36 protein-coding genes (1 of these 36 running past the window's edge) are annotated in these 57671 nt (G+C 63.8%); 14 read left to right on the top strand and 22 right to left on the bottom strand.

All coding sequences use genetic code 11. The features are described from left to right. Positions 1–483 carry the 5' portion of a YczE/YyaS/YitT family protein gene (locus I6E04_RS04940; RefSeq protein ID WP_235422057.1) on the bottom strand. 171 nt of this gene lie to the left of the window's left edge, so only the first 483 of its 654 coding nucleotides appear in the window; its start codon is at positions 481–483; its stop codon lies off the left edge, out of view. Between the two features lie 132 nt (positions 484–615). On the opposite strand from I6E04_RS04940, the gene I6E04_RS04935 reads away from it, so the two are divergent. Both I6E04_RS04935 and I6E04_RS04930 read left to right on the top strand, forming a co-directional pair. After that, positions 616–1056, top strand: a complete 441-nt coding sequence (locus I6E04_RS04935) for an Rrf2 family transcriptional regulator (RefSeq protein ID WP_235422056.1) — start codon at positions 616–618, stop codon at positions 1054–1056. A gap of 223 nt (positions 1057–1279) precedes the next feature. Next, complete coding sequence (locus I6E04_RS04930; RefSeq protein WP_235422055.1) at positions 1280–1801, top strand: nitroreductase; 522 nt, start codon at positions 1280–1282, stop codon at positions 1799–1801. A gap of 336 nt (positions 1802–2137) precedes the next feature. Here I6E04_RS04930 and I6E04_RS04925 read toward each other — a convergent pair whose 3' ends face one another. After that, entirely contained in the window at positions 2138–3289 is a 1152-nt protein-coding gene (locus tag I6E04_RS04925) for an aldo/keto reductase (protein WP_235422054.1), read from the bottom strand. Between the two features lie 145 nt (positions 3290–3434). Here I6E04_RS04925 and I6E04_RS04920 point away from each other — a divergent pair, with 145 nt between their 5' ends. The 3 genes from I6E04_RS04920 (at position 3435) to I6E04_RS04910 (ending at position 5163) form a co-directional block, all read left to right on the top strand. Further along, on the top strand, positions 3435–3701 hold the full coding sequence (locus I6E04_RS04920; protein WP_235422053.1) for an autorepressor SdpR family transcription factor: 267 nt from the start codon (positions 3435–3437) through the stop codon (positions 3699–3701). Between the two features lie 2 nt (positions 3702–3703). After that, on the top strand, positions 3704–4390 hold the full coding sequence (locus tag I6E04_RS04915; RefSeq protein WP_235422052.1) for an SdpI family protein: 687 nt from the start codon (positions 3704–3706) through the stop codon (positions 4388–4390). Positions 4391–4509: 119 nt separating this feature from the next. After that, positions 4510–5163, top strand: coding sequence for an MBL fold metallo-hydrolase (locus I6E04_RS04910; RefSeq protein ID WP_235422051.1), 654 nt, complete (start codon positions 4510–4512; stop codon positions 5161–5163). Positions 5164–5315: 152 nt separating this feature from the next. Here I6E04_RS04910 and I6E04_RS04905 read toward each other — a convergent pair whose 3' ends face one another. The 7 genes from I6E04_RS04905 to I6E04_RS04875 form a co-directional block, all read right to left on the bottom strand. Next, on the bottom strand, positions 5316–8504 hold the full coding sequence (locus I6E04_RS04905) for a vitamin B12-dependent ribonucleotide reductase (protein WP_268830341.1): 3189 nt from the start codon (positions 8502–8504) through the stop codon (positions 5316–5318). Between the two features lie 325 nt (positions 8505–8829). After that, positions 8830–9804, bottom strand: coding sequence for a class C sortase (locus I6E04_RS04900; protein WP_235422049.1), 975 nt, complete (start codon positions 9802–9804; stop codon positions 8830–8832). Continuing rightward, a complete protein-coding gene (locus tag I6E04_RS04895) occupies positions 9785–11035 on the bottom strand; it encodes a class C sortase (RefSeq protein ID WP_328225436.1) in 1251 nt (416 codons plus the stop codon). Before I6E04_RS04895 ends, I6E04_RS04900 begins: the two co-directional genes overlap by 20 nt. Before the next feature lie 354 nt (positions 11036–11389). Then, positions 11390–12784, bottom strand: coding sequence for a SpaH/EbpB family LPXTG-anchored major pilin (locus I6E04_RS04890; protein WP_235422047.1), 1395 nt, complete (start codon positions 12782–12784; stop codon positions 11390–11392). Between the two features lie 386 nt (positions 12785–13170). Next, positions 13171–16329 carry a DUF7601 domain-containing protein gene (locus I6E04_RS04885; protein WP_235422046.1) on the bottom strand — a complete coding sequence of 1053 codons (3159 nt, stop codon included), beginning with the start codon at positions 16327–16329 and terminating at the stop codon, positions 13171–13173. Between the two features lie 454 nt (positions 16330–16783). Beyond that, positions 16784–17413 (bottom strand): recombinase family protein, encoded by a 630-nt coding sequence (locus I6E04_RS04880; protein WP_235422045.1) that lies wholly within the window; start codon positions 17411–17413, stop codon positions 16784–16786. 386 nt (positions 17414–17799) lie between these two features. After that, complete coding sequence (locus I6E04_RS04875; protein ID WP_235422044.1) at positions 17800–20334, bottom strand: excinuclease ABC subunit UvrA; 2535 nt, start codon at positions 20332–20334, stop codon at positions 17800–17802. Between the two features lie 223 nt (positions 20335–20557). Between I6E04_RS04875 and I6E04_RS04870 the strand changes: the two genes are divergently transcribed. From I6E04_RS04870 to I6E04_RS04860, 3 genes are all read left to right on the top strand, one after another. Further along, positions 20558–21541, top strand: a complete 984-nt coding sequence (locus I6E04_RS04870) for a LacI family DNA-binding transcriptional regulator (protein ID WP_235422043.1) — start codon at positions 20558–20560, stop codon at positions 21539–21541. A gap of 311 nt (positions 21542–21852) precedes the next feature. Next, entirely contained in the window at positions 21853–23853 is a 2001-nt protein-coding gene (locus tag I6E04_RS04865; protein ID WP_235422042.1) for a PTS beta-glucoside transporter subunit IIBCA, read from the top strand. 242 nt (positions 23854–24095) lie between these two features. Continuing rightward, a complete protein-coding gene (locus I6E04_RS04860; protein ID WP_235422041.1) occupies positions 24096–25493 on the top strand; it encodes a glycoside hydrolase family 32 protein in 1398 nt (465 codons plus the stop codon). A 95-nt stretch (positions 25494–25588) separates the two neighbouring features. Here the strand turns inward: I6E04_RS04860 and I6E04_RS04855 are convergent, their stop codons facing one another. The 7 genes from I6E04_RS04855 to I6E04_RS04825 form a co-directional block, all read right to left on the bottom strand. After that, complete coding sequence (locus tag I6E04_RS04855; protein WP_235422040.1) at positions 25589–26179, bottom strand: HdeD family acid-resistance protein; 591 nt, start codon at positions 26177–26179, stop codon at positions 25589–25591. A gap of 264 nt (positions 26180–26443) precedes the next feature. Continuing rightward, on the bottom strand, positions 26444–27328 hold the full coding sequence (gene garR / locus I6E04_RS04850; RefSeq protein ID WP_235422039.1) for a 2-hydroxy-3-oxopropionate reductase: 885 nt from the start codon (positions 27326–27328) through the stop codon (positions 26444–26446). A gap of 138 nt (positions 27329–27466) precedes the next feature. Beyond that, on the bottom strand, positions 27467–28606 hold the full coding sequence (locus I6E04_RS04845) for a glycerate kinase (RefSeq protein ID WP_235422038.1): 1140 nt from the start codon (positions 28604–28606) through the stop codon (positions 27467–27469). 180 nt (positions 28607–28786) lie between these two features. Further along, on the bottom strand, positions 28787–29701 hold the full coding sequence (locus I6E04_RS04840; protein ID WP_235422037.1) for a dihydrodipicolinate synthase family protein: 915 nt from the start codon (positions 29699–29701) through the stop codon (positions 28787–28789). A 232-nt stretch (positions 29702–29933) separates the two neighbouring features. Next, on the bottom strand, positions 29934–31259 hold the full coding sequence (locus I6E04_RS04835) for an enolase C-terminal domain-like protein (RefSeq protein WP_235422036.1): 1326 nt from the start codon (positions 31257–31259) through the stop codon (positions 29934–29936). 297 nt (positions 31260–31556) lie between these two features. After that, a complete protein-coding gene (locus I6E04_RS04830) occupies positions 31557–32900 on the bottom strand; it encodes an enolase C-terminal domain-like protein (protein WP_235422035.1) in 1344 nt (447 codons plus the stop codon). A gap of 262 nt (positions 32901–33162) precedes the next feature. After that, complete coding sequence (locus I6E04_RS04825; protein WP_235422034.1) at positions 33163–34530, bottom strand: GntP family permease; 1368 nt, start codon at positions 34528–34530, stop codon at positions 33163–33165. Positions 34531–34902: 372 nt separating this feature from the next. Between I6E04_RS04825 and I6E04_RS04820 the strand changes: the two genes are divergently transcribed. Together I6E04_RS04820 and I6E04_RS04815 are read left to right on the top strand one after the other, a co-directional pair. Continuing rightward, positions 34903–36429, top strand: coding sequence for a UxaA family hydrolase (locus I6E04_RS04820; RefSeq protein WP_235422033.1), 1527 nt, complete (start codon positions 34903–34905; stop codon positions 36427–36429). Positions 36430–36561: 132 nt separating this feature from the next. Further along, complete coding sequence (locus tag I6E04_RS04815) at positions 36562–37686, top strand: CdaR family transcriptional regulator (protein ID WP_235422032.1); 1125 nt, start codon at positions 36562–36564, stop codon at positions 37684–37686. 620 nt (positions 37687–38306) lie between these two features. On the opposite strand, the gene I6E04_RS04810 is transcribed toward I6E04_RS04815, so the two are convergent. Then, a complete protein-coding gene (locus I6E04_RS04810) occupies positions 38307–40994 on the bottom strand; it encodes a cation-translocating P-type ATPase (RefSeq protein ID WP_235422031.1) in 2688 nt (895 codons plus the stop codon). Positions 40995–41417: 423 nt separating this feature from the next. After that, positions 41418–44099, bottom strand: coding sequence for a cation-translocating P-type ATPase (locus I6E04_RS04805; RefSeq protein WP_235422030.1), 2682 nt, complete (start codon positions 44097–44099; stop codon positions 41418–41420). Between the two features lie 548 nt (positions 44100–44647). Between I6E04_RS04805 and pyk the strand changes: the two genes are divergently transcribed. Together pyk and I6E04_RS04795 are read left to right on the top strand one after the other, a co-directional pair. Then, positions 44648–46108, top strand: a complete 1461-nt coding sequence (gene pyk, locus I6E04_RS04800; RefSeq protein ID WP_235422029.1) for a pyruvate kinase — start codon at positions 44648–44650, stop codon at positions 46106–46108. Positions 46109–46235: 127 nt separating this feature from the next. Next, entirely contained in the window at positions 46236–47213 is a 978-nt protein-coding gene (locus tag I6E04_RS04795) for a hypothetical protein (RefSeq protein ID WP_235422028.1), read from the top strand. Between the two features lie 443 nt (positions 47214–47656). Here I6E04_RS04795 and I6E04_RS04790 read toward each other — a convergent pair whose 3' ends face one another. The 3 genes from I6E04_RS04790 to pheS form a co-directional block, all read right to left on the bottom strand. Beyond that, entirely contained in the window at positions 47657–48484 is an 828-nt protein-coding gene (locus I6E04_RS04790; RefSeq protein WP_235422027.1) for a hypothetical protein, read from the bottom strand. Positions 48485–48588: 104 nt separating this feature from the next. Beyond that, positions 48589–51045 (bottom strand): phenylalanine--tRNA ligase subunit beta, encoded by a 2457-nt coding sequence (gene pheT, locus I6E04_RS04785; RefSeq protein WP_235422026.1) that lies wholly within the window; start codon positions 51043–51045, stop codon positions 48589–48591. 169 nt (positions 51046–51214) lie between these two features. After that, on the bottom strand, positions 51215–52291 hold the full coding sequence (gene pheS, locus I6E04_RS04780; RefSeq protein WP_268830340.1) for a phenylalanine--tRNA ligase subunit alpha: 1077 nt from the start codon (positions 52289–52291) through the stop codon (positions 51215–51217). Between the two features lie 537 nt (positions 52292–52828). On the opposite strand from pheS, the gene I6E04_RS04775 reads away from it, so the two are divergent. Beyond that, on the top strand, positions 52829–54361 hold the full coding sequence (locus I6E04_RS04775) for a carboxypeptidase M32 (protein ID WP_235422025.1): 1533 nt from the start codon (positions 52829–52831) through the stop codon (positions 54359–54361). Between the two features lie 158 nt (positions 54362–54519). After that, a complete protein-coding gene (locus I6E04_RS04770) occupies positions 54520–55470 on the top strand; it encodes an SPFH domain-containing protein (RefSeq protein WP_235422024.1) in 951 nt (316 codons plus the stop codon). 106 nt (positions 55471–55576) lie between these two features. On the opposite strand, the gene glmM is transcribed toward I6E04_RS04770, so the two are convergent. Continuing rightward, positions 55577–56917: a phosphoglucosamine mutase gene (glmM, locus tag I6E04_RS04765; RefSeq protein WP_235422023.1), complete on the bottom strand. Its 1341-nt coding sequence runs from the start codon at positions 56915–56917 to the stop codon at positions 55577–55579. Positions 56918–57671 lie beyond the last annotated feature (754 nt).

The raw sequence follows: 57671 nt of genomic DNA, 5'->3' as shown, positions 1-57671 counted from the left end.
CTTCTCCAGCTTGTCGGACAGGATGATGGCGACGAGATCGTTGGGGCCGGTGCCCGCGTTGCTGTTGATGACGATCGACATGCCGAGGGCGAGCACCACGCAGCCCACGAGCATGCTGATGACGCGCAGCGCCATGGGGGAGGTCTCGTTGATGGCGCCCTGCAGCATCCAGGTGAACAGGTCGATGATGGGACCGCCGCAAAACGCGCAGACCACGGTGCCCGGCTTGACGTAGCCCTTGGTGGTAAGCAGCATGAGTACCATGAGGATGCACAGCACGATCACGTGGACCGTGCCGACCGTCAGGTGGAAGACGCACGACAGACCCTGGATGAATACCGTGAAGGTATCAGTGCCGAGCGCCGACTGCAAGAACAACGTGACGCCCAGGTGCGCCACCGTCAGGCCGATCAGCAGGATGATCAGGGCCTTTGCCCAATCGCCCAAACTCCGCCCGGACGTATCGCTCGCAAACTGCGCCATCGCGCCTCCCCTCTCCATGGAATCTTTGATACTAAAGCAAACGACTCCCTGACGGAACAGGATAAGCGCGAAGATGGACGCAAAGATGTGAAAACGTATCTGATGTTTTTCACGCTAACGAAAGGAGCCGTCATGCAGATTTCAACCCGCTTCAGCATGGCCGTCCACACGCTACTCGTCATCGGTTACTTCGCACCGGAGCAACGCGCAACCTCGACGTTTATCGCCAAGAGCGTGAACGCCAACCCCGTGGTCATCCGTCGTGTCCTCGGGCAGCTCAAAGATGCCGGGCTCGTGGAAGTCGAGATGGGCCTCGGTGGAGCGACCTTGGCGCGCGACGCCGAGCAGATCACGCTACTCGACGTGTATCGCGCGGTCGAGAGCAGCGAGGAGCACCTGTTCAACTTCCACGAGGACCCGAATCCCGCCTGCCCCGTCGGTCGCAACATCCATGCCGCGCTCGATGGCGAGCTTGATGCGGCGCAGGCCGCGCTTGAGAATCGCCTCGCGCAGACCACCCTCGCCGACCTGCTCGATCGCGTCGGCACACTTGTCGCCGAGCAGGACGTGTGAATAAACACGATTTCACGTTCCTGATTTGTACCCATGGGTTTGTTTCAGTTACGGGCACCTACGCGAGACAAACCCATGGGTGAAATTTGCGGCTGGCTCTACCCTGGCGTGTTTTCATATCCGGCAACCGGCGTGAAAGCGCCTGAGGGGCTTTCACGCCGGGCGGCATTTCGTGTCCAGATGGGTACAAACCTCCATGACCGTACACGACGAAGGAGGCCGCATGAACACTCTCGAAGCCCTGAACACCCGCCGCAGCGTCCGCGCCTACAAACCCGACGCCGTGCCCACCGAGGCCCTCGACAAGATCCTCGAGGCCGGTACCTACGCGCCGACCGGCATGGGACGCCAATCTCCCATCATCGTCGCCATCACCAACAAAGAGGTCCGCGACCGGCTCTCCGCCCTCAACGCCAAGATCATGGGCGTCGACACCGACCCGTTCTACGGCGCACCGGTCGTGCTCGTCGTACTCGCGCGCAAGGACATCCCCACCCATGTCTACGACGGCAGTCTCGTGATGGGCAACCTCATGAATGCCGCCCATGAGCTGGGTCTTGCCAGCTGCTGGATCCATCGCGCCAAGGAGGAGTTCGAACTGCCCGAGGGCCACGAGCTGCTGGCCACGCTCGGCCTGGACGCTGACGACTATGAGGGCATCGGCCACTGCATCTTGGGCTACGCCGACGGAGACGAACCCGCACCCAAGCCGCGCAAGGAGGACTACGTCTACCGCATCGCATAAGCCCGCGACCGTTCGTGTCGCAAGATTTGGTCACGAGAGGACGATAACTGTCCATTCCAGCAATTAATGAACACCCTGTCTGGCTGTCTGCGGGGTATCCACCTTCCTTCAAGGCGAGATTGGGACAAGAAAACCGCAGGAACGAGAGGGCCTTCGCCGAATGACGCGGCGAAGGCCCTCTGTTTTGGACTCCGCGGGGCTCCAGATGGACCGTCGCACAGCCCCTCGCTGACAATTATCGTCGTCTCGTGACCACATCGACGAAAACGAACGGCCGAAGGCGGCCGTGCCGACTTTGGCACCCCAGGAGACGCTGCCGTAGCCCGCGCCGTCTCCCTAGCAGCCGAACAGCTCTGCCGCACGGGCCATCTTGTCCGCGATCTTGACCCCGAACGGACAGCGGCTCTCGCATGCCCGGCAGGCCACGCACGAAGCCGCCGTCGCGCCCAGCGCACGATAGTGCTCGCGCAGGGAATCCGGCACATCGTCATACATCGTCGCCAGGTCGTAGAACTTGTTGACCGTCGCGATGTCGATTCCGCTCGGACACGGGGCGCAGTGGCCGCAATACGTGCACTGCCCCACGTAGGCGTGGCGCGGCGCACCGGCGAGCACGCGCACGTAGTCGCGCTCGTCGGCCGAGGCGGTCTCGTACGCAACGGCCTCGTCCACATGCTCGGGCGTGGTGAAGCCCACCATCACGCTCGCCACCGCGGGCCTGGTGAGCGCATACTCCAGGCACTGCACCGGCGTGAGCGCCACACCGAACGGCGAGGTCTTCGCATCGAACAGGCGCCCGCCCATGTAGCCCTTCATGACCGTGATGCCCGTGCCCGTCTGCTCGCACAGCGCATAGAGCTCCGCGCGCTCCGGCGTCATGCCGTCGACCGCGCTTTGCTCACCCGCCTCGCCGAACAGGTCGTCCAGGTTCTCGGTCGCCGGCATCATGTCAAAGGCCGGGTTCACGGAAAACAGGATCATCTCGATCGCAGGCTCGGCCGCGGCGAGCTTTGCCACCTGCGGGTTGTGCGTCGACAGGCCCACATGGCGCACCGTTGCCGAACCCTGCAGCTCGCGCACGTACTCCATGAACGGACCGGCCATGATCTGCTCGAACTCCGCGACCTGGTCCACATAGTGGATCATGCCGAGGTCCATATAGTCGGTGTGGAAGCGCGCGAGCAGATCCTCGAACGCCGGCTTGACGTGCACCAGATCGCGCGTGCGCACGTACTGCTCGCCCTGCCAGGTCGACCCGAGATGCCCCTGGATCACCCAACGTTCGCGCAGGTCGAGGTCGCGCAGGGCGTCACCCAGATTGGAGCGGCGCACAGGATCGGGCATCCATACGTCCAGGATGTTGATACCGGCATCGTGCGCGCGCTCGACCACCGCCCGCGTCGCCTCCGGCGTGCCGTCCATCCACTCGCCGCCGAATCCGATCTCGCTGACCTGCAGCCCGGTCTTTCCCAGCTCGCGATAGCGCATGGTTCCTCCTGACAACGTATAACCGCCTACATGGCACCGTTCCAGCGTATCAGTCGACATCGCCCGTAGGCAAGCGGACCTTTCCAAAATAGTTAGATACTTATCGAACTATTAGGGGTATACTGCACGGCGAGAGGAGGACACGATGACAGGTGACGGATTCAAGGCACTCTCCGACCCCACGCGGCGCAAGATCCTCGAACTGCTGGGCTCGGGCGACCTCACGGCCGGCGAGCTCGGCGAGCATTTCGACATGACCAAGGCGACCCTCTCGCACCACCTGGACGTGCTGCGCGAGGCGGGCCTCGTCAGCTCCGAGCGCCACGGCCGCAACATCGTGTACAGCCTCGAGACGACGGTTCTACAGGACATCATCGCGTGGTTCTACAACATCACGGACAAGGAGAACTGACCATGAAACGCAACCTTTCGGCGGGCGAGCGCGCCGTCTGGATCGCCATCGCGCTCATCGCGGTCGGCAACCTCGCGGCATTCCTCTGCCTGCTGCCCGCCATGCCCGACCAGCTCCCCAGCCATTGGGGCATCACGGGGGAAATCGACAAATGGAGCAGCAAGGAGAGCCAGATCGTCTTGGCGGCCCTGCCGCTTGCGATGTTCGCGCTCTTCCTCGTCATCCCGCGCATCGACCCCAAGGGGCGCAACTTCGACCGCTTCGCCGGCATCTATCGGACGTTTTCCGCAGCGCTCGTCATCTTCATGGTCGGCATGACCTGGATGGGACCGCTCACCGCATGGGGGCTTCTCTCGAGCGAGAAGAGTCCGGTGAGCGCGTTCGTTCTCGGCTTCCTCGGGCTTCTGCTCATCGGACTCGGCAACTACCTGCCGCGCGTCAAGCCCAACTACACCTTCGGCATCCGCACGCCGTGGACGATCGCCAACGAGGAGGTCTGGCGGCGCACCCATCGCATGTCGGGCCCGCTGTTCATCGTCGCCGGCATCGCGACCCTCGTCTCGGCGTTCATCGCCCTGACGGCGCCCGAGGTGTCGTTCGCGATCATGCTCGTGGCGATCCTCGGCGTGACCGCCATCGCCGGCGTGTATTCCTACGTCATCTGGAAAAAGCTCGCGCCCATCGAGTAGCCGTCGGGGATGCGCGCAACTCAAAGGGACACTGCCCGCCGGCTGACCTCGCGAAGGAATGGGTACCATGGTGTACGAGCGTCGTTGCTCGACCCTTCGTCCAGAAAGGACCGATGACCATGGCGAACACCTTCAACCTCGACCATATCGACGTACTCGTGCACAGCTGCATCCGCATCCAGAGCGAAGCGGGCACCGTCATCTACTTCGACCCGTTCAAGGTCGACACCGAGCCGCACGATGCCGACTATGTCCTCGTGACGCACGCCCACTACGACCACTTCTCGCCCGAGGACATCGCGCGCGTGGCCAAGGACGCCACCGAGCTCGTCGTGCCGGCGACCATGGAAGACGAGGCTCCCAAGGCCGCATGCGCCGCCGTCCACCTCATGCGGGCGGGTGAGCGCATCGAGCTTGCCGACATCTCCGTCGAGGCCGTTCCCGCCTACAACGTCGAGCCCGAGCGCCTCGGCTTCCACCCGCACGACAACGCCTGGATCGGCTACATCGTCACCGTCGACGGCACGCGCATCTACGTTGCGGGCGACACCGACCCCAACCCCGATACCCTGCAGGTTTCCTGCGATATCGCGCTCATCCCCATCGGCGGCACCTATACCATGGACCCGCACCAGGCCGCGGGCTTCATCAACACGATCCAGCCGCGCATCGTCATCCCCACCCATTACGGCTCCATCGTGGGCTCCATGGACGATCCGCACGCGTTCGCCGAGCTCGTGAACCCCGATATCGAAGTCGTCCTCAAGCTCTAACGACAACGCCCCATGGCGGACCCCGCCATGGGGCTCGGCGCCCTCTTCCGAGTGGGAATGAAAACGGCCCGGCGCGGCACCCGAAATCGACGCGACGAAACGAGCGTCAAGATCGGGAACCGCGCCGGGCCGGTCAGGCTGCAAAAGCCCTATCAGCTGCAGCCAGTGGTGGTGCCGCAGTCCATGCAGACCTTGCAGGTGCCGTTTTGCACCATGCGCGAGCTGCCGCAGTTGGGACACGTGCTGCCGTCGTACAGGCGCTCACCATGAATCGCGGTATCGTGCACCGCCTTGTTCACGAACGCCATGGTGTAGGCGTCCCCGCTGTCAAAGGCGCCGGTCTCCTCGAGTACCTCGTCCTGCTTGGCCGCGGTCAGACGGCTCAACTCCTCGTCGCTCACCGCGGGCTCGTCGTCGAACAGCGGGTCGGCAACCGCCGGAGCGGCCGCGGCGGGCGCGGGAACGGCACCCGCCACCTGCGCCCAGCCCTCGGGCTTGATCTGCACGCGCGTGAAGTCGCCGAGCTCGATATCGATGACCTTGGAGATCAGGTCCGAAATCGAATTGACGTACTTGATGTAGGGATGGCTCTGCACGAAGCCGTAGGGCTCGTACATCTGGCCACGCAGCATCTTGGAGATCCGCTCGGCGGGGATGCCGTACTGCAGCATGACCGAGATGGTCTTGGACAGCGAGTTGAGCAGGCCCATGATGGTCGTGCCCTCGCGGTCGGTGGTCACGAACAGCTCCGAGATCTCGCCGTCCTCGTTGCGGTTCACCGTGGTGTAGATCTTGACGCCGTCGATCTGCGCCAGATGCGTGTGGCCGCTGCGGATGCCCATGATGCGGCGGCGCTGCGCCGGGGCGCGCATGCTCGACAACTGCTGCTGCGCACCGCGCGCGTACTCGAGCAGCGCGGCATACGACAGGTCGCCCAGGTCCTTGTCGCCGGCGTCCTCGGTCAGCGAGTTGTTGAGTGGCTGGGCGTTCTTGGAACCGTCGCGGTACAGGGTGATGCCCTTGCAGCCCGTCTTCCACGCGAGCATGATGACATCCTTGAAGTCCTGCACCGTCGCGGAGTTCGGCAGGTTGACCGTCTTGGAAATGGCACCCGAGATGAGCGGCGTCATCGCGGCGACCATGAGCACGTGCCCGCGCGGGTCGATGTAGCGCTCGCCCGATCCGCACACGTTGGCGGTGTCGAACACAGCCAGGTCCTCGTCGCGCAGATGCGGAGCGCCCTCGATCTTACCGTCGACGATCATGCCGTCGTCATCGGTCGCCTGCACGTAGGCCAAGATCTCCTCGACCTCGTCCTCGGCATAACCCAAGTGGCGCAGGGCGTCGCCGATCACGGGATTCGCGATGGTCATGAAGCCGCCGCCGGAGAGCTTCTTGTAGATCATGTGGCTGAAGAACGGCTCGATGGACGTGGCCCCGCAATCCATGGCAAACGAGATGGTTCCCGTGGGCGCCATGACGCTCACCTGCGCGTTGCGGTATCCGTGCTCCTCGCCCAAACGCTCGGCGTCGCGCCACGCATCCACGAGCGCGTCGGCCAAACCGGATGCGCCCGTCTGCTCGAGCAGACCCAGATCGACCGCGGGCGGCTGCACCGTCAGGTTCTCGTACGCGTCGTCGCGCGCGCCCGCCACGCGGGCGTGGTTGCGGATCACGCGCGCCATGTGCCCCTTGTTGATCTCGTAGCAGTCGAACGGCCCCACCTTGGCGGCCATGAGGGCCGACACCGCGTAGCTGCGGCCCGTGAGCGTTCCCACGAGCGCAGCGCCCAATGCGCGCGCCTCGGGCGAATCGTAGGGCACGCCGCTCGCCATGAGCAGGCTCGCCAGGTTGGACAGGCCGAGACCCGTCGCGCGGAACCGGTAGGTGCGGCGCGCGATGTCACGCGTGGGGAACTGCCCCCACTCGATCGAGGCCTCGAGCGCCAGCTGCGCGATATCGATCGCATGCTCGTAGCCCTCGACATCGAAGGCGCCGGTCGCCGGATCGAGGAAGCGGTACACGTTGATGGAGCCCAGGTTGCAGCTCGAGTCGTCGAGGAACGCGTACTCACCGCACGGGTTCGTCGAGTTCAGTCGGTTGTACGGAGCTCCCACCTGACCGTCCTCGCCACCGGGGCACGTGTGCCACTCGTTGAACGTGTCGGAGAACTGCGGCGCGGGATCCGCGCAACGCCAGGCGCTCTCGTTGAACACGTCCCAGATATGGGCGACCGACACCTCGGTGTCCTTGGAGGGGTCCACGCGACCGCGCAGGCGGTAGGTGGCGTCCGGATCGGCATCGAGGTTGTCGACCTTCTGCATGAACTCGTTATCGATACGCAGGGAGTTGTTGGAGTTCTGGCCCGAGACGGTCGCGTAGGCCTCGCCGTTGATGTCGCCGTCGTAGCCCATCTTCATGAGGGCCAGCGCCTTGTCCTCCTCGCGCGCCTTCCAGGTGATGAACTTCTCGATATCCGGGTGGTTGATATCCAGGCACACCATCTTGGCGGCACGGCGGGTGGTGCCGCCGCTCTTGATGGCGTCGGCGTTGCGGTCCAAGCCGCGCAGGAAGCTCATGACGCCGGAAGACACGCCGCCGCCCGACAGGCGCTCGCCCTCGGCACGCAGCGCGGAGAAGTTGGAACCGGTGCCCGAGCCGCCCTTGAACAGCTTGGTCTCGGTCACGAACTCGTCGGAGATGGAATGGTCGCCGAGCAGCTTGTCCTCGACGCTCACGATGAAGCAGGCGCTCGCCTGCGTGCGCGTGTACTGGTCGGCCGACTCCACGACCTCGCCGGTTGCCGGGTCGACGTAGAACATGCCCTGGGGTTCGCCCTTGATGCCGTACGAGCGCTCGAGACCCGTGTTGAACCACTGCGGGGAGTTGGGCGCGAAACGCTGGTCCAAGATCATGTAGACGAGCTCGTCGTACAGGATCTGCGCCTGCTCGCCCTCCTCTACGAGCCCCTCCTCGATCAGCGCGGCGACCCAGAAGTCGACCATGCGGTGCGCGACCTGGCGCATCGAGGTCTCATGACCCGTCCCGGGCACGCCGGCGCGACGGAAGTACTTGGAGGCGATGATGTCCACGGCGTTTTGCGAATAGTGCTCGGGGAACTCCAGGTCGTGCATGTCGCACAGCACCTTGCCGGTCTTGTAGTCAGTCAGATGCACGTCTCGTTTTGCCCATGTGAACAGATCGTATACGGTCTTTCCGGCGTTTTCGGGCATATCGAGCTCGGCGGTGAAGCGTCGGCGGATCAACTCATCGATCGTGGCAAGCATATTCGATCCCTCATTCTCTTGAACACGCGTTTCGGACCTATGACAGCGTCGCATCCCGTGTAGACAGAATCTTGCCGGCGCATTCCTGCCGGCGGTTTTGATTCTAGCAAGATGACTATATGGGGATGTCAATATGTTGTACGTTTCTGTAAACGGTAACACTACATATAGTAGATTGATACCACCATTCGCTGCGGCGACCACCTTTTTCGCAGCTCGCGCCACCACAGGATGTAGACACCGCGCAGCATCGCGCGTCTTGTGCCCTCAACGACCCGTGAACGCACGGCTTCCCCCGCCCGTAGAAAAACCCCAGGGGTTATTTTGCACGGAGCCATGCAAAATAACCCCCGGGGTTTTTCTACGGACCGGGGGATCGCTATCTTCTGCGGCGGCGGCGGATCGTGTCCACGATAAGATACAGGCCGAGCGCCACGAGGATGCCGAGGCCAGCCAGCTTGAGCACGCCCTCGATCGTGAGCAGCGGCGAGGTACTTTCCAGGTCGGGCGTCAGCTGGGTCACGATGTCCTGGACGATCGAGCCCGTGGACGACTCCCCTTCCGCATCATCGACGCGCTCGCAGTACACGAGCAGACGATGCGCGTTTTGCCCGTACGGATGGCAGGTCAAAAGCGTCACCATGTCGCGTCCCGGCTGGATCGCCACCGCGTCGGTATCGTCGGGCAAAATCACCTCGAACCCCGTCACGCGATAGACCAGCGTGTCCCACGGCGTCGTCAGCGTGAGCGTGTCGCCCTCCTCGAGCTTCTCGATGTCGCGGAACATCGTAAGGCCCTGCCACACGCCGCGGTGGGCAGCGATGACCACGTTGGAATCCGTCTCGCCGAGCGGCATGGACGTACCGGCGACGACGGTGGCGCCCTGCGCCATATGGTCGAAGGAAGATCCGAGGTACAGCGGCAGCGTCACACCCATCGCCGGGATATCGAGCGAGCCGACGATGCCGTTGGGCAGCCCCAACTCGGCAAGCGAATCGTCATCGAAGGCGAACGGGTCGTTGATCGCGTCGCCCTCACCCTCGCGGACCTGCTCGTTGTAGGTTTTGAGCTGCTGATAGGTGGTATCGGCCGCCTTTTCGGCATCCGTCGCGTGTCCTACATCCGCCACGCCCTCGCCACCCGAGGTCGTGTCCGACGCCGTTTCGTCCGACGCGGCATCGGCATCCGCATCCTCCTCGCGCATGGACGCCAGCGCATCGTCGGTCTCCATCTGGGCCCGGATCGCCGAGACGGTCGGATACGCGAACAGGCCTATGCCGACCGCAAGCATCACGAGCCCGACGATCAGCGACGCGCGCCCACCGCGTGCACGGTTATCGGTCGCCCTTCGCACGGAAGTGCCTCCCTCCTTGCACGCCGCCCGTCTTAGGCGAGCGGTTCGAACGACCGGCGGCATTGGGCGGAGCGGCATGAAGCCCCAGCTTGCGCACGGGAGCGGCGCTGTGTCGCGAACCCGCATTCGTCGTCTTGTGGCGGACAGGACGCACCGGCTGCACACCAGCCGTACCACCGGCATACGGCTGCCGTGCACGACCCGTCACCGGCCTGACCCCTTGAGCGCCGCCAGAGACGCCGGGAGCCCCGGTCGTCCGCGAGGCAGAACGGACGGGCTGCTGCGCCCCATGCGGGACAGCACCGATAGGCCGCTGGATTGGATGCACGGAGCTCGTCGGCCGTGTCCCGATTATCTCCTGGCCCCCTTTGGGACTTTGCGACGCACGGGCAGCATGCGCCTTGCGCCAGCGCGTCACGCCCACATAACCGCCGATGATGAGAGCCGCGAGCAACAGGCCGAGCAGCACGCTCGGCAGCAGGGCCTTGTCGGGAGGATCGCTGTAGCCGGCCGGGAAGGTCTCGTCGTCGCCCTTCTCCAGCCACTCGTCCGGCACCTCGCAGCGCTCGGCATGCACGAGCAGGCGGTGCGTGTTCACGCCATAGGGCGTGCAGGTCACAAGCGTCACCAGGTCCTCGCCGGGCTGGATGACGAGCGATTCAGTCTCGTCGGGTAGCACGACCTCCGTCGAGGTCACGCGGTAGGCGTGGTCCTCGCCGAGCACGGTGATGATAAAGTAGTCGCCCACCTCGAGCTGATCCAGATTGTCGAAGATCTTGGAGGACGGCAGGCCGGTATGACCGGACAGCACGCAGTGCGTGGACTCGCCGCCGATAGGAACAGACGTCTCCTGCAGGTGTCCCACACCCTTTTGGAGCGCCTCGTCGGACGTTCCGTGGTAGACCGGCAGCTCCACATGGATCTTAGGGATGGTGATCGTGGCCATCACACCATCCCCGCCGAGGTTGAGCACGCGCTCGTACTCCTCGTCGGTCACCTGTTCCTGATCGGGGTCGAACGGGTCGGTGATGATCGTGCGGCTTCCCAGCAGCTTTTCGTTGTACTCGATCGCGAGCTCGCGCTCGGCTGAGAGGTCTTCTTCGTCGGTTGCTAAGACGGTTTCGGCCTGCGCATCAACGACATAGCCGTATTCCTTCTGGCTCAGCATATCGCTCACCATAGGATATGCCACGCACAATAATCCAACGATAAGCGCCAGAGCCGCGAGCACGCCGCCACGAAGGCGCGAGTTCGCTGCGCGCTGGGCTTGAGCGGATCCACTGGCGGTGTCACCTCCACCCGAGCCAGCACGATCCGGATGGAATCGCCCCCTTTGTTCGCGCGCCTCCGTCGCAGATACACCCGCTCGATTGCGACAACTGCCTCGTAAACCTCCTTGAGTTTTCGGATGAAGCGCCACGGGTTCCCTCAGTTGAGTCGTCGATCCCGCTCCTCCAGCACTCTTCTGGCTTCTTGGCACATCCGTCACCGGGCCAACCTTCCACTCTCATCGCAAGAAGCCCGGCCCTTCATGTACGAAAGGCCGGGCAAAACCGATCTGAGCTATACACTCATCTGCGTTCGATTAGTTCTCCTTGCGAGAACGAACGATGAACATCGCAGCGCCGGCAATCAAAACCACACCGGCGGCAGTCAGGGCAACCGTACCGGTTCCACCCGTCGTGGGGAGAACGGTGTTGTCCTTGGTGTTCACGATATCCAACGTGATAACGTTGTCGTCGTTGGCTCCGGAAACATTAACGGTCCACTCAGTAGTCGCAGCAGGCTTGTAGCCGGCGGGAGCCTTGGTCTCCGTGATGGTGATCTTGTCATTCGAGCCGAGCGCGGCAACGAGGTCAGTGAGGCCCTTATCACCAGACGTCACGGTCTTCTTGGAGCCATCCGGGAAGGTGATTTCAAACTCCGCACCGGGAAGCAGCGTATCGTCGTCGCCCTTCTTGACGATCTGAAGGGCATAGAAATCGGCAGTGTCCTCGTCGGTGACCGTACCGGTGTAGTCCTCAGTCACCGAGTCCTTATCGAACGTCAGGGTCGCATCGTTCAAAACGGCATCGACGGCGGCAGCGGTTGCGTCAACCTTAACGGAATAGGTAATGTCGACGGTTCCGGCAGCAGCAGCCTTCGCAAGGCCCGCCGGGGTAAACGTCACCGTGATCAGGCCGTTCTCATACGTCACGCTATAGTCGGTCGTGCGCTCGAGACCATCAATGGCCACACTGTCGGCAGTAAGGGAGCCGAGATCGAAATAGGTGTCCACAAGCTGGTCGGTCACCGTAAAGGTACGGCCCTCGTAATCCGCATAGGTAGGAACCGTCACGGTGATCTTAAAGTCAGCGGTATCGCCGAAGCTCAGCGTATTGATGTAGTGGCCGTAATCGGCGTCGCCCTCTTTGACGACTTTCTCGAGATCCGTGGTCGAGACCTTGAGCGTCACCTCGCCGCCGTCAAAGACATCCGCGCTGTCAAACGAACCGTTGCCGTTGGAGTCGACAGGCTTGACCGAAAGGATCATGTTCTGATAAACGCGAGTGGAATCCTCGTCGTTCGTTACCTTGATCACATACACGCCGGCGGAAAGCCCATCGATATTAGCCGTACCGTCCGAAGCCTCGCCGGACGTACCTGCCGCCTCAAAACCGGATGCTGCAAGCGCGATATCGTTCGCAAGCTCCTGATCGATGGCATTGGTCAGATCGCTACCGGAATTCAGGTTGATGATACCGTCGACGTCGTCAACAGGATCGACCCACGAATACGTGACAGTTCCATCGGTCCCCAGATCCGCAGTGGCAACCTGGTACGCGGTGACAATGTCACCGTCAGTCAGGCCGTTAACCGTCACGCTTCCGGAACCGGGCACCGACGCACCAAACGCCATGCCGGGCAGCGCGGCCAACGTTGCACCGGCAAGAGCACCGGTTGCGAACAGGCGCCCGAAGCTCCTCTTCGTCTTAACCATGAGCATCATTCCTCCTTCTCGCCGCTGTATGCAGCATCTGCTCACTTGCAAGCGTTCCTATAACCATCGGGCGATCAACACACCCGAAAGCTAACGATCCAGCGCGCCGCACCGCAGGTACGGCGCGCGAAAGGTCGTGCCGGGCAAGCTGGGGTCGGGTCAGCTCGCCCGGATGCCGCGCGTACGCGGCGCCGAGGGCCCAGGTCGGGATAGGCCCTCGGGGGCGGCGCGAACCTCGCGCCGCAGCGGGCAGGTCGGATGTGCCCGCATCCGCAGCAGGTCGGGAAGCTGCGGGTTATATCAGGACCGGTAAAGGCAGACCGGTCGTGATACCGAAAGGCCGGACCGTCCGTCGCAGTGCGGACGGCCGCACGTCATAGCCAGCGCTAGCGCTTGAGCTTGAGGCGAAGCGCCAGGTAGCAACCGGCGACGACAACCGTCGCCACACCGGCGGTGGACATCAGCAGCGTGCCGGAAGACCCCGTGGTGGGGAGCTCCGCGATTGCAAGATCGGTGATGGTGTAGGTAGCCACGCCGTTCTCGACGTTCTCGATACTGGTTTCATTAATCGTGAAAGTACGATCCTCACCGATGACGAGCGTCGCGGGCTCGGCCAGCTGATAGCCGGCAGGCGCCTTCGTCTCGACGATGAAGTACGTGCCGGGCTTGAGCCCGTAGAACGAGGCGATCGCACGATCGGGATTATCGCCGTTCAGCTTCGTGGCGAAACCGTCTTTGGTGAGCGTGTCACCGGTCATGTCGGCGGTGCCGTACACGGGCGAAGCGACCTCGGTATCGGTCTCGGCGTCATACGTGCCATCGTCATCCTTGTCAACGAACAGCGTGAAGTACGCGTTCTCGAGCGGGTCTCCGGATTCGTCCTCCTTCTGGATGACCAGGCCGAGCGGCTCGTAGCTGTTGGTGAAGTTGACCAGGAACTCGCCAATTAAGGTGCGACTCGATACAGCAGAGCCATCCGCAATCCAATCGTATCCATCAAAGGTTCCGAGCAGGGCATTTTCGCCCCACTGGCCCTCGGATCCATCGCGCGTGGCCTGATACACCTTGAGATGCATCACATCGCGACTTTCGTCATCCTGAACTTTCTCAGCGACGAACTGGATGCGATACTGCGTGGTGTCGAAGTCGTACTCAGACTCGCTCTTATGCTCGCCATTGTAATTCTCGTTTAGGCCTACCTCGGAAATCACGTACTCGTAGACCAAGCCATCATCATCCTTGGTAAAGGTCATGCCACCCAAGAAGGCGAAAGCGTCGCTTTGCACGCCCGCGTTTGCAGTTTCTTCGCCGTTCGTGACTGTGACCGTCGTATCGCTCAGGCCAGCCTTCTCAGCCGCCTGCTCGGCAGAAACCGCGTTGTCGCCTGTACCGGTTGCCTGAGCGTCGATCTGGAACTTGAACATATCGGCTTCGAGCGCAAGGCCGTTGAGCGTCTTGGTGATACCGATCGTCCCCGGAAGAGCGGTCACGGGCACGACTTGGTACGCGTTGATCACGTGAGCGATATAGGAGATCTGATCACCGTCGCTATGCTCGATCGTCACGGTCACAGGCTCAGTTGACGGCTCCGTCTTATCTGTGCCCACCTGGACGGCATACTTCGGATCCTTGAACTCATCGCTCGTAAACGGAGTTCCATCTGCGTTGACCTCTTCGACCTTGAAGGTGGCACCCAAGGCAACGTCAAGGATGACGATCTCCTGGTTTGCTTTGAGTTCGATGATGCCGCTCTCCGGCATGGCCTGGGTCTCACCCACGCCCTCACCGATGGTGCGCACGTAATACTGTGCACCCGTCACCGCGTTACCGTCGGCATCGGTCACCTTGATGCAGAATGTATCATCAGGAGTCGAGTTGTCTTCCATGTGCTTCTGGATGGAGAAAGAATACTTGTCCTTCGCCGTAAACCTGTTGCGCACGACCATACGCGCACTTCTATCCACGCGGACAGGCTTCGACTTACCGATTAAGCTGGGATCGGTCTGCTCATCTCCGGAATCATCAATAAGATCCGTATTCTGGAGATCGAACTCATAATCATTCGAATAGCCGTCGGCACCCGTCTCGGTCACCTTGTACCAGGTGTTGGCGCGGATTTTATGGGCCTCAGCGTCTCCCTCGTGCTGCACGGCTCCCGTCAGCTGTGCAACCTGATCATGCTTCAGCGTAAAGGTGCCGTCTTCGTTGGTTTGCCCAGTAACTTGCACGCCATTCTCGTCATAAATCGGGTTTCCGTCCAAATCGAAGAGCTTGTACTCGCCGACGTAGGTCGACCAGGAACCGTTCTCGGAATCGGCGGTCTCGACCTTCATGGTGAACTCGGCGTTTACGAAGTCAGCGGTGTTGGTATCGGTGACCTGCTTGCCTACCTCGATCGTGCCATCGGGTACAGTCGGCATGTTGAAGCGGATACGGCAATTGGAACCGCCATCGCCGCGCTCCAAGTAGTAGAACTTGATGGTGTGCGTGCTGTAGTCGGATCCGTCCCACTCTTCACCAGCAGCTTCGAAGATATTGGCGATGTTTTCGGTGCCGATCGCTTGACCATTGTCTGTCGCGTTGACGGTCACCTCGCCGGTGGCAAAGTTGATCGAACCGTTATAGGCATCATGGATGCCACCGAGGTCGAGCACGAGCACGTCGTCGATGAAGACCCACACATCGTCATCGCCTGTGAAGTCGAAAATCATGTCAGAACCGTTGACCTGACCGTCCTTGGGCATATAGAACGTCTTGGTGAAATCCATGCCAAAGGAGTAGTTCACATCATCGTTGACGTCGTAACCGGTTGCCGCGGGGTCAGACTGATGCCAACGGCCGTTGCTGTCGAAATAACCCCATTGATATCGTCTGTTGACCCGACGCCACTGCAGAGGGTTACCACTGCTATCGTACGTGCTCACATCTCTCGTCAAGCTGTTGAACGGCAGGAACTGCGGCAGCGAAGGAGCAATGCTGCCGTTATCGCCATACTCGGAGTAACGCGGGTAATCCAAGCGCACAAACGAGTTGCTGCCCTCATCGTAATACGCGTAATTCTCGCTACTATCGTAGACGTAGTAGCCTTCTTCATCCAAGCGGAACAGACCGGTCACGTTGTCGAAACTCGTGACGCCCCGAGCCTCACCCTCGGTTTTCGACTTGAACAGATAGTCCAAGCTCTCCCCACCATATCGGTCTGCAAGGCGCGGGTACCCATTTTCGCCAATCGTGCTAGCAACGATACCCTGATATACGCCGCCGCCGCTGCCGGTCCAGGCATTGATATTCTCCCCAGCCTGACCGTCGACACTGCCGAATTTCAGAGCATGCCCCTCGTTGATGTCAGGGTTCTCCCTGCTGTAATCGTGCAGGTTGATCGTCATGTCGCTGCCGTCGCCCTCGGCCGCCCAAGCGTACTCGGCCACACCGGGCGCGATGAGCATGCCGCATGCCACCGCAGCGGTCACCGCAGCGGCGCGCAGCCAGGACAGGCCGCGACGGCAATGTGAGCCAAAGGTTCCGTGCGCTCGTTTGTGTTCCATATCGAACCTTCCCCCGCGTTCGCAAAAGCAGACTTTTTTGAGACGGGGGTCTAAACTCGATGAACGAGAAGTTGAAGGGACGATTCTCTCGATTTTCCGTATGAGACGTCGGTTCGATGCGGAAGTCGGATGGGTTGGACCACACGATAGACGAGTTCAAAAAAGTCTACTTTTTTTTACAAATCCCCTCGAACGTTTCGGCCGAATGGCGCGGCTTTCCTGCGGTTATTCCGTTTGCGCACCGCGTGTTTCGATTTAGTGTCGCGGCATGCATGAGGTGTCGACGCATCTCGACAAGCGGGGAGGTCGCTTGGCAGCGCGCTGCATAGACCCCCTCGGTGTGTTTATGCGAGATACATCCATACTGTTTTACGTGTTGTAGTTCACCCGGCGCGTGCGCGTCAGATGTAGTTGGCACCCTCGTGGGCGGCGGACACCGTCTGGCACCCTACCCCTACCGGCTTGCGCACGACGGCTCGGCCGTCTGGTCCTCCTTGAGCCATCGCCGTAAGGTATTGCGGCAGACTCCCAGCTGACGCGCCGCCTCGACCTGCGTGAGCTCGCCGCATGCGATTCGATCGCGAATGCCCTCCCAGTCCGCGGGCGGCTGCTTGCGTGGGCGGCCGAACTTGGCGCCGCGTGCCTTTGCCGCCGCGATCCCTTCCGCCTGGCGCTGATGGATGTTCTCGCGCTCGACCTGCGCGATATAACTCAGCAGCTGCAATACGACGTCCGAGATGAACTGGCCGGTCAGGTCGCGCCCCTCCGTCGACGTGCCGCGCGTGTCGAGCAGCGGCATATCGAGCACCACGACGTCCACGCCCAAATCGCGCGTGAGGCTGTGCCATTGGTCGAGGATCTCGGCGTAGTTGCGGCCCAAACGATCGATGCTTTTGACCACCAGCACGTCGCCCGCCTGCATCTTGCGGACAAGCGCCTGATACCGCGGTCGGTCGAAAGTCGCCCCCGTGCATTTGTCGACATAGATGGATTCGGGGCTTAGCGGAAACGCCTGCAGCGCATCAAGCTGGCGGTTGAGATTCTGGTCACGCGACGACACACGGGCATAGCCGTAGCTTTTCATACGAGCGGTCCTTTCGGGTGCTTTCTGTTCTTGGCTACGGTGCTTGTGCCCCGCACATATATAGAACGCGATGTCGCAAACGAGCATAACGAGTTCCGCACATCCTCAGCTCGAAGGGCATCTGCGCTCTACTACAGTTTGTTCAACTTTTTTAGTCAACTTTTTTGAGTAAAGTGGGCCGAACGACGACGATGTGAACGTAGAAGACCCCCCAGGGGGGTTATTTTGATGTATCAACTCGATGCCTAGGGCATGTTTCCCGCACGGGGCCTCGCCCGTAGAAAAACCCCGGGGGTTATTTTGCACGGAGCCATGTGCGACATGGCTCCGTGTAAAATAACCCCCGGGGTTTTTCTACGGGCGAGGTGGGAAAAAAGTGCCTGTCCCTATTTTTCCAGCTCTTCTGCGATGTAGCGGCCGGTGATGCTGTCGGGGCAAGCGGCAACTTGCTCGGGCGTGCCCGCGCACACGATGCGGCCGCCGTCCTCTCCCCCGCCGGGCCCCATGTCGATCACGTAGTCGGCGTTGACGATCATATCCAAGTCGTGCTCGATCACCACCACGGTCGCCCCATTGTCGATCAGCCGCTGCAGTACGCACAGCAGCACCTCGACATCGAGCGGATGCAGACCGATCGTGGGCTCGTCGAACACGAACAGGGCATCGTCCTGCCGGCGCGTGAGCTCGCTTGCCAGCTTGAGCCGTTGCGCCTCGCCGCCCGACAGCGCCGGCGTGGCCTCGCCGAGCGTCAGGTAACCGAGTCCCAGATCGTGCAACACCTGGAGCTTTGCCTTGACGGTGCGCAGGCCCGTCTCGGCCAGCGCCTCGCTTGCCTGGTCGACGGTGTAGGACAGCAGCTCGGGCAGGGAGATGTCGCCTGCGAGCTTGATGGCGTCGGCCTCCTTCGCGTAGCGCGTGCCGCCACAGTCCGGGCACGGGATGTCGACGTCCGGCAGGAACTGCACATCGAGCGAGATCTGCCCCGTGCCGTCGCACGTCGGACAGCGCAGCGAGCCGGTGTTGTACGAGAAGGCGCCCGCCTTGAGACCGCGCTCGCGCGCCTCGGGCAGCTTGGCGTACGCACGCCGCAGGTCGTCCAGGACACCGGAATACGTGCCGACCGTCGAGCGCACGTTCGCGCCGATCGGCGTGGCGTCGATCAGGTTCGCACGCGCGATGCCGCCCGGCTCGCACCTGCGCACATGCTCCGGCAACGGTAACAAAACCCCAGGGGTTTTTTGACATTGCTGGCACTGGGCTCGCAGCGCGGGGATCAGACTCTCCAGCACGAGCGTGGTCTTGCCGGAGCCCGATACGCCCGTGACCGCCGTGAGGCGCCCGCGCGGAATCCGCACCTCCAGGGGCTTGACCGTATGGATCGCACCGGTCTCAAGCTCGATCGCGCCCGCGGAGAACACCTCGGCGGCATCGACGCGCTCCCGCACCCGCACGCGTCGTTCGCCCGACAAAAACGGCCCGATCCGCGTGGCGGGCGAAGCCTCCACCTGCGCCACCGTGCCCTGCGCGATAATCTGCCCACCGTCGGCACCCGAACCGGGACCGATCTCGATCAAGTGGTCCGCATGGCGCAGCGCGCGCACGTCGTGGTCCACGAGCACCACCGAGTTGCCGTCGGCGAGCAGGTCGTCCACCACGCCGAGCAGACCCTCGACGTTGGACGGATGCAGGCCGATCGACGGTTCGTCCAGCACGTAGAGCACCCCGCAGGTGCGGTTACGCACGGCACGGGCGAGCTGCACGCGCTGGCGCTCGCCGGTCGAGAGCGTCGAGCTCGCGCGGTCGAGCGACAGATATCCCAAGCCGAGCTGCTGCAGCCGCTCCATGGGTTCGGCCATCTCGGCGCAGATGGCGCGCGCCATGGATCGCATGTCCTCCGGAACGAGCGAGGGCACCGTCGGCACCCAGATCGCCAGTTCGTCGAGCGTCATGGCGGTGACGTCCGCCAGCGTCATGCCGTCGACAAGCGAGCCGCGGGCGCGCTCGGACAGGCGCGTGCCGCCGCAGTCCGGGCAGCTCTCCTCGCGCAGGAAGCGCGACACGCGCGCCAGGCCCTTCTCGTCCTTGACCTTGGACAGCGCGTTTTCCACCGTGTAGACCGCGTTGAAGTACGTGAAGTCCAGCTCGGCGAAGTCGTTACCCTTCTTGGGCTGGTACAGGATGTGCTTTTTGACCGCCGGCCCGTGGAACACGATGTCTCGCTCCTCGGGCGTGAGCTCGCAAAACGGCACGTTCGTGCGCACGCCCATCGCGCCACACACCTGCTTCATGAGATCCCACATGAGCGAACCCCACGGCAGCACCGCGCCGTCGTCGATGGAGATGCTCTCGTCCGGCACGAGGCTCGCCTCGTCCACGCGGCGCACGATCCCCGTGCCGCCGCAGGTCGGGCACGCGCCGCCGCTGTTGAAGGCGAGGTCCTCCGCGCCCGGCCCCATGAACTGCACGCCGCAGACAGGACAGGTCGTCATCTGCCCGAGGGCAACATCCATGGACGGCGGCACGTGATGGCCGTTAGGGCACACGTGGCTGCCTAGGCGCGAGAACAGCAGACGCAGGTAGTTGAGTAGCTCGGTGGAGGTGCCGAACGTCGAATGCACACCGGGGATACCCGGACGCTGGCGCAGGGCGAGCGCGGCGGGCACGTGCAGCACCTCGTCGACCGTGGCGCGACCGGTCTGGGAGATGCGTCGGCGCGTGTAGGTGGACAGCGCGTCCAGGTAGCGGCGCGACCCTTCCGCATAGAGCGTGCCGAGCGCGAGCGAGCTTTTGCCCGAGCCGGACACGCCGGCGATGCCCACCAGCCGGTTCAGCGGGATGCTCACATCGATGTTCTTGAGGTTGTGCACGCGGGCTCCGCGCACCTCGATATGCGTCGGCTGCTCGTACCGTTCACGCTCCATGGCCTCTCCTTTCGCAATGAATCAAGTATAGAACGCGATCGGGGCGGACAGCCTTCCGGGGTTGGTTGGGGACGTGTTCCCTCCAACCCATCATGGGTTGTGGGGAACACGTCCCCAAGTAACCCACGCTCGATCCTTCCGCTTCAACCGATAGCTGTCCGGCCCCTTTCGGCGGTTTTGTCGGTTGCGTTACAATCCTCACAACCTGGAAGGAGGACGGGGCATGGATATCAACCAGATCGCGCAGATGGCAGGAGTCTCTCGGGCGACCGTCTCGCGCTACCTGAACGACGGCTACGTCTCGCAGGAGAAACGCGCCGCCATCAAACGCGTGATCGACAAGACCGGTTACGTCCCTTCCCGCCAGGCGAAGACGCTACGCACCGGCAAGACCGACGTCGTGGGCGTCATCATCCCCAAGATCAACTCCGCCTCCATCTCGCGCATGGTCGCCGGCATCTCGTCGGTCTTGAACGACGCCGGCTACCAGATCCTGCTCGCCAACACGGACAACGACGCCGCGCGCGAGGTCGACTTCATGCGGCTGTTCACCGAGCGCCGGCAGGTGGACGGCATCATCCTGATCGCGACGGTCTTCACCCCGGAGCACCTCGCCGCCATGGAGGGGCTCCACGTGCCCATCGTCGTGCTCGACCAGAACCTGTCGGGCTACTCCTGCGTGCACCAGGACGATTACCGCGCCATGCACGACATCGCCGAGCTCGTGCTCGCGAACGCGCAGCACCCAGGGTACATCGGCGTGCTCGAGGAGGACGTTTCCGCCGGCGAGATGCGCCATCGCGGTTTTGTGGACGCCTGCGCCGAGCATGGCATCGACGTGCCCGACGACGCACAGCAGCGTGCCGAGTTCACCGTGGACTCGGGCTATTCGTGCGCCGAGGCCATCATGCAGGCGCACCCCGACACCGACGCCCTCGTGTGCGCGACCGATTCCATCGCCTACGGCGCTCTCACCTACCTGCGCGAACACGGTATCCGCGTGCCGGAGGACGTGCAGGTGACCGGCGTGGGCGACGGCGAGCTGTCGCAGGTCGTGATGCCCCGCCTGACCACGGTGCACCATCATTACAAGACCTCCGGCGTCGAGGCCGCCAAGATGCTGCTCGGCATCATGACGGGCGACGACTCCATCCCGCGCGAGATCAAGATGGGCTACGAGGTCGTCGAACGCGCCTCGACGCGCTAACGCGACAACCGACAAGATGGTGCCAGGTTCAAACTTGTCGTGACAAGATGGGGCCAGGTTCAAACTTGTCGCCAAGATGGGGCGGCCGACAAGTTTGAACCCGGCCCCATCTTGTCGAACCCGGCCCCATCTTGTCGCAAACTTGTCAGTCGAACAAATTGCCATCCACCGATTGTTTGCTACCGTTCATGACTGGAATCGATTTCATATAGTGATACCAGAGGCGTTTGTAGTATCACGGTAAATGTGAGAACGATTACACATGAGAACGTTCCCGCCTAACGAGGAAGCCATCGAAGAAAGGGGTTTCAATGGCTCTCGACTATACCAAAGCCGCCCAGGAGATCTTGGACGCGATCGGCGGCCCGGACAACGTCGTCTCGGCCGCGCATTGCGCGACGCGCCTGCGCCTGGTGCTCGCCGACGACTCGAAGGTCGACCAGGCAGCCGTCGACAACGCCGACGGCGCGAAGGGCAACTTCAAGGCGTCCGGCCAGCTGCAGGTCATCTACGGCACGGGCACGGTGAACAAAGTCTACGACGAGTTCATCGCGCTCGGTCACATCAGCGCCGCCACGAAGGCCGAGGCCAAGGCTGCGGCCGCCGAGCAGCAGAAGAACCCGTTCATGCGCGCCATCAAGCTGCTGGGTGACGTCTTCGTCCCCATCATCCCGGCGATCGTAGCCTCCGGCCTGCTGCTCGGTATCATGAGCGCCCTGTCATTCATGGATTCCAACGGCTTCATCACGCTCAGCACCGACAACGCGTGGTACCAGATCCTGAATCTCGTCTCCAACACGGCGTTCACGTTCCTGCAGATCCTGATCGGCTACTCCGCCGCCAGCGCCTTCGGGGCCAACCCGTACCTCGGCGCGGTCATGGGCATGCTGCTCATCAACCCGGGCCTGCAAAACGCCAACACCGTGGCAACGGAGGGCGTGCAGCAGACCTACGCCGTGATCCCCGGCCTGTACTCCATCGAATGGACCGGCTACCAGGGCCATGTCATCCCCATCGTCATCGCCGCCGGCATCCTCGCCTTTATCGAGAAGCGCCTGCACAAGGTCGTACCCGAGGCCTTCGACCTGTTCGTGACGCCGCTCGTGTCCGTGGCGGCGACCGCCTACATCACCATGCTCGCCGTCGGCCCCATCTTCGTCTGGGCCGAGAACGCCATTCTCGGCGGCATCCAGTTCCTGCTCACGCTGCCGCTCGGCTTGGGCTCGCTCATCATGGGCGCCCTCTACGCCCCCACCGTGGTCACCGGCATCCATCAGATGTACACCACCATCGACCTCGGCCAGATCGCGACGTACGGCGTGACCTACTGGCTGCCGCTGGCATCGGCCGCCAACATCGGCCAGGCCGGCGCTGCGCTCGCCGTCGCACTCAAGACCCGCGACGTCAAGATCCGCTCGCTCGCCCTGCCCTCCTCGCTCTCCGCGTTCATGGGCATCACCGAACCCGCCATCTTCGGCGTGAACCTGCGTTTCTTCAAGCCCTTCATCGCCGGTTGCATCGGCGGCGGTCTGGGCGCCATGTTCGCCTCGATCGTGGGCCTCGCCGCGGCCGGCACAGGCGTCACCGGTATCTTCGGCATCCTGCTGTGCCTGAACCAGCCTATCCAGTACATCATCATGTTCGCTATCGCCGGTCTAGTCGCCTTCGGCCTGTCCTACATGCTCTATCGCGATGAGACGCCGAACGCTGAGGCCGTCCAGGCGGAGCCCACGACGAACGCGACCGTCCAAGCATCCGTCAACGCCACCGCTCGCGACGAAGCCGAGGCCGCCGCGGTGTCCGCTGCCGCAGCAGATGCCGCCATCGCCGCGGTGAACGGCAGCGTCGCATCCGACGTCCAGCCCGCGACCATCGTCTCCCCCATGGCGGGCACGGCGATTCCCATGAAGGAGGTCTCGGATCCGGTCTTTGCCAGCGAGGCCATGGGTGCCGGCATCGCCATCGTGCCGAGCGAGGGCACGCTGCACGCGCCCGCCGACGGCAAGGTGATCGTTCTCGCGGACACCGGTCACGCCGTGGGCGTGATGACCGACGCCGGCACCGAGATCCTCATGCACATCGGCATCGATACCGTTGGGTTGGAGGGCAAGCCGTTCGCCCCGCACGTCAAGGTGGGCGACCATGTGAGGGCCGGACAGCCGCTCATGGACGTCGACCTCGCCTACATCAAGGCGCAGGGACTCGATACCGTGACCCCGATCATCATCACCAACACCGCGGCGTACGAGGCCGTCGAGCCCTGCGCGAGCGGCGATGTGACCGTGGGTGATCCGATCATCAAGGTTCACTAACCCCTTCTGGGCCGCCGGGCGAGGATGCGTATGAGCGCGGAGGCGCCCGGCGGCCGTGTGCGTGTGAGCGAAGACCGGCTCAGGCAGCGATCCGCGAGCATCACGCTGTGCAACCGCCGTTCGTCATGCCCCGTCCGCCACGACGACCGCCTGACTTGGGCTCGCACGAATGGGTTGAAACGAACACGTCCCCAACCAACCCAACCATCCGTCCCCAACCATCCACCACTGAGGAGAAGACCATGGCAACCGATCGCTGGAAACCCGGCTTTCACCTAGCGCCACCGACCGGCTGGCTCAACGACCCCAACGGCCTGTGCCAGTTCCGCGGTGTCTACCATGTGTTCCACCAGTACAGCCCCGATTGGCCCGCGCCGGACGCGCCGCGCGGCTGGGGGCACGCCACGAGCACCGACCTCGTCCGGTGGCATCATCACGGCATGGTCATCTCGCCGGACACGCCCGACGAGACCTCCGGGTCGTACTCAGGGTGCGCCGTCGTGGTGCCCCACGCCGCAAGCGACGGTGGCAACCTGTTGCGGTTGTACTACACCGGCAACGTCAAGGAGCCCGGTGCATTCGACTACGTGCATGACGGCCGGCGTGCCACGCAGATCCTCGTCGAGAGCGAGGACGGCAGAGCGCTCGGCCCCAAGCGGCCGCTCCTGCGCGAGGCGGACTATCCCTCCTGGTGCACGCGCCACGTGCGCGATCCCAAAGTATGGCGCGACGACAAGGGCATGTGGTGGATGCTGCTGGGCGCGCGCGACACCGACGATCGCGGGCGGCTGCTCGTTCTGCGTTCTGCGGATGGCCTTGCCTGGAGCGCTGCCGGCGACATCCGCCCCGACGCGCCGTTCGGCTTTATGTGGGAATGCCCCGACCGGATCGCGCTCGACGGGCATGTCTATCTGTCCTACTGTCCACAGGGCATGGCCGACCGCCTTTGGGCCCACGGCATGCGCGACCAAGCAGGGTACGTTGCGCTCGAGGGCGGCCGGGATGTCGGCTCGGGCACCACGGTGCTTCCCACCTCGAAATTCACGCTGTGGGATCACGGGTTCGATTTCTATGCACCGCAAACGTTCGTCGATGACCATGATCGCACGCTGCTCATCGGCTGGATGGGCATGCCCGAAGCACCGTTCACGAGCGCGCCGGATGGCCTTTCCTGGTGCCACTGCCTCACCGTGCCGCGCGTGCTTTCGCGCGCCGAGGATGGGAGCATCGCGCAGCAACCCGCACCCGAGCTGGACGCGCTGCATGCGGGCGAGGCGCTCCGCTGCCCGTCCGGCACCAGCGTCTTGGAAGCCCACCGTGCCGACGTGCGGATCGAGGGCATCGAAGGGCCGTTCTTTATCAAGCTCGACGGCGCGCTCGAAATCGGCTTCGACGGGCACGAGCTCATCATGCGCTTTGCGGACCCCCACGGGGTCGGCGCAGGCCGCACCGAGCGCCGCTGCCCCATCGACGCCATGCGCGACCTGCGCATCCTTATCGACGAATCGACGGTCGAGGTCTTTGCGAACGGAGGGTGCGCAACCATGACGACACGCTGGTTCCCCCGCGCCGACGAGCTCTCCGTCACCCTCGAGGGATCATGCCGCACGGCGCACGCCTGGAAGATGGCACGAAGCTGATCCCGACTCACACGGAAAGGGCCCCGCGCATGGGGACACGCGGGGCCCGACAGAAAGGGGGACAAGGTTGAAAGTCGGCGGCAGGCGCTATGCCCCTACCGCTCGATACGCTTGAGCGTGAACGCCTCGATGATGAGGGTGATGCCGGCGACGATCAGGTACGCCGCGATCACGTAGGTGAGCACGATGCTCGAGAACATCGGCATCAGGATGAACACGACGCCGAGGACGATGTTGATGACGCCCGTCACGGTACCGGCACCGGCGCAGGGCAGCTGGAAGTACTTCATCTGGCGCGCGAACGTCAGGCGCTCGAACCCCGTCACGATGAACAGGAACGCCAGCAAAAACACGAGCGTGCTCGCCGTGAGGTACGCGGGAAGCGTCAGGAACAACACGCCGAGCAGGGCGTTGAGCACGCCGGACACCGCAAGGGTGGAGCTGCGGAAGAACTCGGGCGTGCCGAAGTAGGACGCCACCTGGCCGACACCGTGGAACAGCAGGGCGATTCCCACCGCCATCTGCATGAAGGCGTACAGACTGTACGGGGCCACGGCGCTCAGCACGCCGGCGAGTACCAGCACGATACCGAGCACGATCATCCAGATCTTGGCTCGATGGACGCCGGTGTTCCACCGGTCGACGTACTCGCGCCTGTAGTCGAAATCGGAATCATAGGGCAACATGTAAATCACCTCGGATTGGAAGGTCCGATACGCGACGGTCGCGTATCGGCGTACTCCTCTTCTACCCCATGGCCCCAAAATATGCGACTTGCGCAAAAGCATTTATATCCCCATAAGGGAATCATAAGTACTTCGTCAGATGATTCGAGGTGTCATGCCGTCGACAACTACGCCGCGGCTCCCCTGCAACGAAAATGGGCGGCACCCGATGCCCCGGGTGCCGCCCATCATGCAATGGAACGCTGTCGCGAGCGAAGCCTGGGACTAGCCCTGCAGCTTCATATCGTTGACCATCTCGTACCACTCGGCGATACCGGAGTGATCGTCCTTCTCGTGGCCGTGGGCCTTGAGGGACTGCATGATCTCCATGGCGAGCGCGGAGAACGGCGAGGACACGTTGATCTGATGCGAGGTGTCCATGACGTTCTGCAGGTCCTTGATGTGGAGCTCGATGCGGAAGCCCGGGGTGAAGTCGCCGTCGAAGATCTTCTGGGACTTCTGGTCCATGACCGTGGAGCCGGCCAGGCCGGAACGGATGGCCTCGTAGACGCGCGCCGGATCGACGCCGGCCTTCTTGGCCAGGGAGTAGGCCTCGCAGACGCCGGCGATGTTGATCGCGACGATCATCTGGTTGGCGAGCTTGGTGATGTTGCCGGCGCCGACCTCACCCACGAGGGTGACGGTGGAAGCCATGGTCTTGAGCAGATCCTCGTACTTGGCGAAGACGTCCTCCTTGCCGCCGACCATGACGGCGATGGTGCCGTCGATGGCTTTGGGCTCGCCGCCGGAGACGGGGGCGTCCAGGAAGTCGACACCGATCTCCTCGAGGCGCTTGGCAAAGTCGCGGCTCGCCAGCGGGGCGATGGAGCTCATGTCGATGACGCACTTACCGGCGGAAAGGCCCTCGGCGATGCCGTTCTCGCCGAACAGGGCGCTCTCGACGTGCGGCGAGTTGGGGAGCATGGTGATGACGACGTCGGAGTTCTCGGCGACCTCCTTGCCGCTGGCGCACGCCACGCCACCGAGCTCGACGAGGTCGTTGGCGTTCTCGATGTGGAAGTCGAACGCGTACACCGTGTGACCGGCCTTCTGGACGTTGATGGACATGGGCTTGCCCATGATGCCCAGACCGACGAATCCTACCTTCATATTGCTGTCCTTTCTCTCAAAATCTGTAACAGCCTGCCTATATTCTCACCTGTCGCCAGGTGGGAACCCCGATGGGGGTGCGACGACGGATCGCCGCGGACGCGCGCCTCGGGCACGGGCCCGTGGCGCGCCTCGTCGTTATCTACCCAAAAGCAAGGCGCGTATCGCGTTCTCGCCCGCAATCGGAACGAGAACATCGGCACGAGCGATGCTTTCGGCCAGCGTGATCGGACCGGTGGCGATGGAGAGCACCAGGTCGATGCCCGCCTCGTACACGCCGCCCAGATCGTCGGCGCGGCCGCCGACGACCGCCACCACGGGGATGCCGTGGCGCTTGGCGCGCTTGGCCACGCCGATCGGCGCCTTGCCGAATGCGGATTGCGAGTCCATGCGGCCCTCGCCGGTGATGACCAGATCGACGCCATCCATGGCATCCTCGAGCCCGATGATGTCGAGCAGCGTCTCGATGCCGCGCTGGATGCGCGCGCCGCAGAACGCCACGAGGGCGGCACCCAGGCCTCCGGCGGCACCGGAGCCGGGCACGGCGTCGACCGCGCGGCCCACGGTCGCGTTGAGGATCTCGGCGTAGCGGGCCATCCAGCCGTCGAGCTTCGTCACGTCGTCGGCGGGGATACCCTTCTGCGGACCGAACACGCACACGGCGCCATCCGGGCCGGTCAGGGGATTGGTCACATCGGTGAGCGCGATAACCTCGATGCCCTCGAGCTTGTCGGTCATCTGCGAGCAGTCGATGGATGCGAGCTCGGACAGGCCGACCAGGCCGCAGGGGATCTCCTCGCCATCGGCGTTGAGGAAGCGCACGCCCAGGGCCTTGGCCATACCGGCGCCGCCATCGCTTGTGGCGGAACCGCCCAGCCCGATATAGATGCGACGGGCCCCATGGTCGACAGCGTCCAGGATGACCTGCCCGACACCCCACGTTGACGCACGGCGGGCGTTGTCGCTGTTCTGCTCGATGAGCGTGATACCGCTGGCCTCGGCCATCTCGAGGATCGCGGTGTCCTCGCCGATGAAGCCGTAGTGCGCGACCACGGTCTCGCCGAGCGGGCCGGAGACCTCGACCTCACGGATCGTGCCGTTCGTGGCGGACACGATGGCCTCGACGGTGCCCTCGCCGCCATCGGCGATAGCGAACTTGCGGACCTCGCAGTCGGAAACCACACGGTGGATGCCCTCCTCGAGCAGGTTCGCGATGCCCATGCTGGACACGGAGCCCTTGAACGAGTCGGATGCGATCAAAACGGAAAGCTTGTCCATGGAAACCTCCTCTCGATATCGCTAGTTGAGGTGGGTGGTGCTATCGGATCGGCGGCTGTGCCGCCGCCGCTCGATGTCGGGTGCGCGGGACGCCATATAGGCAGGGACACGTCCCGCGCGCATGGAAAGGTGAGCCCGGCCGCCGCACATGAAAGCGGCCGACTCAAGAAAAGGGGAGACCTACTCGAGGTATCCGCCGGCTCGCATGGCGGCCTTCATGCCCTCCATGACGGCGCCCTCGGCGGACTCGGTGGGCAGCACCGACGGACCGACGTTCATGCCCATGAGGTTGGCCATGTCCTTGGTCGCCGCCGGGAAGCTCGCCGCGTCCTGCGACAGGCGGATGGGGTTGAGCTTGGTCTGGTACTCGAGCGAACCGGCGAGGTCGCCCTCGACGAACTTGTCGTAGATGCCGCAGACGAGCTCGGGATACATGTTGGAGGTGGAGCAGACCGCGCCCACGGCGCCGCAGCACAGGCCGGGGAACACCACGGTGTCCTTACCGGCGAACACCGCGAAGTCGATGTCGGCGGTCAGGCGGATGAGCTCCTGGAGGTTGGTGATGTCACCCGAGGAGTCCTTGATGCCCACGATGTTCTCGCAGTCGTGCGCGAGGCGGCTGATGGTGTTGCGCGTCATGGCGTAGCCGGCGCGGCCGGGGTTGCTGTAGATGAGCATCATCGTGTCGGGGATGGCCTCGGCGACCGCCTTGAAGTGGTGGTAGTTGGCCTCCTCGGTGGGATGGATGAACATCGGGGTGAGGACGGACACGGCGTCCACGCCCAGGGCGGCGGCGCGCTTGGCGAGCGCGACGGCCTTGGAGGTGCGGATGTGGCCGACACCGAAAAACACCGGGACGCGGCCGGCGGCGACCTCGAGGATCGACTTGGTGGCCTCGATCATCTCGTCGTCGTCGAACATGTAGAACTCGGAGTTGGAACCGAACGCCAGGATGCCGTCAACACCGTGCTCGATCACATAGTCGACCTGCTCGCGCAGGCGCGCGTCGTCGATCTTGCCGTCATAGGCGTCGGTCACCGGGGTGACGATGGGCACCACGATGCCCTTCAGGCGCTCGACATCGAACTTAGCCATGCTGTGCTCCTTACCGTGCATACCGAAATGCGCTGCACATTATTTTTATATGCCGCCCACATCCGCGGGCAAACAGTCTGTGTGACGAGGGCGGCGCGAATTTCCTACCAAAAAAGTAGCCTGTGTACCATGAGGCACAGGGACGTTCCGTGCACCATGCGGCATCCGGAGCATCTCCTGGTGAGCGGGACGGCCCCGGCGACCTGAGCCGCCGGAGCCGTGCGCATATCCCTTAGCGGACGAGGCAGGGACGCTTGCCGTCGAACTTCCAGCCGGGGATGAGGTACTGCATGGCGACGGCGTCGTCGCGCGTGCCGAGGTCGTTCTCGACGTAGAGCTGGTGCGCCTTCTCGAGCGCGTCGCGGTCGATCTCGATGCCGAGGCCGGGCACGTCGTAGGGCACCGCGATCTCGCCGCCCTCGATCTTGGGCGGATTCTTGGTGAGGAACTGGCCGTCCTGCCAGATCCAGTGGGTGTCGCAGGCGTTGTAGAAGCCCGGCGCGGCGGCGGCGCAGTGGGCGACCATCGCGAGCGAGATGTCGAAGTGGTTGTTGGAGTGGACGCCCCAGGTGAGGTCCATGTCGTGGCAGAGCTGCGCGACGCGGGCGGCACCCTGCATGGTCCAGAAGTGCGGGTCGGCCAGCGGGATGGAGACGGAATCCAGGCGGATGGCGGCCTTCATCTCGCGCCAGTCGGTGGCGACCATGTTGGTCGCGGTGGGCAGACCGGTCAGGCGATGGAACTCGGCCATGGTCTCACGGGCGGAGAAGCGACCCTCGGCGCCGCACGGATCCTCGCAGTAGGTCAGGATGCCGACCATGTCCTTGCAGTTCTCGACGGCCTCGGCGAGCGACCAGGCGCCGTTGGGGTCGAGGTCGATACGGGCGTTGGGGAACTCCTTCTTGAGGGCGCGGATGGCCTCGAGCTCCTCGGGGCAGGAGAAGACGCCGCCCTTGAGCTTCCAGTCCTTAAAGCCGTAGCGCTCGTACGCGGCCTTGGCGAGCTCGACGATCGCCTCGGGCGTGAGGGCCTCGTCGCGGCGGATGCGGCCCCAAGCGTCGGAGTCGTCATCATCGTGGATGTAGGGCAGGTCGGTCTTGTTGCGGTCACCGACATAGAACAGGTAGCCCAGGAAGCGCACGGAGTCGCGGACCTGGCCGTCGCCGAGCAGGGACGCCACGGGGACGTTCAGGTGCTTGCCCAGGATGTCGAGGAGCGCGGTCTCGATGGCGGTCTGGACGTGCACGGTGGTACGCAGGTCGAAGGTCTGGTCGCCACGGCCGCCGGCGTCGAGCGCGGAGTACTTGTCGTGGATGGACTTGACGATGTTCTTGTACTGACCGATGGGCTGACCGACGACCAGGTCGTCGATCTCGTTCAGGACCTCGGTGATCTTGGTGGAGCCGGGAACCTCGGAGATACCCTCGACACCCTCGGAATCGGTGAGGATCACGATGTTACGGGTGAAGTACGGGCCGTGGGCGCCGGAGAGGTTGAGCAGCATGCTGTCGTAACCAGCGACCGGATAGACCTCGATTTTCTCGATAGTGGGTACCATGTGGGCCTCCTTGTGAAAGGTTGTGCCGGGAAACGTCCCCGACGTCCGATGAGATTAATCTACCGTTCGGGAGCTGGCGCTCCCATATTCGGCAGGACATAACCGTTTCGAACGGTCGCGAGCCATATGGTCTGTGTACCATGGCCGCGCGCCGACGATGACGGCACCGCCCGATGGGCGCGGGCGCATGTGGGATGCGGGACAAAGGGGACAGTCCCCTTTGTCCCACACAGCGGCGGGTCCCCTATGTCCCACATGTCCCAAATTACTCCTGGCCCCTTTCGGGACACGTCGGAGCTAGCGCACCATCGCGGGGCGATGCGGGTCGTAGGTCCAGCCGGGGATCATCGCGTTCATGCCGCGAGCGTCGTCACGCGTGCCGCAGCCGTTGTCCACGTAGAGCTTGTGGGCGGCGTCGAGCTTGGCGCGGTCCAGGTCGATGCCCAGACCGATGCTGTCGCGCGGCACGGTCAGGCAGCCGTCGTGGAAGACCGGGGCGTTCTTGCCCAGGTGCTGGCCGTCCTGCCACATGTAGTGCGTGTCGCAGGCGTTGACGAAGCCGGGCGCGGCCGCGGCGGCGTGCGCCACCATCATGAGCGAGATGTCGAAGTGGTTGTTGGAGTGGACACCCCACGTGAGGTCCATGTCGTGGCACAGCTGCGCCACGCGCACGCAGCCCTGCATGGTCCAGAAGTGCGGGTCGGCCAGCGGGATGGTCACGGAATCCAGGCGGATGGCCGCCTTCATCTCGCGCCAGTCGGTGTCGATCATGTTGGTCGCCGTGGGCAGGCCGGTCTGGCGATGGAACTCGGCCATGGTCTCACGGCCGGAGAAGCGCCCTTCCGCACCGCATGGGTCCTCGCAGTAGGTGAGCACGCCCACCAGGTCGCGGCAGACCTCGACGGACTCGGCGAGCGACCAGGCGCCGTTGGGGTCGATCGTGATGCGGGCGTCGGGGAAGCGCTCCTTCAGGGCGCGGATGGCCTTGATCTCCTCGCGCGCGGGGAACACGCCGCCCTTGAGCTTGAAGTCGCGGAAGCCGAAGCGCTCAGCGGCGGCCTCGGCCTGATGCACGATGGCCTCGGGCGTGAGCGCCGGGTCGCGGCGGATGCGGCCCCACTCGTCCGAGTCGTCGTCGCCGTGCAGGTAGGGCCCGCCCACCACGTTGCGGTCGGCCACATAGAACAGGTAGCCCAAAAAGCGCACGTCCTCGCGCACCTGGCCGTCGCCGAGCAGTGCGGCCACCGGCACCTCGAGGTGCTTGGCGAGCAGGTCGAGCATCGGGGTCTCGATGCCCGTGATGACGTTGGTGACCTTGGAGAAGATCTGCGCGTGCGCCGTCTGCGCGCCGCCAGCGGCGGCTGCGGCGGCCATGTTGACGGACAGGAACTTCTGCGCCTCGATGAGCGTCTGCTTGAAGCGGCCGAGCGGCTTGCCCTCGACGAGCGGGATCAGGCTCTCCAGGCGCTGGGTGATGACCTCGCCGCCGGGCACCTCGCCCACGCCGGTGTAGCCGGCCGAGTCGGTCAGCACCACGATGTTGCGGGTGAAGAACGGCTCGTGCACGCCGGCCAGGTTGAGCAACGGGCTGTCGTAGCCTGCGACCGGCACGACCTCCATGCGCTCGATCTTGACGTCCATTGATTGCTCCTTTCTGTGCGCACAAGGCAAACGATGTCGGGCCGAAGCGGGCTCGTCCCCAACGGTCTGACAATGGGTTGAAACGAACACGTCCCCAACCATCCACCAACCATCCCCCAACCATCCATGGGTTGGAAGGAACACGTCCCCGATCATCCGCCTGGCGTACGTAGTAGAAAGGCCCGATCTCGAAGCGTGTCCGAAATCGGGCCTCAGAAGACCTCTGCTCGGATTCAGCATCCGAGCATATGTCGGGTGAGACTTACACGATTCCGATCGACGCCAGAATCACGCAGAAGAACGAGTTGAGGAACGGGAAGATAGCACCCAGGATGAACTCGTGGATGTAGCCGCGCTTGTAGTCGAGGTTCGTGTAGTTCAGGCGGTTGATGGCCGAGCCGTTGTACGGCATGGAATCCAGACCGTAGCAGGAGATGGCCACGACACGGTGGATGACGTCGGGGTTGATGCCCATGTCGACGAAGCGCTGCGCGAACAGGTTCAGCGCGATGGCCTCGCCGCCGGAGGCGGAACCGGTGATGCCGGCAACGAGGTTGGTGGCCAGGCAGAGCTGGAACAGCGGGGTGCCGGGCAGAGCGCTCAGGTTGTCGACGACGTACTGGAAGCCGGGGGCCAGCTCGACGGCGGCGCCGAAGCCGACGACGGCGGAGACGTTCATGATGGACTTCATCGTGGACGTGCAGCCGGCACCGAGGGTCTTGCCGATGTTCTGGAACTTATTGAAGTACAGGGCATAGCAAACCAGGCAGCCGATGGTCAGGGAGACCCAGGGCTTGTAGTCCACGAGGATGACGTTCATGCACACGAGCAGGATGATCGAGGGCAGCAGGGCCTTGATGAACTCCCAGTTGGTGCAGGTCTCGCCCAGGATGGAGGTGTCGAGCTCGCTGGAGTTCTCCTCCATGAGCTGGCCGGTGGGCAGGTAGCCCTCGCCGCGACGCTCGTTGCGGCGAAGCACGAACCAGATGTACCAGGCGCCGAACACGATACAGGTGAGCGACGTGATGACGGCGAGCATCGGGGCAGCGGTGGCCTGGGTGCCCAGGTACTCCATGGGCATCAGGTTCTGCACGGACGGCGAACCGGGCAGGATGGCCGTCCACATGGAGCCGCCGTACACGGCGACGGCGATGACGAAGTGCCAAGGAATGTCCATCTTCTTGAAGATCTCGCGGCAGATGGGCGCGATGGTGAAGATGACCACGAAGCCGGACACGCCGCCGAACGACAGGATGGCGGTGATGAGCGACAGGCCGAGGATGACCAGGTACTTGGCCATCATATCGTTCTTGCCGCCGCCGATCTTCTGTGCCGCGTCACCGATCTTGATGGCGATCTTCTGCGCAGCGCCGCAGTCGCCCAGCATGGCACCGAGTACGCAGGCGGGCAGGAACAGCAGGAAGTTGCTCTGCGCGAAGCCGGCGAAGTCCTCGGAATACGCACCGGACATGTTCTCGATGATCTCCGCGGGGCCCATGCCCGAGAACGCGAAGACGATGATAGCCGACACGGGGCCGACGACCAGGATGGGCAGGCCCTTGATCGAGGCGATGATCAGGAAGGCCATGGCCACCAGGATGCCAATCAGGCTGATAAGTCCTGCATCCATACTTACTCCTCCTTACAGGTTTCCGATCGGAACGATGTGTGTTCTCCCCCTCTCCTTTCCTGCCACAAGCATGGCGCTCGCGAACACGGAGGTTCCTCCTGCCCCGCGCGGCGGGCGCCCAGCCGAAACCGAAAGCGGAGGCGACGGCATGCGGGCTCGTTCCCTTTTCCGTCTGAACGCGTCCGTCGCGACCGCTCACTTGCTTATGGAGAAAGTTTGAAGCAACCCCGCACGTCGTTTAAGGGTCCGAAGAACAACGCTCACATGCGGTCTTTCGGGGTTTGGTGTTACGGGAAACATTTTGAAAACACCTACCCACCGGTAAAGTTGACCCCGTAGTTAAGCTGCCTTTATATAGAAAGGAGCTGGTATATGGCGGCATCGTTGTACGTCAAGATCAACGAACAGGACAACGTCGGCATCGCGCTGCACGACATCGCAGCGGGTACCGATGTGGGCGGCGGGGTCATCGCGCAGACCGATATCCCCCAGGCCCACAAGATCGCACTGACCGACATCCCGCAGGGCGGAAACGTCGTCCGCTACGGCGTGGTCCTGGGCTACGCCAAGCAGGACACCCCTGCCGGCACGTGGATCAACGAGACCTCGCTCGACCTGCCCACGCCCCCGCCGCTCGACGAGATGGAGTGGGGCACCAACATCGTCACCGACCTGCCCACGCCTCCCGTCACCACCTGGGAGGGCTACGCTCCCGTCGAGGAGGGCGGCTACGGTGGCACGCGTAACTACCTTGGCATCCAGACCACCGTGCAGTGCGCCGCCGGCGTGGTGAACCAGGCGGTCGAGCGCATCAAGCGCGACCTGCTCCCCAAGTACCCCAACGTCGACGGGGTCGTGGCGGTCAACCATGCCTACGGCTGCGGCGTGGCCATCAACGCCACCGACGCCTACATCCCCAAGCGCATCATCCGCAACATCGCCAAGCATCCCAACTTCGGCGGCGAGTTCATGCTCGTGAGCCTGGGCTGCGAGAAGTTCTCGCCCGAGATGTTCTGCGAGGACCGTCCCGAGGACAACAATCCCGACAACGTCATCGTGCTGCAGGATTGCCATGGCTTCGAGGACATGATGGACAAGATCTGCGCCATGGCCGAGACCAAGCTCAAGCGCCTGAACGAGCGCCGTCGCGTGACGCTGCCCCTGTCCGACCTGCTGCTCGGCGTGCAGTGCGGCGGCTCCGACGCGTTTTCGGGCGTGGCCTCGAATCCTTCGATCGGCTACTGCGTCGACCTGCTGGTCTCGGGTGGCGGTACGGCCATGTTCTCCGAGGTCACCGAGGTCCGCGACGGCGTGTACCTGCTGGCGCACCGCTGCGCCGACGAGGCGACCGAGAAGAAGCTCGCCAACGAGATGCGCTGGTACGACGAGTACCTCGACCGTGGCGGCGCCGACCGCAGCGCCAACCCGACGCCCGGCAACAAGAAGGGCGGCCTGTCCAACATCGTCGAGAAGGCCATGGGCTCGATCGCCAAGTCCGGGCGCTCCCCCATCGTCGAGGTCCTCTCGCCGGGTGAACGCCCGACCAAGCACGGCCTGATCTACGCCGCGACGCCGGCGAGCGACCTGTGCTGTGGACCGTGCCAGCTCGCCAGCGGCATGGGCGCCGAGGTGTTCACCACCGGCCGCGGCACGCCGTACAGCCTAGCCGCAGCACCCGTGCTCAAGATCTGCTCGCGCAGTGAGGTCGCCGCGCAGTGGCCCGACCTGATCGATATCAATGCCGGTCCGGTCTCGAACGGCGAGCGCACGATCGAGGAGGTCGGAACCGAGCTGTTCCTGTTGCTGCTCGACGTGGTGAGCGGACGCAAGAAGTCGCTTGCCGAGGAACACGGCCTGGCAAACGACCTGTGCATTTTCAATCCCGCACCGATCACATAAGGTTTCGTACCGTAGTATGGGGGAATGCGTCTCGGACCACCGGGGCGCATTCCCCTATGCGTTATCGCGTGCCCCAGGGCCACCGATTCGAGCCTGTCCGACGATCGCCTCCCGACCCGCTAGGAACCGACCATGAATCTCGATCCGCATATCGCCGAAACCATCGTCACCACCCTCAAGGATGTCATCAATCACGAGATCAACCTCTTCGACACCACGGGGACGATCATCGCCAGCACCGTGCGCTCGCGCATCGGTACCGGCCATGACGGCGCGCGCCTGGCCATCAGGACCAAGCAGACGGTCGCGATCAACGACGAGCACGAGTTCCGCGGTGCCAAGCACGGTATCAACGTGCCGGTCGTGTTCAACGACTCGGTCGTGGCGGTCATCGGCATCACCGGTGAGCGCGCCGAGGTCGAGCCGCTCGGCAACGTCATCAAGAAGATGACCGAGATCTTGATCCGCGAGAACTGGGACCTGGTTGTGCAGTACGACCAGCGCGCCCGCGTGTCCAACCTCGTGAGCATGCTCAAGCTCAAGCACCACGACGACGAGCTCGTGGCCTATTACGGCTCCATCCTGCGCATCGACCTCAACCGCCCGCGCATCGCCATCGTGGGACGTGCCGACTTCGGCGAGGACGAGATTCCCGACTACGACAGCATCTACTCGATGCTGCACGCGCGGTTCCAGCAGCTCAAGACCAGCTTCTTTGCCATCTCCGAGCGCGAGGTGTGCCTGTTCGTCGACGAGCGCGACGAGCGCGCCGTTTCCTCGCTGCTCGAGGGTATCCGCGAAGACGCCAAGCGCACGCTGCGCAAATCCATCCGCTTTGGCATCGGCATGGCCGCCGAGAGCAGCTCCGACTATTGGCGCAGCTACGACGAGGCGTGCCGCGCGCTCGAGTGGATCGAGTTCTCGGACGACACCTATGTGGGCCGCTACGACAGCATGGATTTGGGCCTGATCGTGTCCTCCGTGCCTCGCGAGGAGGCCGAGCGCCTCGTGGACCACGTGTTCCACGGGCTTTCCGACGACGAGATCGACGCCTTCCAGGTGGTGTTCGAGGCGTATTCGCGCCACAACGGCAGCATCGTGCACTGCGCCGACGAGTTGTTCCTACACAAGAACACGCTGCAGAACCGCCTGAACAAAATCGCCGACAAGACCGGCTACAACCCGCGCAAGCTGCCCGGATTCGCCGTGCTCACCATGGCGTTCCTGCTGCGCCGCTACCTCAAGCGCAGCCGCTAGCCATCCTGCCGCATGTGACAATACAGCAGACGAATATTCATGTCGTCGCGCTTGTTATGCATATGCATGCATCCGAAACACCGTCTGCAATGCTCGGGTGGCCCCATTGGTTACAAAATCGAGTATTTTCTAGTTTTCCGAGAGCTTATGCATGTCCTGTTCAAAGGTCTGAAGGTGGCTCGGACCCTGCGATGGTACCTTTCAAGCGATTGTGGCAGTCGACGTGAAAACCTTATGTTGCACAATGCCATGCTTTATATCGCAATGCGTTTATCAATCTGATGTATAAGCCTCTGACCGCCCCCAACTTAACTAGAAAATGGCCATTTTTGTAACCGGCTGAGCCGGCGAATGTTCAACCTCAAAATCACCTGTATCAGGCCTTAGCAGATCGGCTGGTCACAAGCGAGGCCCATCTCCGGAAATGAATAGTGCGAGAAGGCGTCAGACTGCATTTCACGGAGGCAGCGCCGCAGCCCCCGACAAGTTTGTACCTGGCACCATCTTGTCGGGAACCGACAAGATGGTGCCAGGTACAAACTTGTCGGGGCATGAAAAAGGCTCCTGAGGCGTATGCCCCAGGAGCCTTTCGGTTGCATGCCGCGAGCTGTGAACGCGAACTAGTCGTTCTTCTCGATCGAGCGCATGACGGCCTTGTAGACCTCCATGATCGGGATGATCAGGAACGCGATGCCGAGCGCGGCGGCGAGGGCCTCCATCGGAAGCTCCATGAAGCCGAACATCACGGCCAGCGGGTGGAACTCCACGACCACGACGGTGAGGATGAGCGCGAGGATCGCGGCACCCCACAGCCACTTGTTCTGCTTCTTCATGTGGAAGATCGAAGCGCGGCGGCTGCGCATGTTGAAGCAGTGGAAGATCTCGACCATGGACAGGGTGATGAACGCCATGGTGACGCCCTCTTCGTCGGCGGTGCCGGCGATCATGTCGGCGATGTTGATGTAGCCCATGTCGAGGTACACGCCCACGAAGAACGAAGCGAGCACGAGGATGGTGATGACGACGCCCTGGAACAGGATGTCGACGCCCATGCCGCCCGCGAAGACGCCGTCGGTGGCGTTACGCGGCTTGCGCTTCATGATGTCGCCCTCGGCCTCCTCCATGCCGAGCGCGAGCGCCGGGAAGCAGTCCGTGATCAGGTTGATCCACAGCAGCTGGACCGGCTGGAAGATGGTGAAGCCCACGAGCGTCGCCACGAACACCGAGAGCACCTCGGCGATATTGGCGGACAGCAGGAACTGGATGACCTTGCGGATGTTGTCGTAGATACGACGGCCTTCCTCCACCGCGTGGATGATGGTGGCGAAGTTGTCGTCGGCAAGGACCATGTCGGCGACGTTCTTGGTGACGTCGGTGCCGGTGATGCCCATGCCCACGCCGATGTCGGCACGCTTGATGGAGGGCGCGTCGTTGACGCCGTCGCCGGTCATGGCGACGATCTTGTCGCGGCTCTTCCACGCGTCGACGATGCGGGCCTTGTGCTCGGGCTGGACGCGCGCGTACACGCTGTACTCGGTGACCTTCTCCTTGAAGTCCTCGTCGGAGATCTTGTCGAGCTGCGCGCCGGTGATGGCCTGGCTGGCGTCGTCGCAGATGCCGAGGTTCTTGGCGATGGCCACGGCGGTGTCGATGTGGTCGCCCGTGATCATGACCGGACGGATGCCGGCGCCCTTGGCCTCGACGATGGCCGGAGCCACCTCGGGACGCTCGGGGTCGATCATGCCGGACAGACCCACGAAGGTGAGGTCGTGCTCGAGCGCCTCGGGGCTGCAGTCGGCGGGCTGCTCGTCGTGCAGGCGGATGGCGGAGGCGAGCACGCGCAGCGCCTGGTTGGCCATGTCCTTGTTGGCGGCCATGATCTTCTCGCGGCGCTCGTCGGTCAGCGGCTCGACGGAGCCGTCGGCGTTCATGACGGTGGTGCAGCGGCCGAGCACGACGTCGGGGCCGCCCTTGGTGTACTGCTCGAAGGTGCCCTCAGGGGTCTTGACCACGACGGACATCATCTTGCGGCCGGAGTCGAACGGGGCCTCGCCCACGCGCGGGTACTTCTCGGCGTTGCCACCCTCGTAGAAGCCGAGCTTGGCGGCGTCGTTCACGAGCGCGCACTCGGTGGGCTCGCCCACGGACTCACCTGCAGCCGGATCCCATTTGGCATCGGAGCACAGCGCCATGGCGCGGACGTGCAGGTTGTCGGGGCCCTCGACCTCGTGCTTGACGACGGTCATCTTGTTCTGGGTGAGGGTACCGGTCTTGTCGGAGCAGATGATCTGGGTGCAGCCGAGGGTTTCGACCGCGGTCATCTTACGGATGATGGCCTGGCGATGGGACATCTTGGTGACGCCCATGGACAGCACGATGGTGACGACGGCGACCAGGCCCTCGGGGATGGCGGCGACGGCCAGCGACACGGCGACCATGAAGGTGTCGAGGATCATCTCGGGGTTGGAGCCGAGCTCGCCACCGTGGCGGATGAGGTCGACGGCGAAGATGACCACGCAGATGCCGAGCACGAGCTTGGTCAGGATGCCGGAAAGCTCGTTGAGCTTGATCTGCAGCGGCGTGAGCTCCTTCTTGGCGGTGGTCAGCGCGTCGGCGATCTTGCCCATCTCGGTCTTCATACCGGTGGCGACCACGACGGCGGTGCCGCGGCCGTACACGACGGTGGAGCCCATGTAGCACATGTTCTTGCGGTCGCCCAGCGGCACGTCGTCGGCGCCCTCGGCGAGCTCGATGGCGTTGGTGTGCTTCTCGACGGGGACGGACTCGCCGGTGAGGGCGGCCTCCTCGATCTTCATGGACGCGCTCTCCAGGATGCGGCAGTCGGCGGGCACGGAGTCGCCGGCCTCGAGCAGCACGATGTCGCCCGGGACGAGATCGGCGGAGGGCAGGTGCACCAGCTTGCCGTCGCGGATGACCTTGGACTGCGCGGCGCTCATCTCCTGCAGGGCGGCGAGCGCCTGCTCGGACTTGGCCTCCTGGACCACGCCGAGCACGGAGTTGATGATGACGACGGCCATGATGATGATGACGTCGGCCCACTCCGACTCGCCCTGGATCATGCCCGTGACGGCGGAGATGACCGCGGCCACGATGAGCATGATGACCATCGGATCGGCCATCTGCTCGAAGAACCGCTTCCACAGCGGGGTCTTCTCCTCCTCATCGAGCTTGTTGGGGCCGAATTCCGCCAAGCGCTGCTGAGCCACGCTGGCGGAAAGACCGGTCTCGGCGTTCGAGGATTGGTCCTCGAGCACCTCCTCGGCCGAAGCCAAGTATTCTTTTTGCATACTTTCGCTTCCTCCTCCTGGGTGTCCTTACCAACCAACAGGTTGATGCCCGATCATAATTCCCCAGGAGAGGGGCAAGGGCTCATCAAGGCTGCCATGTCAGCTGGCGTCTTGCATGTTTGCAATAGTACCCTATAACAACGGCAATAAGCATATTTGTTCATGTTCTTTTACACCATGTTACGAATCGCGTGAATTGCCCCGCCAAACCGCCCACCGGATGTGCTGTGGACCATTGGCCCGCGAATCGAGGCCGAGGGCGTAAAAATACCCCAGGGGTTTTATTGCATCTGCGCGGGCATGCCCGCGCAGATGCAATAAAACCCCTGGGGTATTTTTACGCCCCCGACACATGAAAAAGGCCCCGGAAGGAACGCCTTCCGGGGCCTCGCGACAGGTTTGTACCTGGCACCAACTTGTCGGTTACTTGTCCTTCTCCACGGCACGCATGATGGCCTTGTAGATCTCCACCAGCGGGATGATCAAGAAGCCGAGCACGAGCGCGGTGATCATGCCCTTGGGCTCGAGGTGCTCGACGCCGAAGAAGATCATGGACAGGGCGTCGACCTCGACCACGATGAGCGTCAGGATGAGCGCGAGGATCGCGGCGCCCCACAGCCACTTGTTCTGCTTCTTCATGTGGAAGATCGAGGCGCGGCGGCTGCGCATGTTGAAGCAGTGGAAGATCTCGACCATGTTGAGCGTGATGAACGCCATCATGACGCCCTCTTCGTCAGCCATGGTGGTGGCGAGCTGGGACAGGTCGATCGTACCCAGGTCGTAGTACACGCCGCAGAAGAAGCTCGCGAGCACCAGCACGGTGATGATGAGGCCCTGGATGATGGTGTCGAGACCCATGTTGTTGGCGAACACGCCGTCGGTGGCGTTGCGCGGCTTGCGCTTCATGATGTCGCCCTCGGCCTCCTCCATGCCGAGCGCGAGCGCCGGGAAGCAGTCGGTGACGAGGTTGACCCACAGCAGCTGGATGGGCTGGAACAGCGTGAAGCCCATGAGCGTGGCGGCGAACACCGAGAAGACCTCGGCGAGGTTCGCGGACAGCAGGAACTGGATGACCTTGCGGATGTTGTCGTAGATGCGGCGACCCTCTTCGCACGCGCCGATGATGGTGGCGAAGTTGTCGTCGGCGAGCACCATGTCGGCGACGTTCTTGGTGACGTCGGTGCCGGTGATGCCCATGCCCACGCCGATGTTGGCGTGCTTGATGGACGGGGCGTCGTTCACGCCGTCGCCGGTCATGGCGACGACCTTGTTCTTGGACTTCCACGCCTCGACGATACGCGTCTTGTGCTCGGGCTGGACACGCGCGTACACGCCGTACTTCTCGATCTGACGGTCGAGTTCGGCGTCGGACATCTTGTCGATCTCGGCGCCGGTGATGGCCTGGTCGCGGCTCTCGACGATACCGAGGTTCTTGGCGATGGCCACGGCGGTGTCGATGTGGTCGCCCGTGATCATGACGGTGCGGATGCCCGCGCCGTGGGCCTCCTTGATGGCCGGGGCCACCTCGGGACGCTCGGGGTCGATCATGCCGGACAGACCGCAGAACACGAGGTTGTTCTCGAGCGCCTCGGCGGAGAAATCGGTCGGCTTCTCGCTATAGGTGCGGCTGGCGAGCGCGAGCACGCGCAGCGCCTCGTCGGCCATGGCCTTGTTGGCGGCGAGCAGCTCGTCGCGCTTGGCGTCGGTCATGGGGACGATCTTGCCGTCCTCATAGACCTGCGTGCACAGGTTCAAGATGACGTCGGGCGCGCCCTTGGTGTACTGCTCAAACGAGCCGTCGGCCTCCTCGACCACGACGGACATCATCTTACGGCCGGAGTCGAACGGGGCCTCGCCCACGCGCGGATGCTCGACGTCCAGACCCTGCATGCCGGCACGACCGGCGTCGTTGACGAGCGCGCACTCGGTGGGCTCGCCCACGGCCTCGCCGGCCTGCTCGTCCCACTTGGCGTCGGAGCACAGGGCCATGCCGGCCAGCAGCTTCTCCTCGGAGGAAGCGAGCTCGTGCTTGACGACCGTCATCTTGTTCTGGGTGAGGGTACCGGTCTTATCGGAGCAGATGACCTGCGTGCAGCCGAGGGTCTCGACGGCGGACAGGTTGCGGATGATGGCCTGGCGCTTGGCCATCTTGGTGACGCCGATCGAAAGGACGATGGTCACGACGGCGACCAGGCCTTCGGGAATGGCGGCGACGGCCAGCGACACGGCGACCATGAAGGTGTCGAGCAGCATGTGCGGCTCGGCCATGACGTTACCGATACCGGAGCGCAGCAGGTCGACCGCGAAGATGACCACGCAGATCACGATGACCATGATGGTCAGGATCTTGGAGAGCTCGGCGAGCTTCATCTGCAGCGGGGTGAGCTCTTCCTTGGCCTCGTTCAGGGCGCCGGCGATCTTGCCCATCTCGGTCTTCATGCCGGTACCGACCACGACGGCTCGGCCGCGGCCATAGACCACGGTGGAGCCCATGTAGCACATGTTCTTACGGTCGCCCAGCGGCACGTCGTCGGCGCCGTCGAGCGAGATCGGGTTGGTGTGCTTCTCGACGGGGACGGACTCACCGGTGAGCGCCGCCTCCTCGATCTTCATGGAAGCACTCTCGAGCACACGGCAGTCCGCGGGCACGGAGTCGCCGGCCTCGAGCAGGACGATGTCGCCCGGGACGAGCTCGGAGGAATGGAGCGAGACCATCTTGCCGTCGCGGATGACCTTGGACTGCGCCGCGCTCATCTCCTGCAGAGCCTCGAGCGCCTCCTCGGACTTGGCCTCCTGGATGACGCCGAGCGCGGAGTTGATGATGACGACCGTCATGATGATCACGACGTCGGCCCACTCGGACTCGCCCTGGATCATGCCGGTCACCGCCGAGATGACGGCCGCGCAGATGAGCATGATGACCATCGGGTCGGCCATCTGCTGGAAGAAGCGGATCCACAGCGGCGTCTTTTCCTCCTCGTCCAGCTTGTTGGGGCCGAACTCGGCCAGGCGCTGTTGCGCGACGGCGTCGGAAAGGCCCGTTTCGGCATTCGAGGATTGGTCCTCGAGCACCTCCTCAGCCGAAGCTAAGTATTCCTTCTGCATCGTTGCCTCCCCCTTATGGGAACTAGTTGCCGGACGGCGGCACGGGGATTTGCCCGATCTTAATTCCCCGGAAAACCGGGGCAAGGGCCTCTTGAGGCTGCACGCTGTCCAGCGGCTTGCAATGGCCAAAATATTAGCGTACATCTCCACAGAATTTGCATGCCTATCCGTAAGCGGTCAACATGGCATGCGAGACATCGCGACGAGTTTGAACCGGGCCCGAACTTACCGGGCGAAGCGCCGCCGCGACAAGTTTGTACCCGGCACCATCTTGTCGGTCGAGGCACCGCCGACAAGTTTGTACCTGGCACCATCTTGTCGGGCGGAGCGCCGCCGCGGACGATATCCCACCAATACTGGGCGCGATACCATTGCGCCGCACGGCGAAACCCATCAACATACCTATCTGATATGGAAACGCGCTCCGAATCTGTGAAAAGACTGAGCAATAACCTTGACATTACTTTGCCCTGTCATCCGATTGCCTATAATAACCGCGTTGGCAAATCGTTTTATCAGCGCAAAGTCGACGTCAGATGGAGGTCTGAATGTACAAGCGCACAAAGATCGTATGCACCATGGGTCCCGCTTGCGATAGCGACGACACCCTCCGCGAGATGATCAAGGCGGGCATGAACGTCGCCCGCTTCAACTTCTCGCACGGCTCCTACGAGGAGCACCACGAGCGCATCGAGCGCGTCCGCCGCATCTCCCGCGAGCTCGGCATCCCCGTGGGTATCCTGCTCGACACCAAGGGTCCCGAGGTCCGCACCGGCCTGCTCAAGGATCACGCCAAGATCACCGTCCACGAGGGCGACAAGATCATCGTGACCGCCCAGCCCACCAGCGAGGACTGGCTCGGCGACGAGACCCACATCTCCCTCGATTACCTCGAGCTCCCCTCCGAGGCCGAGGCCGGCTCGCTCATCCTGATCGATGATGGCCTGGTCGCCCTCGAGGTCGAGTCCATCGACGGCCAGGACATGCACTGCATCGTCAAGAACACCGGCGAGATCGGCGAGCGCAAGGGCGTCAACATCCCCAATGTCGACATCTCCCTGCCCGCCATCACCGACCGCGACCGCGAGGACATCCTGTTCGGCATCAAGGAGAACATCGACTACATCGCCGCGTCCTTCATCCGCAACGCGGCCGCCGTCGAGGAGATCCGCCACCTCTGCCGCCTGAACGGTGGCGAGCACATCACGATCTTCCCCAAGATCGAGTGCGCCCTGGGCGTCCAGAACTTCGACGCCATCCTCGAGGTCTCCGACGGCATCATGGTCGCCCGCGGCGACCTGGGCATCGAGATCGCGCCCGAGCTCGTCCCGCACATCCAGAAGGACATCATCGCCAAGTGCAACGCGGCCTACAAGCCCGTCATCACCGCCACGCAGATGCTCGACTCCATGCAGCACAACCCGCGCCCGACGCGCGCCGAGGTCGCCGACGTCGCGAACGCCATCTACGATGGCACCGACGCCGTCATGCTCTCCGGTGAGACCGCTGCCGGCCAGTACCCGGTCGAGGCCGTGAAGATGCAGGCCCACATCGCGCACGAGACCGAGAAGCACCTGCCCGTCCACGCGCCGCTCACCGCGCCTGAGAGCGCGCACGGCACCCGCGTCATCAACAACGTCGTGGGTATGTCCGCCGTGAACATGGCCACCGTCGTCGGCGCCAAGTGCATCACCGTGCCCACGACCACCGGTCGCACCGCGCGCCTGATCTCGCACTTCCGTCCCAACGTGCCCATCTGCGCGTTCTCCCGCCACGAGTGGGCCGTCCAGCAGATGATCATGTACTGGGGCGTCGAGCCGCACCTGGCCGCCATCACGCAGGGCACCGTCAACGGCACGATCATCAAGGCGATCGAGACCGCCAAGGAGCTCGGCTACGTCAAGGAGGGCGAGCTCACCGTCGCCACCGCCGGCGATCCGCGCATGTCGATCCACCTCGACGGCAAGGCGACCTCCACGAACGTCGCCTACGTCGCGCAGGTCCGCTAAGCGCCTTTCGCGCCACAAGCGCCCAGCAGCGCCGTCCGGGTTTCCGGGCGGCGCTTTTTTCTATCTTTTTTCATACCCTGTCGCGTCTAGTTTACATTTGCGTTTATGACTCTGCTATATTCGCGCCATGTCGAAGCTTTACCTCACAGATTGCAGCGCCATCGAGCTCATGCGCACCGACGCGTTTCCGCGTCCGCATGAGCCCATGCTGCTCGGCACGAACGACATCGACGACGCCGCGACGCGCGCCCAGCAGATCAAAGAGCTCGAGCGGGCGTTCGGTCCCCTGCGCGTCACCCCGCCCTACCACATCTTCGCGCCGGACAAGCGGTCGCGCCGGTCATCGAAGCTCGCGGTGTGCCACGCACTTCCCGAAGGCCTCGTGTCCCCGAGCTTCGTCAGCATCGACGACGCATGCGCCTGCGCCGTGCCGGAGCTCGCGTACCTTTATATATGTCAACGCGACGAGCTTGCCGAGCATGTCCGATGCGCCATGGAGCTCTGTGGAACGTACGCGCTCGGACCCAACGAGCGCGACACGGTCACGCGATACGGCCTCGACGCGTTGAGCTCGAAGGAGAAAATCCGCACGTACGCGCAGGAAAACCATGGAGTCAAGGGGTCTGGCAAGGCGCTTTCGGCGCTTCGGTACGTGTGCGACGGCTCCGCGTCGCCCATGGAGACCGCGCTGTGCATGCTGCTGTGCCTGCCTCCGAGTTCGGGCGGTTACGGGCTGCCGCTCCCCGAGCTCAACGCCGAGCTGCCGGTTATCCAGCACCTCGGAGGCAAACGCGTGAAGGGCGTCCGATACGGTGACCTCGTGTATCGAGCCGCGCGACTGATCATCGAGTATCAAAGCCGGCTGTTCCACGAAAACGCGGGAAGCGCCGACAAAGACGAGGATCGGCGCGACGACCTCGAGGTAATGGATTATCACGTGATGTTCGTGACACCCGGGCGCATCAAAGATTTCGAGCGATTCGAGGGTATCGTGCAGCGCGTCGCACACCACCTGGGCGTTTCGCTCAATCCCAAGATCATGGGCACGACCGAGGAGCGACTGGAGTTGCGCAATATGCTGCTGGGAAACGTACTTGCATACTGACGCATCGTTCTCGCAGATTATTTGGAAAGCAGCGAATACAATCGTGCCTGCGGGCGCCTGCGGAAAACCTGTATCGCTCTGGGGCGCGATTTTTCGGTGCCCCCTTGCACCTATGGCGATAGCCTCCAACAACGTCGCAGGAAACAACTGGGCTTTTGCAAGCGGTCTCCGGACGGTGACGTCTTCGCACCGAAAAATCGCGCCCCAGAGCGATACAGGTTTCGGCACGAAACCGTCGAGCGGAAAACTATGCAGGATCGCAGACGCAGACAATCATAATATGCAGCGCCCGACCAGAGCCCCAGACCAGCCGCCCACGACCACGGCTCAGCGTGCATCGGCGGCATCAAAACCGCCCAGTCCAACGGCCCGATGGACGGCGGCCAGCACATGCCCCTGTCGCCGGCACCCACCAAAATGCGCCTCGGGCACGTATCCGCCCCCTATGCGCGGCCGAGCCGCTCCGCGAGCGCCGTCTCGGTCGCGTCCAGCACCTCGTCGAACACGCTGGAGAAAAACTCCTCGGTCAGCAGCATGTAGGGTGCGTGAACCGCCACGCCGTTCGTGCGCACGATCTCGTGCGCCACGACCAGCGCGTCATGTACGTGTGCGGGCTCGATGGCATACTGCGGAAACGCACTCGCCGTCCGCACCAGCCGCTCGGTCTCGCGCGGCAGGGTGTGGATCTCGAGCGTCTTGCCAAAGCCATCGAAATCGTTTTGCTTCTTGATGCGAAACTCCTCGCTCGGCTTGCCGCCGTGAGCGTCCAGGAACTCGTTGACCCGCGTGTTCCACACGTTATCGGCCATCAGATGCGCCCAGGCGCCCAGCGTCAGGTCGAACAGGCTCCGCTCGAAACCGACCGTGTCCTCACGGCGCGCACCGCCGGCGTCCAAGGCAGCAGGAGCATCTTTTCCCTGGTAGCGATGGGCAAAGTGAATGCGGTTCACGCGGTCCACCTCGCGCCGCAGGTCGGCAGGCTCCACGCGACCACATGCCCAATCGCCCTCACGCAGGGCGCCTGCCAGCGGCGCCACGAACTCATCCCAAAACTCGCGCTCGCGCGGCTTGGGAATGGGAGACGGCTCGGCGCAGTGCGTCACCCGATACGGGATGGGCTCGGCGATGCCGGGCACCATGTACCCGACCATGATATCCGGGATCACATTGCCGAGCAGGAAGGCGTTCTCGTCGCGCACCGCCCGCGCCACGGCACTGTCGCGCGCCAGCAGGCGCTCGGTCTGGGCGATATGTATGTTCCAACTGGGCATGCGCACATCCTTCCAACAAGGTGAGGGCCCGCGCGTCGCACGAGCCCTCACCAGTATACGCCGTCAGATGTGCCGCCATCGCAAGCGGCAGGTAAGCGTTTGCGCTACGAGCGAACCTCGCCGCCGGTGGCCTTGCACACCTTGGTCACCAGCTTGGAGTGGGCGCGCTCGACCTCCTCCGAGGTGAGCGTGTGGTCGTCCGAGCGATACGTCAGCGCGAACGCCATGGACTTCTTGCCCTCGCCCACGCGCACCGGGTCGCGGTACACATCGAACAGGCGCACGCCGGAGAGCAGCTTGCCGCCCGCACTCGTGATGCGGCGCTCCAGATCCTCGCAGGTCACGCCCTCGTCGACCACGATAGCAAGGTCGTGCTCGACGCTCGGGAAGCTCGAGAACTCGTGGTAGGCCTCCTGGCCGCGCGCGCCGGAGAGCAGCGCATCGAAGTTGAGCTCGAACGCCACGACCGGCAGGTCGATATCCATGGCCTCGCGCGCATCGGGATGGATCTCGCCGACCCAGCCGAGCACCGTGCCGCCCGAAAGGACCTCGGCACCGCGGCCGGGCTGCAGGAACGCATAGCCCTCGCCCTCGGCGGGACGGAAGCGCACCTTCTCGATGCGCAGCTGCGCGAGCAGCTCCTCCACGACGCCCTTGCCGTCGAAGAAGCGCAGCGGACGGTACTTTTGCAGCCAGGTCACATCGTCCATGGCGCCGGACAGAACGCCGGCGAGGCTCATGCGCTCCTTGGGCTTGCTCGCGTTCTCGCGGCCGTGGAACAGGCGACCGATCTCGTACAGCTGCACGTTGGCGGTGCCGTGGGCCTCGTTGTACGCGACGGAGCGCAGCAGACCCGGAATGAGCGAGCGGCGCATCTCGGTCTGGTCGGCGATCAGCGGATCCATGAGGACCACGGGGCAGCCGCGACCCTCCTCGGACATGCCGATCTTCTTGAGGTCGTCAGCGGCGGCAAAACCGAAGGTCGTCGTCTCGTTGAGACCGCAGGCGCGCAGGATCTGGCCGATCTTGCGCGTGAGGTGCTGCTCGCGCGTGAGGCCGCCGATGTGGTTGCGCGCAGCGGGAATCGTCGCCTCGACGCGGTCCATGCCCCACAGGCGCAGGATCTCCTCGATGAGGTCGATCTCGCGCGGGAGGTCGGGGCGGAAGCTCGGGGTCACGACATGGAAGGTGTCGTCGTCAACACGCGAAACCGTGCAGCCGAGGCGCGTCAGCGCGCGCTCGACGAAATCGGCCTCGATGTCGGCGCCGCAGATGGCGTGCACGCGCGACAGGCGCAGCGTCAGCTCAGGCTGCTGCTTGGGCGCGGGATACAGGTCCACGTAGCCGGGCGCGACCTCGCCGCCGGCGAGCTCCTCGATCAGGGCGCAGGTGATGTTGGCGACATCCACGCAGCCGGTCTCGTCGACCTGGCGCTCGAAGCGGATGGAGGCGTCGGAGATGAGCGACAGGTCGCGGCTCGTGTGCGAGGTGCGGCCGGCATCGAAGCAGGCGCTCTCGACCATCACGTCGACGGTGTCGTCCTCGATCTCGGAATCCATGCCGCCCATGACGCCCGCCAGCGCCACCGGGCGCTCGCCGTCGGTGATAAGCGTCATGCCGGCGGAAAGCGTGCGCTCGACGCCATCGAGGGTCGTGAAGGTTTCGCCCTCCTGGGCAGCGCGGACCACGACGGAGCGCTTGCCGTCGCGCGCGGCGAAGGTGGAGAGGTCGAAGGCGTGCAGCGGCTGGCCGGTGAGCATCATCACGTAGTTGGTGATGTCGACGATGTTGTTGTGCGGGCGGATGCCGAGCGCGGTCAGGCGCTGGACCATCCAGTCGGGGCTCGGGCCGACCTTCACGTTGCGCACGATGCGCGCGACGTAGCGGTCGCACATGCCCTCGCCGTCGAAGGCGACCGTGAGCTCATCGGCGGTCGGGGTGCCCTTCTCCTCCTTGATCTGCGGATACTCCACGTGGTAATCGCGGTCGTAGATGGCGCCGACCTCGCGGGCGATGCCCACCATGGACAGGCAGTCGGGGCGGTTGGGCGTGATCTCGCAGTCGAGAACGGTCTCGGAGGTGCCCTGATACTGCGCGAACGGCACGCCCACCGGCGCGTCGGGCGGCAGGATCATGATGCCCGAGTGGTCGCCGGAAAGCCCCAGCTCGCGCGCAGAGCAGTTCATGCCGCAGGACAGCACGCCGCGCAGCTTGGACTTCTTGATCTTGATACCGCCGGGCAGCTCGGCGCCGATCATGGCGGTCACGATATGGTCGCCCTCGTTGAAGTTCTGGGCGCCGCAGACGATCTGCAGCGGCTCGGGCTCGCCGTCCTCGCCCACGTTGAACCGGCCCACATCGACCTTGGTGACCCACATGTGGTCGGAATCGGGATGGGGCTCCTTGGACAGCACCTGGGCGGTGACCACATGGTCGAACGACTCGCCCACCGTGTCGACGGACTCCACCTCGGTGCCCGTGCGGATGAACTCTGCGACCAGCTCAGCCGGGTCGCTCGGCAGCTCGATCATCTCGCCGAGCCAACTATACGGAACGCGCATCGCGCTACTCCTCTCAATATGTCAAATAACCCCAGGGGTTTTCTTACATCTGCAACGGAGGCGGCTTTTCCAAGTACCCGAGATTGGGGTGAAAGAGGAGGGCGCACGCCAAGCGTGCGGCGCCCGACGATTGAACCCCAAGGTCGGGTGCCTGGGAAAGCCGCAGGGACTAGAACTGATCGAGGAAGCGCATGTCTCCCGTCATCAGCGTCCTCAGGTCGGGCAGGTCGTAGCGCAGGGCCGCTACGCGCTCGACGCCGATGCCGAAGGCGAAGCCGCTGTAGCGCTCGGGGTCGATGCCGCAGTTGACGAGCACGTTGGGGTCGACCATGCCGCAGCCCAGGATCTCGATCCAGCCGGAATGCTTGCAGAAGCTGCAGCCCTCGCCGTGGCACACGCCGCAGCTCACGTCGACCTCGCAGGAAGGCTCGGTGAACGGGAAGAAGTGCGGACGGTAGCGCGTCTTGCGCTCGGAGCCGAACATGCACTTGACGAAGTAGTCGAGCGTGCCCTTGAGGTCGCCGAAGGTGATGCCCTCGTCGACCACGAGGCCCTCGACCTGGTTGAACTGGGGCAGATGGCAGGCATCGGGGGTGTCGGGGCGGTAGACCGTGCCCGGCGCGATCATGTAGATGGGCGGCTTCTGGCTCTCCATGATGTGCACCTGCACGCCGGAGGTCTGGGTGCGCAGCAGGACGTCGGACTCGCCGTGCGCGTGCGCCTCGGAGTGAGCGCAGGTGCCCGGCGCGTTGTCCACGACGTAGAACGTGTCGCGCGCGCTGCGGCTCGGGTGATCCATGGGGGCGTTCAGCGCGGTGAAGTTATAGTAGGTCGTCTCCACGTGCGGGCCGTCCTCGACCGTGTAGCCGATGCCGCAGAAGACGTCCTCCATCTCCTCGATGATCTGGTTGATGAGGTGCTGATGGCCGATCTTGGGGCGGGCGCCCGGCAGGGTGACGTCCACGGCCTCGGTTGCCATGAGGTCGCGCATCGCCGCGCGCTTGAGGGCGCTGCCGCGGTGGTCGACGAGGCTCTCGGCAAGACGACGCAGCTCGTTGGCACGCTTGCCCAACACGGGGCGCTCCTCGGGGGCGACCTTGCCCATCATGTGCATCACCGAGGTGATCTCTCCTTTGCGGCCGAGCAGCGCCACGCGCGCCTGCTCGAGCGCCTCGGGCGTGGTCGCGCCCTCGATCATCTCCTTGGCCTTGGCTTCAAGCTGCTCAAGGTCTTCGATCAGACTCATGAATCATCCCTTCTCTAACAAAAAAACCGTCCTTCGCGCTCGGGGCTGTCCCTCGCGCCAAGGACGGATAAATCCGCGGTACCACCTTGTTTGGCTGCCGGATGTCACGCCCGGCATACCCTCTTTGGCCCTCTGTCGCTCGGGCGGGCGGCTTCCCTACTGAGCACGGGCGGCTTGTGCCGCGCGCGGTGCCGTTCAGGTCGCTGCTCGGGAGTGAACTCGGACGCCTCGTCGCCGCAGGCGGGCTTTCAGCCGGTGACCCACCCTCTCTTATGCCGCGACCTGCGAGGTATCCGACCTCTCCGTCAACGCGTTGCGAGCTAGGATAGCACACCGGACGCGTAGCTGCACGTCGCGACGGCAGCGTCCATCGTTTTGGCAAGACGGCGGCGGGCGGCGCAGAGCTTCGGCGGGTCGCCGCCCCCGCACCCCGCCGCCCGCCCCGGTCCGTCGGAACGGCGGCAGGTTTGCCCCGTCCCGCGCCGCCGGACCCGCTACACTGGAAGGCACACGACGATTCACCCCAAGGAGGAAACCGTGGGCAAAAAGAAGGACACCAACGTCAAGAAGCTCGCCAAGAAGCTCCGCAGCCTCGAGCGCGAGCTGTGGACACACGAGTACCTGCTCAAGATCGTGCAGTTCGACGGCGCAACCATCGCGCCCGAGAACGGCGCGCCGGCGCGCGGCGAGGCCATGGCGGCGCTCGCCGGCACCTACCACCGCATGCTCACCGACGCGGACGCCGTCGAACTCGTCCACAAGCTCGAGAAGGCCGCAGCCAAGGGCAAGATCGACGACGACCAGCTCGCCGCCGAGATCCGCGTGCTCGCGCGCGACCAGCGCGAGGCCGCCGCGATCCCCACCGAGGAGGAAGAGGCCTGGACGCGCCTGACCTGCGAGGCCGACGCCGTGTGGCACAAGGCCAAGGCCGCGAACGACTGGGCGTCGTTCGAGCCCTACGTCGACCGCATCGTCGAGATGCGCAAGCGCCACGCCGGCTACCTCGACAGCTCCAAGGACCCCTACGACGTCCTGCTCGACCAGTACGAGCGCGGCCTGACCGCCAAGGAGTTCGACGCGTTTTGCGACCAGGTCCGCGGTACCGTGGTCCCGCTCGTCCATGGCATCGTGCAGCGCGGCTACCAGCCCGACGCGTGGTTCCTCAACGAGCGCATCCCCGAGAACGTCCAAAAGCAGATCTCGTTCGACCTCATCGAGCTCGTGGGCATCGACCGCGCCGACACGACCCTCGCCTTCACCGAGCACCCCTTCTCCGAGGGATTCGCGCCCGGCGACTCGCGCATCGCCACGCACATCTACGAGGACAACGCCATCTCCAACGTGTACTCGATCATCCACGAGGCGGGGCACGCCATCTACGAGCTCGGCGTCGACCCGGCGTACGCGTACACGTGCCTGGCGGGCGGCACCTCCATGGGCATCCACGAGAGCCAGTCGCGCTTCTTCGAGAACATCGTCGGCCGCAGCCGCCCGTTCATGGGCCCGCTGCTCGACGTGCTGCGCCGCCGCGCCCCGAGCGTCTACGGCGACGTCACCGAGGACGACCTGTACCGCGCCGTCAACATCGCGCAGCCCTCGCTCATCCGCATCGAGGCCGACGAGCTCACCTACCCGCTGCACATCATGATCCGTTACGAGATCGAGCGCGCCCTGTTCGCCGGCGAGGCGACCGCGCACGACATCCCCGGCCTGTGGGCCGACCTCACGCGCAGGTACCTGGGCATCAACGTGCCCGACGACGCCCACGGCTGCCTGCAGGACACGCATTGGTCCGGCGGCGACTTCGGGTACTTCCCCACCTACGCGCTGGGCAGCGCGTACGGCGCCCAGTTCGTGCGCGCCATGGCGGGCGAGGGCGTCGACTTCGGCGCCGCCTGCGCCGCGGGCGACCTGGCCCCCGTGCGCGCGTGGCTCGGCCAGAAGATCTGGCGTTGGGGCCGCTCCAAGGACGCGCCCGAACTGATCGGCGGCGCCTGCGGCGAGCCGTTCGACGCGACGTATTACTGCAGCTACCTCGCCAAGAAGTTCGGTGCCCTCTACGCGCTGTAACGCGAAAGGTCGCAACCCGATCCGCAACGCGCCGAAGGCGCCCATCACCTTCGGCGCGTTTTCCCTTCCCATCGCACCGCTTACCGTTCGTTAACAGAGCGGGTACCGAAAAACGGGTACCCTTGACACATATCGTCCCTTCGTTCTAAGGAAGCGACATGTTCATCTTGGAAAGTCTCGGATTCATCATCTTCATCGTGGTGATCCTCCTGATCGTCGGCATCTTGTCCGGCAACCTGTTCTTCGTGGTCAAGCAGCAGCACGCCGTCATCATCGAGCGTCTGGGCAAGTTCCATCGCATCGTCGGCGCGGGCTTTCACGCCAAGATCCCGTTCGTGGACCGCAAGGCCGCAACGGTGTCCCTGCGCACTATGAAGAACGGCTTCGACATCGACGTCAAGACCGAGGACAACGTGACTATCGGCCTCGAGGTCTCCGCCCAGTACCACGTAAGCTACGAGCTGGGCAACACCCCGCAGGAGTCCGGCGTCTACAAGAGCTACTACATGCTGCAGCAGCCCGTGGCGCAGATGCGCGACTTCATCACCGACGCGCTGCGCAGCTCCATCCCCGTCTACACGCTCGACGAGGTCTTCGCCAAGAAGGACGACATCGCCAAGGACGTCAACGCCACCGTGTCCGAGCAGATGGCCGCTTACGGCTTCACGCTCGTCTCGACGCTGATCACCAAGATCGCCCTGCCCGCCGAGGTCGAGAACTCCATGAACCAGATCAACGCCGCCCAGCGCACCAAGGCCGCCGCGCAGGATCTGGCCGAGGCCGACCGCATCCGCCGCGTGACCGAGGCCGTCGCCGAGGCCGAGGCGATGGAGAAGGCCGGCGAGGGCATCGCCAACCAGCGCAAGGCCATCGCCTCCGGCATCAAGGACTCGCTCGAGATCATCCAGGAGACCGGTGTCGGCAACGACGAGGCCAACCAGCTGTTCATGTTCACGCAGTGGACCGAGATGATGAACGAGTTCGCCAAGACCGGCAAGAGCGCCACCGTGGTGCTGCCAAGCGATTTCCGCCAGTCGGCGAGCATGTTCGAGCAGATGGTCACCGCCGCCGAGGCCAACGAGCAGGGCAACACCCCGTCGGCGCAGTAGCGGCAAACGCGGGGATCCATCCCGCGCGCCCGTATCCCGCAAACGCAGACGGCCGGGAACCTTCGGGTTCCCGGCCGTCTTTTCGTAACGACGATGTATGCGAGGCTTACTCCGCGAGGAAAGGCTCCAGCGCCTTGAGCGTGAACTCGCTCGCCTCGCGGCACAGCTCATCGGTCGGGGCCTCGGCAAGCACGCGGACCAGCGGCTCGGTGCCGCTCGCGCGCACGAGCACGCGGCCGCGGTCGCCCAGGAACTCCTCGGCGGCCTTCACGGACGCGAGCACGCCCTCGTCGGCCATGGCGGCGTCGCGGTCGGTCACGCGCACGTTCGTGAGCAGCTGCGGGTAGAGCTTCACCGGGGCGCACAGCTGCGAGAGCGTCTCGCGCTCGGCGCGCAGCGCCTCCATCACGCGCAGCGAGGTCATGATGCCGTCGCCCGTGCACTCGATGTCGCCGAAGATGATGTGGCCGGACTGCTCGCCGCCCAGGCTGTAGCCGTTGGCGCGCATGCAGGCGTAGACGTTCTTGTCGCCCACCGCGGTGGTCTCGTAGGAGAGGTGCGCCTCGTCGAAGGCCTTGAACAGGCCGTAGTTGCTCATGACGGTGGGCACCACGGTGCCGCCGGTCAGACGACCGTGCTTGTTCAGGTACACGCCGCACACGTACAGGATCAGGTCACCATCGACCACGTTGCCGCGCTCGTCGACGGCAAGACAGCGATCCGCGTCGCCATCGTAGGCAAAGCCCACGTCCAGGCCCTGCTCCACCACGTGGCGGCGCAGACGGTCGATGTGGGTGGAACCGCAGTCCACATTGATGTTAAAGCCATCGGGCGCATTGTTGATAACGCGGACGTCGGCGCCCAGCGCATCGAACACCGGCTTGGCGACCGACGACGCGGATCCGTTGGCGCAGTCCAGACCGACCTTCACGCCCTGCAGCGAGAAGTTGGCGCTCGCGATCAGGTGCGCGATGTAGCGGTTGCGGCCCTGCATGTAGTCGACGGTGGCACCGATATGGTCACCGGTGGCAAGCGGCACCTCGACCTCGCCGTCGATGTAGGACTCGATGAGCTCGAGGACGTCCTCGTCCATCTTGTAGCCCTCGCTGTTGACGAGCTTGATGCCGTTATCGGTGTAGGGGTTGTGCGACGCCGAGATCATGATGCCGCAATCGAAGCGACCGTCGACCGTCTCGTACGCCACGCCCGGCGTGGGGATGACATGCAGCATGTACGCGTCGGCGCCCGAAGCGACAAGGCCTGCGACCAGCGCGGACTCGAACATATAGCTGGAGCGACGGGTGTCCTTACCCACCACCACGCGCGCCTTGCGATCCTGGCGGGCACCGTAGTACCAGCCCACGTAGCGACCGATCTTGTACGCGTGGTCGACCGTGAGCCCCTTGTTGGCCTCACCGCGGAAACCGTCGGTACCAAAGTATTTCATAGCGACCCTTTCGGACATGATGTACGATTCGGGCGATCCCTGCGCCCCACCTGGCTGGTCTGTGCCAGCCGAGCACTATTGTACCGTGCCCGGGACGAGGGTATCAAAAAGGGACAGTATCCGTGCAATTGGGTGTTGTGATGTGTGACGGGCGACGCGCGCGTCGCATTTTGCCGTTCTTCTGACCACCTTGGTTACTTTCGTGTGTCTTGGTCATGGCTACCGGCCGCGGAATGTATCAGATTAGCTTGGTAATGCATATTTCTTTTCCGTTCTGTCCGTTTTGCGTTTTGAGCAAAACGTGCATCGCTCTAGGGCGCGATTTTTGGGTGCCACCTTGCAGCTATGGCAACACCGCGCGCTAACGCCGCAGGAAACAACTGGGCCTTTGCAAGCGGTCTCCGGATGGTGAAGCCTGGGCACCGAAAAATCGCGCCCTAGAACGATTCAGTGATTTTGGCTGACCGCGGTTGCGAGATTCGATTCATCCGACAGCATCCTTGCGCTGATAGCACGCACAAGGTATGCATCGGAGATTCACACCCGCATTCCAACGCACGCATGACGTGGGCGCCGACAGGCGACGCGGGCGGTGCGGGCGGCGGGCGGCGCGGGCGGCGGGCACCAAGGGCATGGCACCGAGCTACGGCGGACGGCGCGGCCGGCGGGCACAAAAGTGGGGCGCGCCGACACGCCGCGCCCCACTACTCGAGCCCATGTGCGCCCCCCGCGTTGCGCGCCTGTCGGCTAACTT

The organism is Collinsella tanakaei (assembly GCF_021531055.1).
GTDB lineage: Bacteria > Actinomycetota > Coriobacteriia > Coriobacteriales > Coriobacteriaceae > Collinsella > Collinsella tanakaei_B.
Note: the sequence above shows the minus strand (reverse complement) of the source record. Positions and strands in the feature narration are given on the sequence as shown.

Coding starts and splice junctions, on each gene's coding strand:
- garR (WP_235422039.1), bottom strand. CDS start 27,328: ATGAAGGTAGGATTCGTCGGTCTGGGCATCATGGGCAAGCCCATGTCC.
- I6E04_RS04830 (WP_235422035.1), bottom strand. CDS start 32,900: ATGGACGTCAAGATCGAGCGCATGGAGGTCGTGCCGGTCGCAGGCTAC.
- I6E04_RS04915 (WP_235422052.1), top strand. CDS start 3,704: ATGAAACGCAACCTTTCGGCGGGCGAGCGCGCCGTCTGGATCGCCATC.
- glmM (WP_235422023.1), bottom strand. CDS start 56,917: ATGAAATACTTTGGTACCGACGGTTTCCGCGGTGAGGCCAACAAGGGG.
- I6E04_RS04935 (WP_235422056.1), top strand. CDS start 616: ATGCAGATTTCAACCCGCTTCAGCATGGCCGTCCACACGCTACTCGTC.
- I6E04_RS04905 (WP_268830341.1), bottom strand. CDS start 8,504: ATGCGACGCTGTCATAGGTCCGAAACGCGTGTTCAAGAGAATGAGGGA.
- I6E04_RS04930 (WP_235422055.1), top strand. CDS start 1,280: ATGAACACTCTCGAAGCCCTGAACACCCGCCGCAGCGTCCGCGCCTAC.
- I6E04_RS04855 (WP_235422040.1), bottom strand. CDS start 26,179: ATGTTGCCCTATGATTCCGATTTCGACTACAGGCGCGAGTACGTCGAC.
- I6E04_RS04925 (WP_235422054.1), bottom strand. CDS start 3,289: ATGCGCTATCGCGAGCTGGGAAAGACCGGGCTGCAGGTCAGCGAGATC.
- I6E04_RS04875 (WP_235422044.1), bottom strand. CDS start 20,334: ATGGAGCGTGAACGGTACGAGCAGCCGACGCATATCGAGGTGCGCGGA.
- I6E04_RS04865 (WP_235422042.1), top strand. CDS start 21,853: ATGGCTCTCGACTATACCAAAGCCGCCCAGGAGATCTTGGACGCGATC.
- I6E04_RS04820 (WP_235422033.1), top strand. CDS start 34,903: ATGGCGGCATCGTTGTACGTCAAGATCAACGAACAGGACAACGTCGGC.
- I6E04_RS04795 (WP_235422028.1), top strand. CDS start 46,236: ATGTCGAAGCTTTACCTCACAGATTGCAGCGCCATCGAGCTCATGCGC.
- I6E04_RS04840 (WP_235422037.1), bottom strand. CDS start 29,701: ATGGCTAAGTTCGATGTCGAGCGCCTGAAGGGCATCGTGGTGCCCATC.
- I6E04_RS04790 (WP_235422027.1), bottom strand. CDS start 48,484: ATGCCCAGTTGGAACATACATATCGCCCAGACCGAGCGCCTGCTGGCG.
- I6E04_RS04825 (WP_235422034.1), bottom strand. CDS start 34,530: ATGGATGCAGGACTTATCAGCCTGATTGGCATCCTGGTGGCCATGGCC.
- I6E04_RS04920 (WP_235422053.1), top strand. CDS start 3,435: ATGACAGGTGACGGATTCAAGGCACTCTCCGACCCCACGCGGCGCAAG.
- I6E04_RS04835 (WP_235422036.1), bottom strand. CDS start 31,259: ATGGTACCCACTATCGAGAAAATCGAGGTCTATCCGGTCGCTGGTTAC.
- I6E04_RS04805 (WP_235422030.1), bottom strand. CDS start 44,099: ATGCAGAAGGAATACTTAGCTTCGGCTGAGGAGGTGCTCGAGGACCAA.
- I6E04_RS04880 (WP_235422045.1), bottom strand. CDS start 17,413: ATGAAAAGCTACGGCTATGCCCGTGTGTCGTCGCGTGACCAGAATCTC.
- I6E04_RS04815 (WP_235422032.1), top strand. CDS start 36,562: ATGAATCTCGATCCGCATATCGCCGAAACCATCGTCACCACCCTCAAG.
- pyk (WP_235422029.1), top strand. CDS start 44,648: ATGTACAAGCGCACAAAGATCGTATGCACCATGGGTCCCGCTTGCGAT.
- I6E04_RS04860 (WP_235422041.1), top strand. CDS start 24,096: ATGGCAACCGATCGCTGGAAACCCGGCTTTCACCTAGCGCCACCGACC.
- I6E04_RS04845 (WP_235422038.1), bottom strand. CDS start 28,606: ATGGACAAGCTTTCCGTTTTGATCGCATCCGACTCGTTCAAGGGCTCC.
- I6E04_RS04910 (WP_235422051.1), top strand. CDS start 4,510: ATGGCGAACACCTTCAACCTCGACCATATCGACGTACTCGTGCACAGC.
- I6E04_RS04870 (WP_235422043.1), top strand. CDS start 20,558: ATGGATATCAACCAGATCGCGCAGATGGCAGGAGTCTCTCGGGCGACC.
- I6E04_RS04810 (WP_235422031.1), bottom strand. CDS start 40,994: ATGCAAAAAGAATACTTGGCTTCGGCCGAGGAGGTGCTCGAGGACCAA.
- I6E04_RS04770 (WP_235422024.1), top strand. CDS start 54,520: ATGTTCATCTTGGAAAGTCTCGGATTCATCATCTTCATCGTGGTGATC.
- pheT (WP_235422026.1), bottom strand. CDS start 51,045: ATGCGCGTTCCGTATAGTTGGCTCGGCGAGATGATCGAGCTGCCGAGC.
- I6E04_RS04890 (WP_235422047.1), bottom strand. CDS start 12,784: ATGGTTAAGACGAAGAGGAGCTTCGGGCGCCTGTTCGCAACCGGTGCT.
- I6E04_RS04885 (WP_235422046.1), bottom strand. CDS start 16,329: ATGGAACACAAACGAGCGCACGGAACCTTTGGCTCACATTGCCGTCGC.
- pheS (WP_268830340.1), bottom strand. CDS start 52,291: ATGAGTCTGATCGAAGACCTTGAGCAGCTTGAAGCCAAGGCCAAGGAG.